This window comes from Oceanidesulfovibrio marinus (genome assembly GCF_013085545.1).
Classification (GTDB): Bacteria; Desulfobacterota; Desulfovibrionia; order Desulfovibrionales; family Desulfovibrionaceae; genus Oceanidesulfovibrio; species Oceanidesulfovibrio marinus.
The window spans coordinates 2,349,048-2,406,718 of sequence record NZ_CP039543.1 but is presented as its reverse complement, the minus strand read 5'-3'; the positions used below and the strand labels follow the sequence as shown (position 1 = coordinate 2,406,718).

The 57,671-nt window shown below is 62.4% G+C and carries 45 protein-coding genes and 1 pseudogene (1 of these 46 only partly in view); 23 read left to right on the top strand and 23 right to left on the bottom strand.

What is annotated here, in order from left to right:
- Positions 1–105 precede the first annotated feature (105 nt).
- The 5 genes from E8L03_RS10695 to E8L03_RS10675 form a co-directional block, all read right to left on the bottom strand.
- Positions 106–1,056, bottom strand: coding sequence for a DMT family transporter (locus E8L03_RS10695; RefSeq protein ID WP_144306043.1), 951 nt, complete (start codon positions 1,054–1,056; stop codon positions 106–108).
- 191 nt (positions 1,057–1,247) lie between these two features.
- Positions 1,248–2,315, bottom strand: a complete 1,068-nt coding sequence (locus E8L03_RS10690; protein ID WP_171267338.1) for a sensor histidine kinase — start codon at positions 2,313–2,315, stop codon at positions 1,248–1,250.
- 247 nt (positions 2,316–2,562) lie between these two features.
- Complete coding sequence (locus tag E8L03_RS10685) at positions 2,563–2,841, bottom strand: GIY-YIG nuclease family protein (protein WP_171267337.1); 279 nt, start codon at positions 2,839–2,841, stop codon at positions 2,563–2,565.
- Positions 2,842–2,914: 73 nt separating this feature from the next.
- The gene (locus E8L03_RS10680; RefSeq protein ID WP_167512529.1) at positions 2,915–4,363 is read right to left on the bottom strand and encodes a PAS domain-containing sensor histidine kinase; all 1,449 of its coding nucleotides are present in this window, start codon (positions 4,361–4,363) and stop codon (positions 2,915–2,917) included.
- 199 nt (positions 4,364–4,562) lie between these two features.
- A complete protein-coding gene (locus E8L03_RS10675) occupies positions 4,563–5,612 on the bottom strand; it encodes a radical SAM protein (RefSeq protein WP_171267336.1) in 1,050 nt (349 codons plus the stop codon).
- A gap of 119 nt (positions 5,613–5,731) precedes the next feature.
- Between E8L03_RS10675 and E8L03_RS10670 the strand changes: the two genes are divergently transcribed.
- The 4 genes from E8L03_RS10670 (at position 5,732) to E8L03_RS10655 (ending at position 9,108) form a co-directional block, all read left to right on the top strand.
- Complete coding sequence (locus E8L03_RS10670) at positions 5,732–6,136, top strand: VOC family protein (protein WP_216367892.1); 405 nt, start codon at positions 5,732–5,734, stop codon at positions 6,134–6,136.
- A 65-nt stretch (positions 6,137–6,201) separates the two neighbouring features.
- Positions 6,202–7,806 (top strand): sensor domain-containing diguanylate cyclase, encoded by a 1,605-nt coding sequence (locus E8L03_RS10665; protein ID WP_171267335.1) that lies wholly within the window; start codon positions 6,202–6,204, stop codon positions 7,804–7,806.
- A gap of 90 nt (positions 7,807–7,896) precedes the next feature.
- Positions 7,897–8,643: a sulfotransferase domain-containing protein gene (locus E8L03_RS10660; RefSeq protein ID WP_171267334.1), complete on the top strand. Its 747-nt coding sequence runs from the start codon at positions 7,897–7,899 to the stop codon at positions 8,641–8,643.
- A gap of 102 nt (positions 8,644–8,745) precedes the next feature.
- Entirely contained in the window at positions 8,746–9,108 is a 363-nt protein-coding gene (locus E8L03_RS10655) for a diacylglycerol kinase (RefSeq protein ID WP_171267333.1), read from the top strand.
- Between the two features lie 56 nt (positions 9,109–9,164).
- Here the strand turns inward: E8L03_RS10655 and E8L03_RS10650 are convergent, their stop codons facing one another.
- Positions 9,165–10,271, bottom strand: a complete 1,107-nt coding sequence (locus E8L03_RS10650) for an efflux RND transporter periplasmic adaptor subunit (protein ID WP_171267332.1) — start codon at positions 10,269–10,271, stop codon at positions 9,165–9,167.
- Between the two features lie 267 nt (positions 10,272–10,538).
- On the opposite strand from E8L03_RS10650, the gene E8L03_RS10645 reads away from it, so the two are divergent.
- Positions 10,539–10,889 (top strand): carboxymuconolactone decarboxylase family protein, encoded by a 351-nt coding sequence (locus E8L03_RS10645; RefSeq protein WP_171267331.1) that lies wholly within the window; start codon positions 10,539–10,541, stop codon positions 10,887–10,889.
- A gap of 25 nt (positions 10,890–10,914) precedes the next feature.
- On the opposite strand, the gene E8L03_RS10640 is transcribed toward E8L03_RS10645, so the two are convergent.
- The 5 genes from E8L03_RS10640 to E8L03_RS10620 all read right to left on the bottom strand — a co-directional run bounded on the left by E8L03_RS10640 (position 10,915) and on the right by E8L03_RS10620 (position 17,087).
- Positions 10,915–11,352 carry a hypothetical protein gene (locus E8L03_RS10640; RefSeq protein WP_144306033.1) on the bottom strand — a complete coding sequence of 146 codons (438 nt, stop codon included), beginning with the start codon at positions 11,350–11,352 and terminating at the stop codon, positions 10,915–10,917.
- 112 nt (positions 11,353–11,464) lie between these two features.
- Positions 11,465–11,809, bottom strand: a complete 345-nt coding sequence (locus E8L03_RS10635) for a DUF4870 family protein (protein ID WP_144306032.1) — start codon at positions 11,807–11,809, stop codon at positions 11,465–11,467.
- A gap of 157 nt (positions 11,810–11,966) precedes the next feature.
- Positions 11,967–14,639, bottom strand: coding sequence for a PAS domain-containing protein (locus tag E8L03_RS10630; protein WP_216367891.1), 2,673 nt, complete (start codon positions 14,637–14,639; stop codon positions 11,967–11,969).
- 279 nt (positions 14,640–14,918) lie between these two features.
- Entirely contained in the window at positions 14,919–15,443 is a 525-nt protein-coding gene (locus E8L03_RS10625; protein ID WP_144306030.1) for a type 1 glutamine amidotransferase domain-containing protein, read from the bottom strand.
- 171 nt (positions 15,444–15,614) lie between these two features.
- Positions 15,615–17,087, bottom strand: coding sequence for a PLP-dependent lyase/thiolase (locus E8L03_RS10620; RefSeq protein ID WP_171267329.1), 1,473 nt, complete (start codon positions 17,085–17,087; stop codon positions 15,615–15,617).
- A 248-nt stretch (positions 17,088–17,335) separates the two neighbouring features.
- Between E8L03_RS10620 and E8L03_RS21195 the strand changes: the two are divergent.
- Both E8L03_RS21195 and E8L03_RS10615 read left to right on the top strand, forming a co-directional pair.
- Positions 17,336–17,458, top strand: a pseudogene (locus E8L03_RS21195) (helix-turn-helix domain-containing protein); the annotation flags it as partial.
- A gap of 180 nt (positions 17,459–17,638) precedes the next feature.
- The gene (locus E8L03_RS10615) at positions 17,639–19,567 is read left to right on the top strand and encodes a PAS domain-containing protein (RefSeq protein ID WP_244963511.1); all 1,929 of its coding nucleotides are present in this window, start codon (positions 17,639–17,641) and stop codon (positions 19,565–19,567) included.
- Positions 19,568–19,582: 15 nt separating this feature from the next.
- On the opposite strand, the gene E8L03_RS10610 is transcribed toward E8L03_RS10615, so the two are convergent.
- Together E8L03_RS10610 and E8L03_RS10605 are read right to left on the bottom strand one after the other, a co-directional pair.
- Positions 19,583–19,939: a cupin domain-containing protein gene (locus E8L03_RS10610; protein WP_144306027.1), complete on the bottom strand. Its 357-nt coding sequence runs from the start codon at positions 19,937–19,939 to the stop codon at positions 19,583–19,585.
- A gap of 151 nt (positions 19,940–20,090) precedes the next feature.
- The gene (locus tag E8L03_RS10605) at positions 20,091–21,701 is read right to left on the bottom strand and encodes a choice-of-anchor I family protein (protein ID WP_171267327.1); all 1,611 of its coding nucleotides are present in this window, start codon (positions 21,699–21,701) and stop codon (positions 20,091–20,093) included.
- Between the two features lie 471 nt (positions 21,702–22,172).
- Here E8L03_RS10605 and E8L03_RS10600 point away from each other — a divergent pair, with 471 nt between their 5' ends.
- A complete protein-coding gene (locus E8L03_RS10600; RefSeq protein ID WP_171267326.1) occupies positions 22,173–23,336 on the top strand; it encodes a hypothetical protein in 1,164 nt (387 codons plus the stop codon).
- A gap of 25 nt (positions 23,337–23,361) precedes the next feature.
- Positions 23,362–23,874 carry a hypothetical protein gene (locus tag E8L03_RS10595; RefSeq protein ID WP_171267325.1) on the top strand — a complete coding sequence of 171 codons (513 nt, stop codon included), beginning with the start codon at positions 23,362–23,364 and terminating at the stop codon, positions 23,872–23,874.
- Between the two features lie 80 nt (positions 23,875–23,954).
- On the opposite strand, the gene E8L03_RS10590 is transcribed toward E8L03_RS10595, so the two are convergent.
- The 5 genes from E8L03_RS10590 to E8L03_RS10570 all read right to left on the bottom strand — a co-directional run bounded on the left by E8L03_RS10590 (position 23,955) and on the right by E8L03_RS10570 (position 34,317).
- Positions 23,955–24,998 (bottom strand): IS481 family transposase, encoded by a 1,044-nt coding sequence (locus E8L03_RS10590; protein ID WP_171267324.1) that lies wholly within the window; start codon positions 24,996–24,998, stop codon positions 23,955–23,957.
- Between the two features lie 156 nt (positions 24,999–25,154).
- Positions 25,155–27,038 (bottom strand): malto-oligosyltrehalose trehalohydrolase, encoded by a 1,884-nt coding sequence (gene treZ, locus E8L03_RS10585; protein WP_171267323.1) that lies wholly within the window; start codon positions 27,036–27,038, stop codon positions 25,155–25,157.
- Positions 27,039–27,041: 3 nt separating this feature from the next.
- A complete protein-coding gene (glgB, locus tag E8L03_RS10580; protein WP_144306024.1) occupies positions 27,042–28,955 on the bottom strand; it encodes a 1,4-alpha-glucan branching protein GlgB in 1,914 nt (637 codons plus the stop codon).
- Between the two features lies 1 nt (position 28,956).
- Positions 28,957–32,313: a maltose alpha-D-glucosyltransferase gene (treS, locus tag E8L03_RS10575; RefSeq protein WP_171267322.1), complete on the bottom strand. Its 3,357-nt coding sequence runs from the start codon at positions 32,311–32,313 to the stop codon at positions 28,957–28,959.
- 9 nt (positions 32,314–32,322) lie between these two features.
- On the bottom strand, positions 32,323–34,317 hold the full coding sequence (locus E8L03_RS10570) for an alpha-1,4-glucan--maltose-1-phosphate maltosyltransferase (protein ID WP_171267321.1): 1,995 nt from the start codon (positions 34,315–34,317) through the stop codon (positions 32,323–32,325).
- Positions 34,318–34,773: 456 nt separating this feature from the next.
- On the opposite strand from E8L03_RS10570, the gene E8L03_RS10565 reads away from it, so the two are divergent.
- A complete protein-coding gene (locus E8L03_RS10565; RefSeq protein ID WP_144306021.1) occupies positions 34,774–35,067 on the top strand; it encodes a sll1863 family stress response protein in 294 nt (97 codons plus the stop codon).
- Between the two features lie 63 nt (positions 35,068–35,130).
- On the top strand, positions 35,131–35,940 hold the full coding sequence (locus tag E8L03_RS10560; protein WP_171267320.1) for a phosphatase PAP2 family protein: 810 nt from the start codon (positions 35,131–35,133) through the stop codon (positions 35,938–35,940).
- A 121-nt stretch (positions 35,941–36,061) separates the two neighbouring features.
- On the opposite strand, the gene E8L03_RS10555 is transcribed toward E8L03_RS10560, so the two are convergent.
- Positions 36,062–36,454: a class II SORL domain-containing protein gene (locus tag E8L03_RS10555; RefSeq protein WP_144306019.1), complete on the bottom strand. Its 393-nt coding sequence runs from the start codon at positions 36,452–36,454 to the stop codon at positions 36,062–36,064.
- Between the two features lie 286 nt (positions 36,455–36,740).
- Here E8L03_RS10555 and E8L03_RS10550 point away from each other — a divergent pair, with 286 nt between their 5' ends.
- The 8 genes from E8L03_RS10550 to E8L03_RS10515 all read left to right on the top strand — a co-directional run bounded on the left by E8L03_RS10550 (position 36,741) and on the right by E8L03_RS10515 (position 45,023).
- The gene (locus E8L03_RS10550; protein ID WP_171267319.1) at positions 36,741–38,114 is read left to right on the top strand and encodes a DUF2254 domain-containing protein; all 1,374 of its coding nucleotides are present in this window, start codon (positions 36,741–36,743) and stop codon (positions 38,112–38,114) included.
- Positions 38,115–38,308: 194 nt separating this feature from the next.
- Positions 38,309–38,728 (top strand): rhodanese-like domain-containing protein, encoded by a 420-nt coding sequence (locus tag E8L03_RS10545; protein WP_144306017.1) that lies wholly within the window; start codon positions 38,309–38,311, stop codon positions 38,726–38,728.
- Positions 38,729–38,944: 216 nt separating this feature from the next.
- Complete coding sequence (locus E8L03_RS10540; RefSeq protein ID WP_171267318.1) at positions 38,945–40,708, top strand: asparagine synthase-related protein; 1,764 nt, start codon at positions 38,945–38,947, stop codon at positions 40,706–40,708.
- 184 nt (positions 40,709–40,892) lie between these two features.
- A complete protein-coding gene (locus tag E8L03_RS10535; RefSeq protein WP_235896680.1) occupies positions 40,893–41,201 on the top strand; it encodes a hypothetical protein in 309 nt (102 codons plus the stop codon).
- A gap of 226 nt (positions 41,202–41,427) precedes the next feature.
- A complete protein-coding gene (locus E8L03_RS10530; RefSeq protein ID WP_171267317.1) occupies positions 41,428–42,030 on the top strand; it encodes a TetR/AcrR family transcriptional regulator in 603 nt (200 codons plus the stop codon).
- 54 nt (positions 42,031–42,084) lie between these two features.
- Positions 42,085–44,142: a methyl-accepting chemotaxis protein gene (locus tag E8L03_RS10525; protein ID WP_171267316.1), complete on the top strand. Its 2,058-nt coding sequence runs from the start codon at positions 42,085–42,087 to the stop codon at positions 44,140–44,142.
- Between the two features lie 12 nt (positions 44,143–44,154).
- Positions 44,155–44,664 (top strand): chemotaxis protein CheW, encoded by a 510-nt coding sequence (locus tag E8L03_RS10520; RefSeq protein WP_144306013.1) that lies wholly within the window; start codon positions 44,155–44,157, stop codon positions 44,662–44,664.
- A complete protein-coding gene (locus E8L03_RS10515; RefSeq protein WP_171267315.1) occupies positions 44,661–45,023 on the top strand; it encodes a hypothetical protein in 363 nt (120 codons plus the stop codon). The genes E8L03_RS10520 and E8L03_RS10515 overlap by 4 nt, the downstream gene beginning before the upstream one ends.
- 97 nt (positions 45,024–45,120) lie before the next feature.
- On the opposite strand, the gene E8L03_RS10510 is transcribed toward E8L03_RS10515, so the two are convergent.
- Entirely contained in the window at positions 45,121–46,086 is a 966-nt protein-coding gene (locus E8L03_RS10510; protein WP_144306011.1) for an AEC family transporter, read from the bottom strand.
- A 287-nt stretch (positions 46,087–46,373) separates the two neighbouring features.
- Between E8L03_RS10510 and treZ (E8L03_RS10505) the strand changes: the two genes are divergently transcribed.
- The 4 genes from treZ (E8L03_RS10505) (at position 46,374) to E8L03_RS10490 (ending at position 54,024) form a co-directional block, all read left to right on the top strand.
- Positions 46,374–48,188: a malto-oligosyltrehalose trehalohydrolase gene (treZ, locus tag E8L03_RS10505; protein ID WP_171267314.1), complete on the top strand. Its 1,815-nt coding sequence runs from the start codon at positions 46,374–46,376 to the stop codon at positions 48,186–48,188.
- Positions 48,185–50,662 (top strand): DUF3536 domain-containing protein, encoded by a 2,478-nt coding sequence (locus E8L03_RS10500; protein WP_144306009.1) that lies wholly within the window; start codon positions 48,185–48,187, stop codon positions 50,660–50,662. The genes treZ (E8L03_RS10505) and E8L03_RS10500 overlap by 4 nt, the downstream gene beginning before the upstream one ends.
- Positions 50,659–53,463 (top strand): malto-oligosyltrehalose synthase, encoded by a 2,805-nt coding sequence (treY, locus tag E8L03_RS10495; RefSeq protein WP_171267313.1) that lies wholly within the window; start codon positions 50,659–50,661, stop codon positions 53,461–53,463. The genes E8L03_RS10500 and treY overlap by 4 nt, the downstream gene beginning before the upstream one ends.
- A 225-nt stretch (positions 53,464–53,688) precedes the next feature.
- Entirely contained in the window at positions 53,689–54,024 is a 336-nt protein-coding gene (locus E8L03_RS10490) for a c-type cytochrome (protein WP_171267312.1), read from the top strand.
- A gap of 161 nt (positions 54,025–54,185) precedes the next feature.
- On the opposite strand, the gene E8L03_RS10485 is transcribed toward E8L03_RS10490, so the two are convergent.
- The 3 genes from E8L03_RS10485 to E8L03_RS10475 all read right to left on the bottom strand — a co-directional run.
- Positions 54,186–54,665 (bottom strand): hypothetical protein, encoded by a 480-nt coding sequence (locus tag E8L03_RS10485; RefSeq protein WP_144306006.1) that lies wholly within the window; start codon positions 54,663–54,665, stop codon positions 54,186–54,188.
- A gap of 84 nt (positions 54,666–54,749) precedes the next feature.
- Positions 54,750–56,054 carry an MFS transporter gene (locus E8L03_RS10480; RefSeq protein ID WP_244963716.1) on the bottom strand — a complete coding sequence of 435 codons (1,305 nt, stop codon included), beginning with the start codon at positions 56,052–56,054 and terminating at the stop codon, positions 54,750–54,752.
- Positions 56,051–57,671, bottom strand: partial view of an AMP-binding protein gene (locus E8L03_RS10475; RefSeq protein ID WP_171267311.1) — the 3' portion only. Its footprint extends 1,154 nt past the window's final position; 1,621 of the gene's 2,775 nt are visible here — the last part of the coding sequence; its start codon lies off the right edge, out of view; it ends in the stop codon at positions 56,051–56,053. Before E8L03_RS10475 ends, E8L03_RS10480 begins: the two co-directional genes overlap by 4 nt.

Sequence of the window (57,671 nt, the reverse complement as noted above, 5' to 3'; positions counted from 1 at the left end):
CCCCCGCCCCCTGCCGGGGACCACTGGCCCCCGGACCCCATTTATAGGGTCCAGGGAACATTGTTCCCTGGCGGGGAGTTTGAGGGGCGGAGCCCCTCAGAAAGTTCAGGCAGTCGCTTGCTTCTTTACCGGCCGGTTGGTGAGCCAGACGCCGGCCATGACCATGGCGCCGCCGGCGATGAGGGAGTGGGAGAGGGGTTCGTCGAGCAGCAGGTAGCCCAGGAGCACGGCGGTGACGGGCACGAGGTTGATGAACACGCCGGCGCGGGAGGGGCCCACGCTTTTGATGCCTTCGTAGTACCAGGAGAAGGCCAGGCCTGTGGCCAGCACGCCGAGGAAGACGAAGCAGAACCAGTCCAGCCAGTTGGACTCGGCAACCACGTGAGGCAGGCCGCTGGAAAGGGCCGGGATGAGCAGGAAGAGGGAGCCGAGCACGCAGGACCAGGTGACTGAGGCGTGGGGGGAGAAGCGCGTCATGGCGCGGCGTCCGGCCAGGGTGTAGGCCGACCAGCTGATCACGCAGCCGAGTATGGCGAGGTCGCCTTTGGAGAGCCCCTGGCTGAGCAGGGCGATGGGGTTGCCGTCGCTGACGATGAGGGCCACGCCCAGGAACGAGAGAAGGACGCCGAAAATTTTGAGCGGCGGGAACGGTTCCTTGAGCACGATGCCCGAGTACACGGAGAGCACGGCCGGGATGGCGGCCACGATGAGCGCGGCGCGGCCGGCCGAGAGCGTCTGCAGGCCGGTGAAGAAGAAGGCGTTGTAGATAAAGACGCCGGTGAACCCCAGGAACGCCAGCGACACGAAGTTGCTGCGGTTGAGGCCGGGCAGCCGGCCCTCCACCCGTTTGGTGAGCCAGAGCAGGAAGATGGAGGCGATGGCGAAACGGATGAACGCGGCAACGAACGGCGGCACGTGCTGGGCCAGATGACGGCCGGCGATCCAGGTGCCGCCCCATAGCGTGACCGAGGCGATAAGCTTGATATAGATGAGAGCCGGTGCGGGCTCCCGGGCGGAGAGGGAAGCGTCGGTGGTCGGACGTTGCTGGGCGGGCATGGGCGCTCCGGGGGTCGGGAGATGGTCAGGGGCCGCAAACGCGACAAGGCAGAGAGATGTACTCCGGCAGGGACGGCGGCGCAAGAGGATGGCGCACAAAGAGAGAGGGGGGCACCGGTCTGGTCGCGGCGCCGACGCACGAAAAACGCCCGGAATACGGGGCCGTTTCTGCGTCGGCGAAGGGGGTCGCCTCAGCTCTCGGTATGAGGCCGGGGCAGGGTCACGCGAAGGGTGGTGCCGGATTCTTCGGAACTCTCGAAGTCGATCCGGCCGCCGTGGGCTTCGGCAATAAGCCGCGCGGTGTAGGCGCCAAGGCCATGCCCGTTCTGTTTGGATGTTGCGTGATCGTGCATGAATCTGGAACGGAATTCTTCCGGAATAACGCCCATGTTGTGCACGCTGAAGAGGACGAAGCCCGCTTGTTCCTCGACGGCGACTTCGACCTTCTTTCCGTCAGGAGAAGCCTCTACGGCGTTTTTGATGAGGTTCTGGAACAAACGTTCCAGGAGGAGGCAGTCGCCTTCATAATAAATGTCGTACCCGTTATTGAGTTCCTCGTGCTGATAGCTCAATTGGATGCCGCGGCTTCGACTGGAAAATGAATACTGGGCGGCAATGCCGCTGAGCATTTTGTTGAGGTTACAATCCGACCGGGACAGTTGGAATTTGCCGGTTTCGAGCATGAAGTTGTCCAGGTCCGTATCCAGGAGCTCATTCAGCTTGCTGCCTGCTTCCTTGATGAGCTCGGCCGCCTGCGTGACGTTTGCGTTGTCGGATTTTGCGATGATGTGCGCAGCGAGCTGTTCGAAGTTCGATGCATAGTTCTTGATGTCGTGCCGCAGAATGCGTTCGGCTTCGTTCTTGCGCTTTTCCAGGAGGGCGAGCCAAGTGATGTCGCGCAGGATGAAAATGTGCAGCAGGTCTTTTTCGCCCTGGAACACGCCGTGCTCGATGGCGACCTTGATGTTCTGGGCGTTTTTGCGGGTCAGGCTTATCACCAGCGATTTCTGCTCGGCTAGGTTGGGCAGCGCGAACAAAGAGGGGATGTCTTCGCGCACCTGCTGCAGCAGATCGGGCGGCAGTACGCCCACGTGATTGCCATCATGAAAGAGTTGGCACGTGTAGCCGAACATGGTGCAGAAGGAGTTGTTGACGAAGACCTGGTCCGTCGAATGCTCGGTGTATATGAGCAATCCGTCCTTGACGGAATGGAACAGGCCGTTGACCACGATCTGGGTGTCGAGGAGTTGCGTGCTCATATGGCTCAGGATCTCCAATAAGAAAACAGACCGGCACAGCGCATCGGGATCGATCTGTTGTTTTCGCCAATGCGTACCTGCGCTGGATCAGGTTGTGCCTCTGGCTCTTACGCGCAGTTGAAGCAGCCGTATGCGCTTGGTAAATAGTGAAACAGCAGAATTTTTACAAGCACGCGGACAGGCTGTGTGGAAAGAAAAGCGTGCGTGGAATGCGCGGCCTGGCGCGGCATGGCGGCTGAGGGAACAGTCAGCAACTGCTAAACGAAGTGAGAAACGCGACCTTTTCGGCGCGCGGCAGCCTTTTGATCCGCGCTTCCAGGGAGCAGGCAGCGCTACGGTCCGGGCAGGGCGCTGATGCGGCCACACGCACCGGCCGGCGGCTGCGGGTGTAGCGCGCGCCGCCAGGAGCCTCGCCGTTGTGCTCGGCCAGGCGGCGGTCCAGGTCGGTGGTCACGCCGCAGTAGTAGGTGCCGTCGGCGCACTCGAGGATGTAGACGAGCCAGGGAGCGTCAGGGGTCTGGGGCATCGGGGAAGCGGGGCACGGGGTTGTGTTCAGGTGGCGCGGTCGGGCTTGCCGGGACTGGCCAGGCCGGAGTGCATTACGCCAGCGGGAGTTGCACCGTGACCGTGGTACCGTCTTCCTCCGAGGTTGTCATCCTGATGCAGCCGCCCATGGCCTCGGTGCAGAGCTTGGCCGAGTATGTGCCCAGGCCGGTGCCCGAGGACTTGCCGGCCGTGGCGTACTTGTCGAAGAATCGGCCGCGCATGACCTTGGGCACGGGCAGCGGGTTGTGGAAGGCGACGATGCACACATCGTCTTCCGAAACCGAAACCGTGATCGTGACCTCTCCAAGGTCCGGCGTTGCCTCCAGGGCGTTTTTCATCAGGTTTTCCACGATGGTGCGGGCAAGCAGCGGCTCCACCATGATGAGGCAGGGCGTCTGGTCGGCCGGGGGCTTTTCCAGGGAGATGCTCCTGTCCGGAAAGCTGGCGAGCATGGACTCCGAGACCTCGTGGAGCAGAGCGGTGACGTCCACAGGCTCGGGTTCGAGGGTGTAGCACTCCTGCTCGATCCGATGCATGACGTTGGAGAGCTCCAGCATGTGCAGCATCCGCTCGGCCGTGCCCATCAGCTCGTTCACCAGGTCCATGTCCTCGTCCATGAGCGGCCGCCAGGAAAGCATCTTGAGGCCAGCGAGCATTGCCACAACAGGGCTCTTGAGGTCGTGGCGGATGATGCTCTCCACATCCTCGCGCACCGATTCGAGCTGCTTGCGCTCGTTGATGTCCGTGACGAAGCCCTTGATGCGTTCGGGCCGTCCTTGCGCGTCGCGGATGAGACGCACGTTGCGCATGGACCAGAACGTGGAGCCGTCCTTGCGCCGGGCCAGGGCCTCGAAGTTGACGGCCTCGTCATGGCGTTCAAGGGTGGCCAGAAGCTCCCGCCGGCGTTGGGGGCTGGCGTAGAGCTGCACCGAGCTGTCCTCGACCTCGTCGATCAGCTCCTGTGGCGAGGAGAACCCGTGGAGCCGCGCGAACTCCGGGTTGACGGACAGATACGTGCCATCGGGCGTGGACTGGTAGATGCCCACGGGTGCTTTTTCAAAAAGCGAGCGGTGGCGTTGTTCGCTTTCCGCAAGCTTGTCCTGCAGGTTCCGCATATCCGTAACGTCTTCCACAAGACCGAGGATGTACGGCGTTCCCGAGAACGGCTCCGTGATGGTGCAGACGTGGAGAAAGGCGATGAAGCTGCTGCCGTCCGGCCGAGTGTACTTGTAGGAGAAGACGATAAGGTCCGGGGCCTGCCGGATTATCTTGACGTCCTCGGGCCGTTCGCCGGAGTCGTGTAGCAGGCGGGTCGCCAGACCCGCCAGGTTGGCGAGCACCTCCTGCGGTGAATCATAGCCCAGCATTTCGGCAAGGGCCGGATTGACGTCGAGGTTTTTGCCGTCAGGTCGGGAAGTAAAGACTCCGATAGGCGCTTTTTCGAAAACGGCCCGGAAGAGGTCTCGATGAAAGGCGCCTTCGTTCGCTTCGTGATCTGCCACGCCGCTTTCCCCCCTTGCGCGTTGCGGCGTCATGCGCATGTACGCCCGAATAAAAGATACGGGATTTCAGATGCAATTTTCGGATAGCATACTTTGCGCAAAAAGTGGAAGATGATGCCACGTAAAAAATATCAAATAAATTAATAAATTAAAGGAGGGGCGTGGTGTCTTCTTTTGAAGAGTAAACGTGAGGGGGGCGCTACTCCGGCGCCATGTGCCGTTTGACGCACTGGAGGCACGACTGCGGCGGGCGGTTCCGGAAGGTCCGCAGGAACTCGCGTCTGGCCTGGCCGGAGGCGGCCTCGGCAAGCTGTCCGGCCGGGTCGGCGTCCAGCGTGGCAAAGACCATCGGGGCGTAGAGCCGTTCCTCCCCGGCGTACCAGTGGTAGCAGTTGCCCTTCACAGGCAGCCGGCCCATGACGCATGGCGCGACCTGCCCGTCCGCTCCCACCACCAGGGACGAGTCCACGTTTTCCGGGCAGCTTTTCCTGCGTTTGGGCCGGGGGAGCTGGTAGTACAGGTTGATGCCCTGGAAGGCCGCGGCCAGGGAAAGCTGGAACATGGAGCGGCGGAAGGAGCGCAGCGTCCGTTTCTCCTCGTCGTTTCGCGCCAGCATGCCTTCCTCCTCCAGGTGCCTGTCGGGTGCGAACCCCAGCGCGCTGACCACGCCTTCGGAAACCCCCAGCCTAGCCATGAGCGCGGGCAGGCGATGGACACTCTGCCTGTGCGAGGCGAGCGCCATGTAGGCGATGTGCAGCGTGGGCACGGGGCGTTTTGAAGCCAGGCTGTGCACGCGGGCGATGGTCTCGCTGACGCCCTCGAACGGCGCACTCACGCGGATGGCGTCGTTTTCTTCGGCCGTGACGCCGGCCAGGGAGAGGCCCAGATCGTCCAGGCCGGCCGCCACCGCGGCTTCGAGCAGCTTGGGATCGAGCCGTGCGCCGTTGGTCGTGGTGGAGACATGCAGCCCGGCCCTCTTGGCCTGGCTGATGAAGTCCACGAGATTGGGGTGCAGAAACGGTTCACCCCAACCCTGCAGGTGAATGCGCTTCACCCCGGACAGCGCAGGCAGCATGGCCTCGAACAGAGCAGGATCGAGGTCCTGGTTGATCCACTGCTTGCGGTACATTGTGTGCGGACAGTACACACAGGAGGCGTTGCAGCGGCTGGTGACGGCTACCTGGACTACGTCGAGCCGCAATTTCGCGCCGGGACGCCCCGGCAGGTTGAGACGTGGTGCGATGCGCATGGATGACCTCTGGCGGCGGCGCGGAATGTGCATGAGACTTTGCGTCGCCAGCGGACCATAGCACACCGGATCGGCGGAAGCGAACAGGACCGGACGATAAAAAATCGGAGACTGCGCCCATGGGCAAGGAGGGGTTCGGCATGATCAGGGGATTCGACCACATCGTGCTCACGGTGAGCGATCCGGAGGCGACGGCCGCGTTCTATGATCGCGCATTGGGGCTGCCCATGCTCAGGCAGGGCGGCCGCCTGGCCATGGCCTGCGGCTCGCAGAAGATCAATCTCCACCGCGCCGGCGCCGAGATCGTTCCCCACGCTGCCCGGCCCACGCCTGGCGGCGCGGACTTCTGCCTGCGGGCGTCCTGCTCTCTGGATGCTGTGATCCGGCGGCTGGAGGAAGCCGGCGTCGCCTTGGGGATGGGACCTGTGCAACGGAGCGGCGCGCTCGGTTCCATGCAGTCCGTCTACTTCCGCGACCTGGATGGCAATCTCGTTGAGATCGCGGATTACCAGGGAATTGACTGACCTGGAAAGTGGGATATACAGAGCGTAATAGTCGACGCCCGAAGTGGGCGGCCTGATTTATTGCAATGTTTACATTCTCCACATTCTCTGCACGGCTTCGCGCCTTCATGCTCCTTCTGGGGCTGTTGCCCATTGCACTCGGCACCATCGGCTTTGCGTTCTACAGCAGAGACCACATTATTTCTGATGCACATCAGGAGCTCGTGCATACGGCCGCCTTCCAGAAGCGCCTCATCGACGACTGGCTTACCGGCCAGGCCAACAACATGCAGTTCCTGGCGTTGGACGGGATGGTTCGCCAACGCAGCCGCGACGGCATGCACAATCTGTTCATGTCGTTTATGGCCACGCATCCGGAGCTGGACATCATTCTCTACGTGAATCCCGAAGGCCGGGTCGAGGTCGCCACCAGCGGCGAGCTGGGTGTCGATGTCGCGGACCGCGAGTATTTTTTGGCGGCCAGGCAAGGCAAGGGCTTTATTTCAGATGTGCTCATCAGCCGCGATACCAACATGCCCATCGTTATTATCTCCTCACCACTCAAGGACATGCAGGGCAACTTCGGGGGAGCGGTGTGCAGCATTCTGCGCATGGATGCAGTGAACTCCCTGCTGGCCGGGCTGCGGCCCGAGAAAGGCGGCGAAAGCTACCTCATCGGCAAGAACAACGTGCTGCTCTCGCATCTGAACGGAACGAGAAGCGCCGATGACCTCGATGTCCTTGACGGCGAAATGCTCGAAAGGATCTATAGTGCCGCGAGCAGGGGCGTTCCATATAAGAGCATCAATGACGGGCTCTCCGTAGTGGGCGCGACCACCCTGGCCAAGGACGGCAAGTGGCGCATTGTGGTCGAACGGCCTCTGGACTCGGTGCTTGCCGCCGCAGCCGGACAATCCAGACTGTTCGGCCTGGCGTGTTTCGGAGCGTTGCTCATCGTGGCGCCTGTGGGCTGGCTGCTTGCCAGGTCCATGATCAAGCCATTGCGCGACCTGGCTGGCTACGCCCACGAGGTGGGCAAGAGCGGCGAGACCCGCGCCTGTCCTCCCGTTGCCGAGGGATCACCCAAGGAGGTTCTCGAACTGCAGAGAGCGTTCTGCACCATGGTGGATCAGCTGGAGGAAAACGCCGAGACGCTTCGCCAGATGGCTGTGACCGATCCGCTGACCGGGCTGGCCAACCGCAGGCGGCTGGAAGAAGAGGGCATTCGGCTCATAGACGCCTGTCTCCGCGCCGACGCTTCGTGCTCGGCGCTGCTCGTCGACATCGATCACTTCAAGCGGGTCAACGACACGTACGGCCACGCCGTGGGCGACGACGCGCTCATCCTGATCGCCGAGACCATCGGGGCGTGCTGCCGTATATCCGATCTCCCTGCGCGGTACGGCGGCGAGGAGTTCGTGATTATCGCATCCAACACGGACGCCAGGAACGCCATGGTGTTGGCGGAGCGCATCCGCAAGCGGGTGGAGTCGACCCCGCTCGAAGTGGACGGCATGGCCCTGACGCTGACCGTGAGCGTGGGGGTGTCCGAGTACACGCGAACGCCGAGCTACGGGCTCTCGCATCTGGACGATGTGCTGGGCAAGGCGGACTCGGCGCTCTACGCCGCCAAGGAAGGCGGGCGAAACAGGGTCTGCCTGTTCGAACCCGCGCCCCAGGACGGCAGCTGAGCCATGCTCCGCAAAGATGGATCCTCGCACGCGCCTGTGTGCTTTCATTTCTCATCCCACAAATGCCTTACGGCGTATGTGGGCATAGTGATGCGCGCCTTCTGCGCCGATACGGGCTGGACGTTCACCCATTGCCAGGGCGATCTTGGCGTGTTCGAGGAGCTGGCCCGTTCCGGCGGCCGGCGCATCCTCAGCTTCAACAACATCCTGCCCACCTTTGACGGCTACCCGCCGTTTCGGGCCTCGCGTTTTCTGCGCGATCCGCGCGATCTCGTCATCTCCGCCTACCACTACCATTGCTGGACCAGGGAGACGTGGTGCACCACGCCGCACTTCAGCTGGGCGCCGATTACAAGCGAGTCCCTGTTCCGGCAGGAGATCGAGGCCGATCCACGACTCTTCCCCAAGGGTGTATCCTTCCAGCGCTATTTGACCGGCCTGGACTTCGAGCAGGGCGTGGTGCTGGAGATGCTCTGGCGGAGGACCCACTTCCGCACCATGCTCGACTGGCCAGACAGGCCGGAGATACTGACGCTGCGGTACGAGAGCCTGGTGGGGAACGAGGAGGAGTCCTTCGCCGCCATCCTGCGGCACTACGGGTTCGGCGAGGAAGAGGCCGCCCGCGGCGGCGCAATCGCCGAGGCGCACTCCCTGAAACACAAGAAGCTGGGCTCCCGGCGGCATACGCGCAATGGTGCGGCCAGGCAGTGGCAAGCAGCGTTTACGCCGCGGCTGGCGCGGATTTTCGAAGACAACTTCGGCGACGTGCTGCGCGCAACGGGCTATGAGAGTGACGGCGGCTGGGTCCAACGGGTCAACGGCGCTGTCGTCCCATGAAGCGACGCGCTGAAAGGGATGCGATCAGGCATTGAGGCCGGGCCGGCAGCCTCCGGGTCGCAAGATTGACACCGACCGTGGTTCAGGCAAAAAAGCAAGGATATGCGCCGATTCCTGAAAAGCGCCGGCTACGCACTGTCCGGCATCGTGCATACCTACCGCAGCGAGCGCAACATGCGCACGCACACGGCCATCCTTGCCGTTATCCTGTTGGCGGCGCTGGTACTGGGCGTTTCCCGCGTGGAGCTCGCGGTGATTCTGGCCATTGCGGCGCTGGTGCTGTGCCTGGAGCTGGCGAACACGGCTGTGGAGAACCTGGCCGATGTGGTCAGCCCGGAGCGCGATCCGCGCATTGGCATCGTCAAAGACTGCATGGCCGGCGCGGTGATGCTCGCCGCCTGCTTCTCCGTGGCCATCGGCGTGATCATCTTTCTGCCCAAGCTCGCCGCCCTGCTGGGCATCTGACGGCACGCAGCCCCAGCGGCACAGTCCGGACCAGCAGGTGTGGACGGCCCCTCAGGTCATGATCCGCCAAGCGCGGCGTGTCGTTGCGCGTCGCCTTCCATCTCGTTTTCCGCGCCGCCTTCTGCGTGGACCGGGCTTCCGCTTTTGAGCCGGGCCTGGCCGGCCACGATGACCTTGTCGCCCACGGCAACGCCGTTCACGATCTCCACCAGGCCGGGTCGGCGGCGTCCTGTCTTGACCGGCTTGAGAACGGCCACGCCGTCCTGCACCACGAACACCGAGTAGCCGGAAGGACCGGAGACCAGGGCCTTCTCGGGCACGGCCGGGCTGCTCAGGTGCTCGTCCAGATAGATATTGGCGCTCGCAAAGGCGCCCGGCCCGAGCAGCTTGTCCGAGTTATCCACCTGCAGCGTCACCTGGAACTTGTTCGTCGCAGGGTCCACGGCGGGGTCCACGCGGATGACCACGCCCTCGTGCTCATCGATGAGGCCGGTCTCCAGGCGCACCACCGCATGCTGGCCGGGCTTGACTCGGTTCAGGTACTCCCTGGGAATGTACAGCGAGAGCTCCAGCGGGTTGACCTGGAGCAGTGTCGCCAGGGTCTGGCCGGCCTCCACATGGTCGCCGCGCTCTACGTTGCACTCGGTGACAACGCCGTCCTGGGGCGCGATTATTGTGTTGTTTTCAAGACCTTTTTCCAGATTCCGCATGCGGGATTCCTGGCGCGCCACCTCGGCCGCGGCGTCTTGCCGCGCGTTGTCCCGGTTTTCAGCTTCCGCCTTGGCCAGGTCGGCGCGGGCGCTTTCCAGGTCGGCCCTGGCCGTGCGCAGCTGGCCCTCCACGGCGCGGGCGTCCAGGGAGAAGAGGATCTCGCCCTTGCGCACCGCCGCGCCTTCCTGCACGTGCACGGTCTCTATGGTGCTTTCCACGCCGGAGCGTATCGGCACGGCGGCCGGCGACTCCAGGCTGTCGATGCCCGAGACGACCCTGCTGAAGTCATACCCGGCGACACGCTGCGTCTGCACGGTGGGCGGTTGGGACTGGCTGGTGTCCGCAGGTTTTTCTCCGCCGCAGGCGGCCAGGGTGCAGAGTACGCAGAGCAGCGCCACCGCGGCAAGCGGCGCATACCAACGGGGAGCAGGGGAAACGGAGTGGTTCATCATGAGGGCTTCATAGCATACGTGAGGCCGCGGTGCACAGTACCGCGGAACCCTACGGCGTAAAAATATTTCGCGTGGACACGGGAAAAGCCTCAGGGGATTTCTGACGGTTGACGATTTCGAGCGCGCAGGCCGCGACAGGCGTCATGCCCCGCGCTGATTGCAGCGATTCATCATTCGCGTTGGCCTTGGCTGGCCGGTTCCTGCATGCTGGCGTTTCGGAATGGGCGGAAGCAATCCGCCGAAACCCAGAGCACAGGAGAAGATATCATGGAAAATCAGATAGCGTTGCACGAGCGGATACACGAGCTGTTCGCACGGTACCTGGACGCGATGCCCGGCCTGGACGAGGCCTATCACACCATGACGAGCGAGGCTTACAAGGGTGGCGCGCTGGACGGCAAGACCAAGCGACTGATGGCCATGACGGCGGCTATCGTAGCCGGCTGCCGCGGGTGCATTCTTTTTCAGACAGGGGAGGCTCTGGCCCTGGGCGCAAGCGCGGATGAGATTCTGGAGGCCTGCGCCGTGGCCATCAGCCTGGGCGGAACCATGGCCGCGGCCGAGACCACCCGCGTGGTGGCCTACCTGGAGGAGCGTGGCGTTCTGCCCTCTGCCTGAGCCGGAAGACGGGAGTCAAACCGGATCAAGTGAGGCTGTTGGCGAATCCCTGAGCCGGGGTGCCGCTGATCATGCCGGAGGCGCCGCCTCCTCCATTCTTGAGCTCGCCCAGCTCCTGCTGCAGTGTGGTCAGCTCTTGCTGAAGGGCCGCAAGTTGTTGCTGCTTCTGCTTCTCGGGCAGGTCGCTCTGCTGCAGCTCCCTGATCTTCTGCTGCAGCTCCTTGATGCGCTTCTCGATCTGCTCCATGCGCAACTCGGAGGAAGACTTATCGCCTTCTTCATCCTGGCCGACGTTCTGCAACGCGCCGTCCATGTTTTTCTGGCGGGCCTTGGCCAGCTCTTTGGCCTTGCCCGAGATGCTGACGATGTCGCCGGTTTTGCCGCTGGCTGCAGCTTCCTTTTCCAACGCATCGGTGTTCTGCCGGACGATCATCGCCGGTTGGATATCGTTGTCTATGCGCATGGGGTCTCCTGAGCTCGGTTGGTTGCCGATATAAATCATATCGGCGATTCCAACGTGAACTATAGGGCGACTGGAATACCCGGCCGCCTGAGCGTGGAAGATTCCCCGGCTATCAGACCGTCCGGCGGTCCCACAGCTTGACGAAGCCGATGACCAGCCGGACCACGAGATAGACGTAGACCCCCAGCAGAATGATGGCGCCGATGCCGATGAACAGCGTGAGTGCGCCGATGATGGAAAGGGCGAGCGTCCACCAGAAGGTTCGGATGAGGTAGGAGAGGTGGCTATAGTAGATGGTGCGCACCGTGTCCGGCCGCTTCACGTACGCCACCACGACGCCGATGAGCAGCGTGATGCCGGCGAAGAAGCTGAGGGCGTAGAGGACGTAGATAAGGATGGTCAGGTTGCGCAGCGAGGATTCGAGCTCGACAGGAGGCGGCGGGGGCGGTGTGTCCATGGGTATATCTCCAGGCCAATGGTGAGGATGGTTCCTTACAGGATACAACCAACTGCCGGCAGGAACAACCGGCAGGATATTATTTCCAGAGACGTACGCGGTGGACGTCCGTAGCGCGGGCGCGGCCGGACCGGCTTTGGCGCAGCAGGAGCGCGGCCTACTGCAGGACGCTGTCCAGGATGTCCCGTAGCTCTTCCATGGTAAACGGCTTGGCCAGGAAGCCGTCCACCCCGGCTGCCTGGATGCGCTCCTCGTCCTCCCGCAGGGCAAAGGCCGTGACGGCGATGATGGGAATATCCTTGGGGATTTTTTCGTACACGCCCTCGCGGATGCGCTGGGTCACCTCATAGCCGCTCATCTCCGGCATGCGGATGTCCAGCAGGAGCACGTCCGGTTCCTGCAACTCGATCTGCTCGATGGCTTCGTGGCCGTTGGAAGTGCAGATCACCTCGTGGCCCAGTATCTGGAGCATGCGGGTGAGCGCCTTGCGGTTCACCTGGTCGTCCTCCGCAACAAGGGCGCGCAGCGGCCGGCTGGAGCCGGGCATGTCTGAAGCGTTCGGCGTCTGGCCTTGCGGCTGTACGGACGCCGCCTGCAACGGCAGGAGCACCTGGAAGCACGAGCCGTCGCCCAGAACGCTGCGAACAGACACCGACCCGCCCATGAGCTCTGCCAGGCGCTTGACTATTGCCAGGCCGAGACCGGTGCCGCTGCTGGGCATCTCGCCGGGTCCTCCGGCCTGGATGAAGGTCTCGAAGATGCTCTGGAGCATGTTCTCCGGGATGCCGGGGCCCGTGTCGGCCACTTCGAGGCGGATGAGGTGGCGGTCGCCGTCGGCGTTTCCGTCCAGGGAGGCGCTGATGGTCACCGACCCCTCGTGGGTGAACTTCACGGCGTTGCCCACGAGGTTGAAGAGTATCTGCTTGATGCGGGCGGGATCGCCGAGAAGCAGGGCGGCGATATCGCCGTCTATGCGCGAGTTCAGCTTGAGGCCCTTCTGCTCGGCCAAGGGCCGGAAGACCGAGGTCAGGGCGTCGGTCAGCTCCTGGAACGAGAACTCGGTTTCCTGGAGCTGCATGCCGCCGGCCTCGATGCGCGAGATATCCAGGATGTCGTTGACGATTTCGAGCAGGGATGAGCCGGAAGAGCGGGCAAGGCGCACCAGCTCGTTCTGCTCCTGGTCGAGATCGGTGTGGGCCAGGAGCTGGAGAAAGGCCAGGATGCCGTTGAGGGGGGTGCGGATCTCGTGGCTCATGTTGGCGAGGAAACCGGACTTGGCCCGGCTTGCTTCCTCGGCCTCCTCCTTGGCGCGTTCCAGCTCGCGGTTCATCTCCACCATCTCCGTGATGTCATCACCCACGCCAATCAGGCGGAGGATGGAGCCTTCCTCGTCCAGCACGGGAAAGGTCCGGGCATGGATCACGCGGATGGTGTCATCCGGCATAATGATGCGGTAGGTCTCGTCGAGGTTCTCCACACCGGCCCATTGGCGTTGGAGGGCGTTCTTGATGCGGGCGCGGTCCTCTGGATGAACGCGTCTGAGAAAGGCCTCGGGGTCCTCGATCACCTCGACCGGGTCAATCTTGAGAATGCGCTCGAAGTGCGGGGAAAGGAATGATTTTTTCCGGTCCGCCTCCATGACCCAGAAGATCTCGCGGACCTGTTCCACAAGATGGCGCAGCCGCTCCTCGCTGGTGATCCGCGCAAGCTCGGCGTGCTTCATCTCGGTGATGTTCTGGAACGTGCCGGTGATGCGCAGCGGTTTCTGCTGCGAATCGCACACGCTGGTCCGGCCTATGGAGTGGAACCACACCCAGTCACCCTGCGCTGTTCTGAGGCGGAAAGTGGCCTGGTAGTTGTCCACCTCCTCGTTCACAAAAGCGTACCGGGCTGCGTCGTGCAGCGGCCGGTCCTTGGGGTGGATGCGTTCCTCCCAGATGCGTAGCGGGGCCTCGGCCTCGCTCGGACCGTACCCCAGGCTGCGGACAAGTGACTCATCGATTCGCAGTATCTCCGTGTCCCGGTCGTAATCCCAGATGCCAAGGGCGGCTATCTCCATGGCCAGGGAGAGGCGCTGGCTGAACTGTCTGGCCTGCTCTTCGGCCTGTTTGCGGACCGCGATCTCCTCGCCCAGGGTGGTGATCATGGAGTGCAGCTCGCTGGTGCGGCGCTGCACCTGGCCTTCGAGGGTCTGCTGGAGACGCCGCAGCGCCTCCTCCAGGTTTTTCTGCTCGGTGTAGTCGATGGTTACGCCGCGGATCGAGGACAGGTTGCCCTGCTCGTCGAAAAAGGGCTCAGCCTTGGCGATGAGGTGGCGGACGCCGCTGTGTTGATTCAGGGTTCGAAAGGTGAATGGCCCCACGGGCTGGCCGCCGAGCAGCGTCTTCCAGCACATCTTGATAGCCTGGAAGTCCTTCTTCGGGGTAAGACCCATGAGCCCTTCCCACGTGGGAGTGAAGGCCGCCTTGGAAACGCCGAACATGCGGTAGATGGCGTCGCTCCATTGGTAGGTGTCGGAGACAACGTCATACTCCCAGCGGCCCACGTCGGTGATGTACAGGGAGTAGTCGGAGAGGGAGACGCAGCCTTCTTCGTCCGGCTGTTGCTCGCGCTGCGGGCCGGCTGTGGAATTTTCCTGGGAGATGTCGTCCTGCCCGGACGGGGGGAACAGGAACAGGTTGGCAGGCTCGGTGCCAAGGGTCTTGGCTATATTCTCGATCAGCTTGAACGACGGCGTGGCCCTGCCGCGTTCGATATTGCTTAGATGTTCTGGTGTGATACCAAGTTCTGTTGATAAGTATTCCTGGGTTAACCCAGCGAGATTGCGCAACGAACGCAGTCTTTTCCCAAATGCTTTTTTGATCATATAGCCCCCCGGCACAATTATTTAGTAAGGAATGTTTCGAAATTTGAACACGAACAGATACTTCAAGTGTATTTGTCAATATTCAACAGAGTTGGGAGTACATACGATTGAAAGCATCTGCGCTGTCGGAGGTATTGGCACGAAATAAAAGAAAAAGCCGGCTGGAGCGAGCTCCGGCCGGCTTGTGCGCTGATTGAAGACAAGGAGTACTTTGCCGCCTCGGGGGCGGCTGGTGGTCCCGAATTACTTGTTCATGGCCGCTATGATCGCCTTGCAGAATGCGGGAAGATCGTCCGGCGTCCGGCTGGAGATCAGGTTGCCGTCCACGACAACCTCCTCGTCCACCCACTGCGCCCCGGCATTGACCAGGTCGTCGCGGATGGCGAAGAACGAGGTGCAGCGCCTGCCGTCCAGGATGCCGGCCGAAACAGGCACCCATCCCGCGTGGCAGATGAAGGCCACGACCTTGCCCGCGTCGAACATCTTCTTCACGAAGTCATTGGCCGCGCCGTGGCGGCGCACGATATCCGGGGCGTAGCCGCCGGGGATAATGACGCCGTCGAACTTAGCCGCGTCCAGCTCGTCGAAGCTCATGTCCGCCTTGGCCGGAATGCCGTACTTGCCGGCGTATACGGCGTCCTTGTCCGCACCGGCGATCTTGACCGTGGCGCCGGCCTCTTTCATGCGGATGTAGGGGTAGAGGAACTCGTAATCGTTGTGGTGGTCGGCCACGAGCAGCACGACCTGTTTGCCTGAAAGCTCGCTCATGTATGCCTCCTGGGATAATTCTGGTTGTCGGGTCACCGTTTCAAACGGATGAAAACAGCACCCATCATGCACCAGATCGGCGGCGAAGTGGAGGGTAAATGGCAGGGAATGTCCAACTCGATCGGCGGCAGGTCCGGTCGCAATCCCAGGGCAGCTGACGCAACCGCGAGGTCAGCGCCACTCCAGGCTGGCCCTGTCCACGCTGGTGAGCACGATGCCTACGGCGTCGCTTCCGGCTATGTGGCCCTGCTCCTTCAGCGTCGTGAGCCCGGCCAGCCCGGCCGTGCCGCTGGCCGTGGCGGCGATGTTCGTGTTGCCGGCCACCAGATCCTTGGCGTTTGCCAGACTCTCTTCCGTCGCAACGGCAGGAACGCCGCCGGTGCGCAGCATGCCCGCGGCAAGGTAGAACCAGTCGTGCGCCACGGGATGGAGCAGGCCGTGGGCAGCGCTTTCCGATCCGCCCAGGTCCCACGGCCACATGAACTCCGTGGGGTTGGCCACGGCCCGCGCCAGCACTTGCTGCACCTCTTCCGTGGCAAAGGAATCCGCGGCGTAGGCCGCGACCTCGGCCACCTGCTCGGCTTCCTCCTCCAGGAACTCGCGCAGGATGGCGGTCTCGTCCTCCGGATCGGAGTCGATGTCGTACTCCAGCTCGAAGGGCAGGCCGGCGACATCGGCCACGTGGGCCAGCAGCAGGGCGTGGCAGCGCACAAAGGGGAAGCTCCCGGTCGGCTGCACGGCATGGATTCGCGGCACCCGCTCCAGCATTCCCCACTCCCGGCACGACTCCAGCGCCTCGACCACGGCCCGGGCCATGGCCCCGCCGCCCACCTGGAGAACGAGGTGGTCGAGCTCGATGCCCGCCTCGGAGAGCTGGAGCGCGAGCTCGTAGCCCAGGGTGCGGCCGCCTTCGATGCCGGACCAGTTGTCCGGTCCGGATGTGGCAAACGGGAGGAAGCCGCGTTCGGACACGGCTTCGCGGAAGGCGCGGTAGCACGGGTCGCCAAGCTCTCCGGTCCGGGGGATGACCTTTTCGATGTACGCGCCATGGGAGCGCAGCAGGTTCTCCAGCTCCGGGTCCACGTCCCTGGGAACAAAGCAGTGCAGCGGGTACTCGCCGGCCCGCGCCACGATGGCCGCGCCCAGGGCGGCGTCGCCGCAGCTATGTATGGCCAGCGGGGTCTTGGCCGGGGAGTCGGTCAGCCGGCGGTGGGCCTCTATGTACAGAAGCGTTCCCATGAGGTGCCGCGCCGTGTTGGAGCCGCCCACGTTGGCGGTCTCGTCCTTGGCCAGCAGCAGGCCGTCGTGGCCGATGGCCGCAGCCAGGGGCCGGGCAGAGAAAAGGGCGGTGGCTTCAAAGGTAAGGCCGTGGAAACGCATGAGGTTGTCGTTTATTCCTTCAAGCTGGGCCAGATAGCCCTGCTCGCCGGCCAGCAGGTGGCTGGACAGGGCATTGCGGAACACGCGGAAGGAACCGCGCTCCCCGTCGTCCCAGGCGTCGCGCCAGAGCTCGATCTCCGGCCGGGCGCGGTGCACCTGGCGCAGCAGATGCTCGGCGTCGGGTTGAGCCTTTGGGCAGGCGAAATGCCGATCCATGATGCGATAGTCGACGGCGCAGGCCGGGCAGTGCAGTGCCATATCCATGCTGAAAGAAACTCCCGTAGTCAAAGGTTGAAACCAAAGGGAATCTACCTAAAAATAAACAGGCCGGTCGTCCAGCGCATCCAGGCAGGAGATGCGCACAAAAATTCAGGGATGAGCTCGATTGGTACTATGCGCAATGCAACGAAAATCACAAGAAATCGGAAAAACATGAAGTGGCAGTTCCTACTCATGAAATGCCCGATATGGTAATATAAGAGCGATTTCTTACGGGGGGATTGAAACGAAGTATGGATATTGATGGATTTGGAAAACGAGTGCGATACTTGCGAACCTTGGCCAGGCTGACGCAAGCGCAAATGGCCGAGAGGCTCGGGGTCACCCCCGAACATCTTGGTAATATTGAAAGAGGGGTATCGGTCCCCTCGTTTGAACTAATTTATCGTATTGCAGACTCACTGGGCACCGAGCCGTTCAATCTCTTTCTGTCTCCGAAAAAAGAAGACGTCGTTTGCCTGGAGAGTTCCGGCACCTCGTGGTCCAGCTTTCTGTCCGGCATGGGCTCCTGGGAGTATAATCTCGAAACTGGTGAAATGGAGTGGAGCGATTCACTCTACCGGCTGCTCGGGTACTCGCCCAAGGATGTAACACCCACGATTGAGTTCCTGATCGAGCTCGTCCATCCGGACGATGTCACATTGGTTCGCAGCAGGTGGAAGAGTCTGCGTGCTGGACGCAGCATTCCGCCGGCTCGATACCGGATACGGGTGCGTAGCGGCGAGTACCGGATCTTCATCAACTACGGCGAGGTCCACAAGCGGCGCGGCGTGATCATTGTCTTTAATGTGGACGTCACCGACAACTGCATGCTCATCGAGGCCTTCCGCCATCTGCAGAAGGTCGAGGAAGAGGAGAACGCTGGACGCACGAGAAGCCTGCAAGACGTTATCTCGCTTCTGGCTTCGGCCATGGACAAGAAGGGTTCTCTCCAGGTGGAGATGGAAGACCATGAGCTGTTATTCCGCAACTTTGTGGAAAACATCCGCGACATCTTCCACGTGATGGAGCCGGGCAAAGGGTTCACATACGTGAGCCCTGTCTTCGAGGACATCGTTGGCGCGCCCGAGTCCACCATTCTTGAAGACCTGGAGAACTACTATCGTCTTGTCCATCAGGAAGATCGGGAGCGTGTGCGAGCGCTGCATCAACGGCGCCTCCGGGGGGAGGAGGCCCGCGGCGTGTACAGGATCGTGCGTCCGGACGGCTCAATCCGGCGGCTGCGGTCACGCGGCTTTATTCTGCCCAACGGTGACGGCGGAGACGGCCAGCTCCGCGTCATCGGCATCACCGAGGACGTTACCGACCTGCATTGCGCCGAGTCGGCCAGGGAAAGGGCCGAGGGCCTGCTGGAAAAGGTGCTGACCGCCGTGGGCGACGCCGTGTGCATAGTGGACAAGGAGCGCTGCATTGTGCGCGCGAACGAAGGCATGGAGGAGCTCTTCACCAGCCAGCGGCCCCTGGTGGGAAAACGGCACGAGGAGCTGCTGGAGCAGGCCGGTGTGGTGGCCGGTGTTCCCCGGCCCCTGGAGGAATGGGGCGGCGAGGTCGCCGTGCTGGAGCATCGCGTCTCCGGCCGGGATACGCGGACCCTGGAGGTCCACCACCTGGCGCTTCATGACGATGCAGGGGCGCCGGACGGCGGCGTGATCGTCATGCGCGACGTCACCGCCACGCGCAGGATCATTAAAGAACTGGAGCAGGCCAAGACGTGCGCCGAACGCGCCAACGAGGAGAAGAGCCGGTACCTTGCGCATCTCAGCCACGAGATTCGCACGCCGCTCAGCAGCATCCTGGGCGTGTGCCAGCTCCTGGCCATGGAGAAGTGCTCCAGCGATCAGCTTGAGTACGTGGAGGGCGCCCTCGCCTCCGGTGCGATTCTCAAGGATCTTGTAAGCGGCGTGCTGGACCTCTCACGCGTGGAAGCCGGGCGGATGGAGCTCAGCGAGGAGCCTTTCTCGGCCAGGGATGTCGTCGAGCGCGTTCTTATGCAGTACCGGTTTGTGGCCGACAGGAAAGGCGTGCAGCTGGAATCCGACTTCGGCGAAGCCCTGCCCGAGACCCTTTGCGGGGACGGCGCGCGCATCCGCCAGGTGCTCTCCAACCTCGTGGGCAACGCCATGAAATTCACGGATCGCGGGGGCATAACCGTCTCGGCCGACACCCTGAACGGCGACGCGCCTGCAGCCTCGGCCCTGGACCTCGATGGCGTGGATGACTCCGCCAAGGTGCTGTGCCTCGTGGTCAGGGACACGGGCCAGGGCATACCGCAGGACAAGCTCGAGTGTATTTTCCGGGAGTTCGAGCAGGCCGGCTGCAAGCAGTCGTGCGAGCAGGGCTACGGCCTCGGCCTGGCGATCATCAAGCGTCTGCTTCTCGCCATGGGCGGCGACATTACCGTGCAGAGCGAGCCCGGCAAGGGCTCCAGCTTCACCTGCCTCATTCCGGTCCGCCGCGAGGAGTGAGCGCGCCGCGCGAGCCTACAGCCACTCCGCCTCTCTGGTGCGTTCACCGCCAGCATCTCCGGTGTTCACCGTGGTCGCCGGCTCCAGGAGCAGCACTTCCACAAGCTCGGCCGCAATCGGCTTGTGCGCCACGCCACGGGGCACCACGATGAACTCCCCGGGCCCGACCTGCACGGAGCCGTCGTCGAACTCCATGCTCAACGTGCCGGAGAGGACGTAGAAGAGCTCGTCCTCCTCCTGGTGGGTGTGGCGCACGAACTCGCCTTCCAGCTTGGCAAGCTTCACATGCATATCGTTGATCTGGGCCGCGATTCGCGGAGCCCACGTCTCTTCTATCCGGCCGAACGCCTCGGCAAGGTTCACCTTTTTCATGGCGGATATCCTCCAGTGTTTCTGGTTTCGTAGGAGGGATATCCCGCCGGCGCAGCAAGGGCAAGAACAGCCGTCCGGTAATTCGATACACAAACGCCCCGGACCGCGGAGGTCTTCGGCCCGGGGCGTTTTCCGTCGTCCGGCAGGTGCGCTACTGAACGATCTCGTACAACGTGGTGGTGCCGCTGACCTCGTTGGCCACAGCAATGATGTCTTTCCCGTTGGGGCTCTGGTCCGCCGGGATGAAGTCGATGCACTCCGGCGCGAGGTCGCCGGCCGTGCCTTCCGGGACAACGCCGGAGAAGTCGCGGTCGTTGCGGTAGGTCACGAACACCGGGCTTTCGGGATTGGTGATGTCGTAGACCATTACGCCGCCGATGCGCTCCAGTCCGATAAAGGCGTAGCTCCGGCCGCCTACCTCGCCCACGGCCAGGGCCTCGGGCTCCGGACCCTTGTCGTCGGAGCGGTCGTCAAAGGTGTTGTTCTCGTCGTCCGTGGAGTTGAAGTAGTCCGGCAGCATGGCCGCGGTGATGCGCTCGATCTGGTCGCCGGAGTCGTAAACCAGGGTGATCTTGTGGTCCTTGACCTTCCAGATGGCAAAGGAGCGCGCGCCAAAGGAGTAGAGCTCGTCAAAGTCGCCGTCGCCGTCCGTGTCGCCGAGGGTCTTGGTGATCTTGAGCCGGCCAAGGGCCTCGTTCTTCTGAAGCTCAGCCGCGTTGGGGAAGGCTTCGGGATCGAGCTGCACCTTGGCGACGCGCTCTTCCTCGCTCCAGCCGTCATAGTCGCGGGAGTCCCCCTCGTTGGCCGTCACCAGGTAGAGCGTATCGCCGATAGTCGCCAGGGCGATGGAGTCCGGCTGGTACATGCCGTAGAGATTGTCGTACGTGCCGAAGTGGATGCCGCCGTCCTTGTTGGAGGGGTCCAGGGAGTTGCCGGGCTTGGAGAAGTCCTTGAAGCCCAGGGGCAGGATCTCCTCGACCTCGGCCTTGGCGATGTTCACGATAGCCACGGCGTTGTTCTCCTGCAGGGCCACGTAGGCGCGGGCCGAGTCCGGCGTGACGGCGATGTACTCGGGCTCCAGGTCCTGGGCCACGGTGGAGTGGGGGCCGAAGATCCGCACGCCGGCCTTTTGCAGCTCATCCTTTGAGAGGTTGAAGCCCTGGAAGCCGGCCATGCGTCCCGTAGCCTTGGTCGGGCCCTGCTGCATGTCGATGACCCAGACGGAGCCTTCGGGGTCGGTGGCGTACTGGTCGTCCGGCTCGCCCTCGCAGGCGACAACGATGTACTTGCCGTCCGGGGTGAAGGTCACCATGTCGGGCAGGGAGCCCACCGGAACGCTGGCCAGGGGGGCGTCGAACTCCCCGTCGGTCTTGAAGATATGGACTGCACCAGGGTCCTGCTTGTCAAAGGCCTCCACAGCCACGGCCACGACGCCGCCGTGCACGGCCACGCTGTTGGCCACGCCACCGAACTTCTTGAGGTTGAGTGCCGCGATCTTGTTCGGATTCTTGGGATCGGCAATGTCCAGGACGTCCACGGTCACCTGGTTGGAGTTGACCACGAAGAGCCGCTTGGTTGCGGGATCGTAGCTGGCGATCTCGGCAGCACCTTCGATCTCGGGCGCGGTGTGCCGGCCCAAAAGCTCCAGTCTGAGCGCGTTGGAGGGCTCGGGCGCGTCATAGTCCGCAGCGGCGGCGGGTGCGGCGAAGCTCAACAGCATGAAGGCAAAGGCCATGGCCTGGCCAAGGGAATGTCGAAGCATGGGCGTGTCCTCCCGAACAGGAATGGGTGCATTGGGTGCGTGCGGCCGACAATGCTTCAGGATGGCACGCCTGCCGGAGAATGCTTCTCCGGCGCGTGAAGGTTGGGTGACGATTTGTTGAATGGGGCGAGGAAGATCAATTCTTATGGATAAAGGACAAAACGTGGATCGACGACTCACCGGTCCGGCAGAGCGTCATGACGCTCAAAAGATCACCTGCCTCGATATAGGCGGGCTAGTAATGTGGTCGAATTATTAAATTGACATAATTGATAAAGAATTGCGATAAAGGCACGCATCCCCTGAAAAGGTGTTGGTGCTGCGAATTCTTGCCTCTGATACATTCATGATGTCTGGGCGTTGTGAAATCACCAAAAGGATATTCAATACCAGCGTATTTGTTGTTGACGCGATATTTGAGAAGCATTATTATAAAAATAATTGAAATAATTCTAGCATGGAGGGGGTGAAATGAATCGGCTGAAGGATCTGGACAAAATTGTAATGAGCTCATTTGATAATCTTTCTCCTGTTATGGGTAAGCAGTCTAGTGAAATAGAAAAAGAACTAATATCTAAGAGCTCTGAAGTATTAGTCAAAGAGACTACAGATTCACTATTTGAAACAATACAAGAAGAATTTAAACAAAGACTCAGAACATCTTTGCAAACCCATTTTGAGTATCACTTTGAGCATGTTCGCGAGAATAGATTTCGAATCTGGGGAAGAGATGATAATATTGCTTTCTCAAAGGAAACCGTTATTGAGCTTTTTTCTTCTTTAAGACATGCATCGCAGAATTCTTTATTTTCCCCGGCTCATTATTCCAATGATAGCCCCGTTCGACGCGCGCTATTTCATGCTGGGTTCAAGGCTGGACGGGTTTTTGTAGATGATTTATGCGATATTCTAGTAATCGATTCGAATATTAGCATTCTGAGTTCTGTCTTCGAGTTTTTCAAATTATCTTTGGCCTTTGATATGAAAAGTGCATGGTGGGAACAAGTCACAGATGTTACGAAAGAAGATGCATTTTTTTCTTTTTGTCTTAATAAGCCTTTTATTAAATATCCATATATCCAAGACAATAACGATGACGAAGTAGCCGAGTTGTCCTCATTTTTGGAGGGATATTTTTTGGCAATATTTAACGGCGGAGGAGATACCTTGTATGGGCTGAATCGCCTTCTCTCGCCGCGAGTGCCATATCAACGGCCGGAGGTATGCACAAGCGTTGAAAATGTGAGCGATGGTCATTATTCGAAAGGTATGTACCGTGTTCACTATAAGAAAAAATACTATGATGACTTTGGTGCAATAGATCAGCATATTTTTTTGCTACTAAGATGTGCCAAGCTCATTGAGAAAAGTCCTCATTCAGATGAACTTGCAGAAAATGCGCTTATACGCTTGAAAGAATTAATTGAATCTGTTCAAGATCTTGCCTCGTGCTTGCCAGAGACGCATTCGGGTGTAAGGGTAACGTTTTCAAGTGAAAGATACGACAGATATAAAAGTAATATAGTTGGATTTGGAACTTCTCTTATAACTAGGTATCTCCGCCGCAAAACTCTGGATGCTGCGTATGCTTTTGAGTTAATTAGAACTTATAAAATAAGCTCTTGCGATGTTTAGAAGTTACACCAAACAGATTCAAAGGTTGGCAGAGAAGAAAGATGCACTTCAAGCCATCGAGGAATTTTCGAGAAAAGTTCTGTCCAAGTCAACGTCCTTAAGCCTTTCTGACGAAGACAGAATCAAAAAAGGGTTGAAAGAACTCTGCGATATCTTACAGAAAGTTGATGCTGAAATTAATCGCCTAAATATTTGGCATGCCCGTGTCAAAAAAGTGCAACATATTAATAGTACGATAGTTGCGCCACTTCTCACGTTGTCGGCGATCTTGTATTTCTTTATAGACAGCAAGCTTGTAGACGTTGTGGTGCTCGTTTTAGTTTTGGTTGTCGGGGTCCTTTTTTTTGTAACGGAATCGATGTACCCAATTTTTAGAATATTGTTTTTCATTATAGGTGCCGTCATTATTTTTCATGTAGCGCAAGGGTATCCCTCTGTATCCGATTTTTTTTCTAAGACAGGAGATTACTTCACAGTGATGGGATTTATTTTTAGTCTTTTTGTTTTTGGACGAAAAAAGCGCAGACCTTCTCCCTAAGACATGGCCGGTACAGAGATAGTATTCTTATTGTACAGAGATAGTATTCACCTGACACTCCGCCCCTGGCGGGGTGATGGCTACGCTGCTTCTTCTTTTTCTACCTCTGCCTCGTCGGTTACGATGCCATCCAGGAACGCCTGGTAGGGCACTCGGCCGTCCATGCCGCGGCCCTGATGGGTGCGTTCCCGGTTGTAGTGGTTCAGGTAACTGTCCAGATCCTCTTGCATTTCCTCCACCGATTCGTACCACTTCTCGCGGCCCTTGATGCGGAAATGCTCGTCGAGCAATGTCCGATGCAACCGCTCCACAAAGCCGTTGCTCTGCGGCCGGCGAACCTGCGTTGTCCGGTGCTCAATCCCTTCTAATTGCAAGAACAATTCGTACGGATGCTTGTCCGGGCGACCGCAGAACTCGCGACCGTTGTCCGAGAGAATCGTCGAAATGCGCGCGATGTGCTCCTCGAAGAACGGCAGCACGTCCTCATTGAGCACGTGAACCGCGGTAACCGGCAACTTGGTGGTGTAGAGTCGGCCCCAGGCATAGCGGCTGTGGCAGTCGATAACCGACTGCAAATACACGCGTCCAACGCCCTTGAGCGTGCCCACGAAGAAGGTGTCCACGGCCACAAGATCGCCGGTGTGACGCGTCTCGATGTGCCGGTCGCGAAACTCGGGACTGAAGCGCTCCAGGACGCGGATTTGTTCGTCCGAGAGCTCCAAACGCTGCTCTCGCACGCTCTTCTCCAGCCGCAGCAACCGCTCGTGGCGTGTGAGCAAGCCGTGCCGGCTCCAGACGCCGCGGACACCGCCGGAGCTGACCTGGACGCCTTGCAGGACAAGCTGTTGGGCGACGCGGAGCGGTCCGTGCGTGGGGTGAGCCAAGCAGTAGTCGAGAATGGCCTGCTCGACAGCCTCGTCGACGCGGTTGGGGTGCGGGCCTCGCGGCCCGGGCAGGCGGTCCAATAGACCTTCGGCGCCGAAGGTCTGGTAGTTGCGCCGGATCTCGTAGAACTGCTGCCTGGAATAGCCCATGATTTTGCACGCTTTGCTGACGTTGCCCAATTCAGTGGCCAGCTCTAGCAGACTCATCTTCCTTCGTGCTACTTTGCGTTTCGTGGTCATGGCGTTCTCCTCGAAAGGGTTCGTGAAGCTTCGCAACTCCATCGATACCCAGCCAGGGACGGCATGACCACAACCTTTTGGTGGCCCAGGTGTCAGGTTATATCCATCTCAGTTCATTCTTATGTTTCCTCGGCGGGCGGTTAGGAAAACGACATCCTATTCCCCCTCATACACACCGGCGGCCCAGGGACCAAGGGACAGCAGGCCGCCGGGGCCGGCGGTCTCGGGCAGGAGCGCGCCGCGGCCGCCGAAGCGTTCCTCCCCGGTATCGAGCAGCAGCCGCCAGCCCGTTTCCCCGGCCGAGGGCGGCATGAGCAGCGTGGGGTCCTCCGCGCCGAGGTTGGCGATGACGCACACGCTGCGGCTTCGGTCCGGCGTGGCGCGGGTGTAGCCCAAGGACGCGTTTGATCCCTGGAGCACGTGGAAACCGTCGCGGTCGCAGCCTTTGAGCGCAGGGTTCTCGCGCCGTAGTTTTAGCAGCGCCGTGTACAGGGCGAGCATGGCGGCGTGGCGCGGCTGCTCCAGCTTGTCCCAGTCCAGCCTGGAGTCCAGAAAAGTAGACTCGGCTTGCGGGTCCGTGGGTTCCTTGCGCCAGCGAAATTTGCTGAACTCGCGCTTGCGGCCCTCACGCACGGCCTGCACCAGCCAGTCGTCGCCGTGGTGCACGAAGTAGTTGAAGGGGTTGGTCTCGGCGTACTCCTCGCCCATGAACAGCAGCGGCAGGTACGGCGCGAGCAGGAACGTTACCGCCGCGGCGCGGCACGCCTCCATGGGAACGAGCGCGGCCAGCCGGTCCGAGCCGGCGCGGTTGCCCACCATGTCGTGGGTCTGCAGGAAGATGGTGAATGTTTCCCCGGCCAGGCCGTGGGCCGGAGCGCCGTGGCTGCGGCCCATCCACTGCGAGTATTGGCCCTCATAAGCAAAGCCCTTTTCCAAGGCCAGGGCCGCGTCCGTGGGGCTGCCGTAGTCGGCGTAGAATCCCTCGCGCTCGCCCGTGAGCAGAGCGTGCATGGCGTGATGGAAGTCGTCGGACCAGGCCGAGTCCATGCCCAGGCCGCCCGCGGATGTGGGCGTGATCAGCCGCGGGTTGTTGTCGTGGGTTTCGGCGATGACGTGGCAGAGCCGGCCCGTGGCCTGCTCGTACTCGTCCACAGTATCGGCCAGCTCGGCCAGGATGTGCACTGGCCGGCGGTCATAGATGGCGTGCACGGCGTCCAGCCGGAAGCCGTCGACATGGTAGCGCTCCAGCCAGTGCAGGGCGTTGGCGATGAAGTAGCCGCGCACAAAGTCCGAGCCGGCGGCGTCGAAGTTCACGGCCTCGCCCCACGGCGTCTTGTAGGCATTGGTAAAGTAGGGGCCGAAGTCGCGCAGGTAGTTTCCCTCCGGTCCCAGGTGGTTGTAGACCACGTCCAGGACCACGGCTAGGCCGCGCTCGTGGCAGGCGTCGATGAATCGCTTGAACCCTTCCGGTCCACCGTACGCCTCGTGCACGGCAAAGAGTGAGACCCCGTCGTATCCCCAGTTGCGCTTGCCCGGGCACGGAGCCACGGGCATGACCTCCACCCCGGTCACGCCCAGGTTCACCAGGTGGTCCAACCGCTTGATGGCCGCGTCAAAGGTGCCGCGCGTGCTGAATGTCCCCATGTGCAACTCGTAGAGAATCAGCTCGTTCAGGGGCGGCGGGGTGAACTCCGGAACGGACCAGCCGTGCGCCGCGTGGTTTACCAACGCCGACGGGCCGTGCACGCCCTCGGGCTGGCTGTGGCTCGCCGGGTCCGGCCGGGTGATCCACTCGTCCTCGCCACAGTGACGCAGCCTGTAGCGGTAGCGATCCCCGGCGCTCAGGCCTTCGACCTCTGCGGTCCAGAGACCGCCTTCATGCGCAGCCATGACGACGCCGCACGACTCGGGATCGAGCAGCTCCAGCACCACGGTTTCGGCGCGCGGCGCCCACAGCGGGAACATCCAGCGCGCTTTCTGGCCGGGCAGCCGATACGGCCCTGCAGACCGGCGAAGACGTTCATCTATGGCGCGGCGCATGGGTTAATCCTTCCTGAAGAAGACAATGCCCAGGGGCGGCAGGGTGAGGGAGATGGAGTCGAAGAAGTCGTGCGAAGGCACGGGCTTGGACTCCACGCCGCCCAGGTTGCCCCAGCCGGCGCCGCCGTACTCGGTGGAGTCGCTGTTCAGGACCTCGCGCCAGTACCCGGCCGAGGGCACGCCGACGCGGTAGTTGGAGCGCGGCACGGGCGTGCCGTTGAGCGCCACGAGCACGGTGCGGCCCTCGCCGTCCTTGCGCATGAAGATGACGATGGACTGCTCCGAGTCGTGGAAGTCCACCCAGGCGAAACCGTCCTGGCTGAAGTCTTTGGCGTAGAGCGCGGGCTCGGACTGGTAGAAGCGGTTCAGGTCCTCCATCCAGCGTTTTACACCGCGGTGGTTGTCGTACTGGAGCTGGTCCCAGGAGAGGGAGGAGTCGTGGTTCCACTCCAGTCCCTGGCCGAACTCCCCGCCCATGAAGAGCAATTTTTTACCAGGATGCGCCCACATGTAGCCCAGGAGCAGGCGCAGGTTGGCGAACTTCTGCCAGGAGTCGCCGGGCATCTTGCCCAGAAGCGAGCCTTTTCCATGCACCACCTCGTCGTGGGAAAGCGGCAGCACGAAGTTCTCGTTAAAGGCGTACCAGATGGAGAAGGTGAGCTGGCCCTGGTGGTACTTGCGGTGGATGGGGTCCATGGAGAAGTAGGCCAGGGTGTCGTGCATCCAGCCCATGTTCCACTTCATGCCGAAGCCCAGGCCGCCCAGGTAGGTGGGCCGGGAGACCTGGGGCCAGGCCGTGGACTCCTCGGCCATGGTCTGGGTGTCCGGGAACTCCTTGTACACGGCCTCGTTCATAATGCGCAGGAACTCGATGGCCTCGATGTTCTCGCGGCCGCCGAACCTGTTGGGAATCCACTCGCCTTCGTTGCGGGAGTAGTCCAGGTAGAGCATGGAGGCCACGGCGTCCACGCGCAGGCCGTCGGCGTGGAACTTGTCCAGCCAGAAGATGCCGCTGGAGATGAGGAATGAGCGGACCTCGTTGCGGCCGTAGTTGTAGATGTCGGACTGCCAGTCCGGGTGGAAGCCCTGGCGCGGGTCCTCGTGCTCGTATAGATGCGTGCCGTCGAAGTAGCCCAGGCCGTGCTCGTCCGTGGGAAAGTGCGAGGGCACCCAGTCGAGCAGCACGCCGATGCCGGACTCGTGCAGGGCGTCGATGAGCCGCATGAAGTCCTGGGGCGAGCCATAGCGCGAGGTGGGCGCGAAGTAGCCCAGGGACTGGTAGCCCCACGAGCCGTAGAAGGGGTGCTCCATCACGGGCAGGAACTCCACGTGGGTGAAGCCCATCTCGTTCAGGTAGCCGGGCAGCTGCTCGGCCAGCTCCTGGTAGGAGAGGGGCCGGGCCCCTTCCTCTGGCACGCGCCGCCAGGAGCCCAGGTGCATCTCGTAGACGGACATGGGGCTGGCGAGGCCGTTCTTTTCGCCGCGCTGGCCCATCCAGCCGGAGTCGTTCCAGCCATAATCCAGATCCCAGACCACGGAGGCCGTGTTGGGCGGCAGCTCCCAGGTGAAGGCAAAGGGGTCGCCTTTGTCCACCACATAGCCGTTTACACTGGATTTGATGTGGTACTTGTAGAGCGCACCGCGGTCCACGCCGGGGATGAAGCCCTCCCAGATGCCGGACTCATCCCAGCGCGGTGCCAGAGGGTGGGACTCGGTGTCCCAGCCGTTGAAGTCGCCGCTCACCGATATCGAGGCGGCGTTGGGAGCCCAGACGGCGAAGTGCGTGCCGCGCACGCCGTCCACCTCCATGATGTGGGAGCCCATCTTTTCGTACAGCCTGTAGTGGCGGCCTTCCCTGAAGAGGTAGATGTCGTCCTTAGTCAGCAACCCTTTTCCGTAGAGGACTCGTTCGTCCATGTTACACTCCGGCTAAATGCTTGATCCCGCGCAGGGGTATGATCACCCAGTCGGGACGGTTGTTCAACTCGTAGCCCATCTCGTACAACGCTTTTTCCAGGAGGTAGGGTACGAGCAGATTCTCGAACTGTACGGCGCTTGCCGGCACCAGCGAACGGCCGGCTATGGCGTTTCGATAGCCGTGCAGGAAGAAGGCGGCGGCGAAGCGGTACCAGAGGTCGGCCCATGGTTCGAGCCGGCTCTGCTCTGCCGGGCCCAGGCCGCCGGCGAGCAGGCCGTTGTAGGCGGCGTAGTGGTATGAGCGCACCATGCCGGCCACGTCGCGCACCGGGGAGCGCTTGAGCCGTCGCTCCGAGAGAGGCTTGGAGGGCTCGCCCTCGAAGTCGAGGATCATGAAGTCCTTGCCGGTAAAGAGCACCTGGCCCAGGTGGTAGTCGCCGTGGGTGCGTATCTTCCAGGCGTCCAGCGTGGTGTCCATGATGCCGTCCAGCCGGGCCATGATCGCCGGCTCCAGGGACAGTATAGCAGATGCTTCCTCGGCCAGGTTCTCCGGTAGATTGGTAAGCGCCTTTTTCATGAAGCGCAGCTCCTGGCGCGCCTTGTTCTGGATGGATTGCAACAGGGAGCGCTGGTAGAGCCGCGTGAACTTCTCCGGGGCAAAGCCCGGGTCGTCCGAGCCGGCCAGGGCGATGTGCAGCTCGGCCGTGCGCTGGCCCAGCAGCCGGACCGTCTCCAGGGTCTGGCCCGAGAGCATCTCGTCCAGGGGTGGCGGCAGCTGCGGGTCCTCGGCCAGCGCCATCAGCCTGGTCTCCACTTTGGGCGGCCTGGTGTCCTCGGGAAGGGTGAGCACCTGGTCGAAGTAGCGGGAGACGAGATCCTGCGAGAGCTCCCAGGCGTCGCCCTGGTTGGGCACGAAGCGCTGCATGAGGCCCAGGACAATGGTGCCGCCGGCGTTGGGCCTGAGCTCCAGGGCCCCGGCGTAGGCCGGCGTGTGTTCGAACCCGGCGACCTCGGTCAGGTGGCGGGCTATCTCCAGGTCCGGGTGCTGGCCCTTCTCGGTGCGGCGGTAGAGCTTCAGGATGAGCTCATCGCCGTACAGTATGGAGGTGTTGGACTGCTCCGCGCCCAACAGCCGCGGCTTGAGCTCTGCCGCTTCGGTCTGCCACAGCGCCTTGAGCGGTTTTGTGCTGGCGGGGTGCAGCTTGCCCAGCTTGGTGGCGATGCGCTTGCGGCCGGCAATGACCTCCAGCAGGGCGCGGCAGAACCGCCGGCTGAACACCGCCTCGTACAACGCGCCCTCGCTTCCTTCATTCAGGGTGAGCCAGGCCACGGAGCCGCGCGGCATCTCGTAGTCTGCCTCATCCACGGACCGCTGGGCAAAAGCCAGGGGCAGCAGGTAAATCTCCGGGTCGCCCTCCTGATACTCTACCTGCACCAGCAGGATGGTGGGGGACTGGCCGTTCTTCTTGATCTGGATGCGGTCGATGACCGTGAAGGCGCGGTCGATGCGCGCCTTGCCGCCATACCAGCGCTGGCGCTTCATGTATGCGGGCAGGATGCGCTTCTCCAGCGCGCGGACCACGCCGGGATCGGCCAGCACGGCGGGCCACGACCGGCCGGAAATCTGCGGCAGCGCTCCCGAGGCTATCTCCGTGCGCCCGGCCTCCTCTTCCAGATGGAAGACGTAGTAGGTGTACGGCCCGAAGGTGAGCACGTAGGGCTCCTCGCCCACCGCGGGGAAGGGGTTGCGGCTGAAGAGGTCGAGCACCTCGCTTCCGGCAAAGGCGGAGAGATCCAGCGCGGCGGTCTGGGCGTGGCGCGAGAGGTTCACCACTGTAAGGATGCGGTCGTGCCCGCCGTCGGACTCGCCATTTTCGCTGGGCAATGTGCGTACGTAGGCCAGGATCTTGGGGTTGTCCGGGCTCAGGAACTCGATGTCCCCCCGGCCGAAGCAGCAGTGCTCCCGCCGCATGGCGATGAGCCGGCGCATCCACCACAGAAGCGATGAGCGGCGGTTCTCCTGGGTGGCCACGTTGAGCGAGTTGTAGTGGTACTCCGGGTCGATGATCAGCGGCAGGCAGAGCCGTTGCGGGTTGGCGCGGGAGAAGCCGGCGTTCTGGTCCGCCGACCACTGCATGGGTGTGCGCACGCCGTCGCGGTCGCCCAGGTAGTAGTTGTCGCCCATGCCGATCTCGTCGCCGTAGTAGAGCACGGGCGAGCCCGGCATGGTCATGAGGATGACGTTCATGACCTCGATCTTGCGGCGGTCGTTGTCCAGAAGCGGGGCCAGGCGTCTTCGGATGCCCAGGTTCACGCGCGCCCGCGGGTCCTCCACAAAGATGCGGTACATGTAGTCGCGCTCTTCGTCCGTGACCATTTCCAGGGTCAGCTCGTCGTGGTTGCGCAGGAATATGGCCCACTGGCAGCCGTCCGGAATGGCCGGGGTCTGCTCCAGGATATCCACGATGGGGTAGCGGTTCTCCATCTCCAGGGCCATGAACATGCGCGGCATGAGCGGAAAGTGGAAGGCCATGTGGCAGGCGTCGCCATTGCCGAAGTAGGCGGCGGCGTCCTCGGGCCACTGGTTGGCCGCTGTGAGCAGCACCCGGCCCGGGAACTTTTTGTCCACATGGGCGCGGACCTTTTTGAGGAACTCGAAGACCTGGGGCAGGTTCTCGCAGCTGGTGCCGTCCTGCTCATACAGGTAGGGCAGGGCGTCCAGGCGCACGCCGTCCACGCCGAGGCCGAACCAGAAATCGAGCACGTCGAGCATGGCCTTGTGGACCCTGGGATTCTCGAAGTTCAGGTCCGGCTGGTGGGAGTAGAAGCGGTGCCAGTAGTAGGCCCCGGCCGTGGGGTCCCATGCCCAGTTGGAGCGCTCGAAGTCCGGGAAGATGATCCGCGCGTCTTCGTACTTCTCCGGCGTGTCGCTCCAGACGTAGTAGTCGCGCCAGGCGCTGCCAGGCTTGGCGCGGCGGGATTTCTGGAACCAGGGGTGCTGATCCGAGGTGTGGTTGAAGACGATCTCGGTGATGACCTTGAGGTCGCGCGTGTGCGCCTCCTTCATGAAGCGCTTGAAGTCGGCCATGGTGCCGTAGTCCGGGTGCACGGCCGTGAAGTCCGCGATGTCGTAGCCGTCGTCCCTCATGGGCGAGGGGTAGAAGGGCAGCAGCCAGACCACGTCCACGCCCAGGCGCACCAGATGGTCGAGCCTGGAGATGAGGCCCTGGAAATCGCCAACGCCGTCGCCGTCGCCGTCCGAAAAGCTCTTGAGCGGAAGCTGGTAGATGATGGCGTCGCGGTACCACTCCGGGGCCCACTCGGGCTGTTGTGTGTCGTTTCGTTTTTTCGGCGCCATGCACATATCCTACATGAAGTAGTCGAAGTCGGTTTCGCGCTTCAGCTTTCTCTTGAGCCGGAAGATGCGCGCCGGCAGCTGGCGCGGGTCGAAGTCCAGGCGGTTGTGCCGACCCTGCCACACGAACTTGTCGTCCCCCAGAAGGTCGTGGACCATGTAGGTCTGGCTCTCGTCGATGCCGTACTCCTCCAACGGCAGGGTGAGGGTGGCGGTCTGCGGGTTGTGCGGGTCCAGGTTCACGGCCACCAGGATGACCTCGGAGCCGGGCTCTGCCTTTTCGGAGCTCTCCTTGGCAAAGAAGATGACGAAGTCGTTGTCCGTGGGCAGGAACCGCAGGTTCCAGGTTTGCTGCAGGGCCGGGTTCTCGCGGCGTATCCGGTTCACCAGGGTAAGGAACGGCCACAGCGTGCCGGACTGCTCCAGGTTCCAGTCGCGGATCTCGTACTTTTCCGAGTGCACGTAGTCGATAGTGCCGGGCACGGCCTCGTTTTCGCACAGCTCGAAGGCCGGGCCGTAGATGCCGTAGTTGGAGGAGAGGGTGGCGGCGAGCACCAGGCGGATGATGAAGGCCGGGCGTCCGCCATATTGTAAATACTCCGGCAGGATATCCGGTGTGTTGGGCCAGAAGTTGGGCCGGAAATAGTCCCGCGGGGCGTGCTCCACCAGCTCGGTGAGGTACTGGGTGAGCTCCTGCTTGGAGTTGCGCCAGGTGAAGTAGGTGTACGAGTGGGTGAAACCCGCCTTGGCCAGCCGGTACATGATCTTGGGCCGGGTGAAGGCCTCTGAGAGGTAGATGATCTCCGGGTGCTCCTTGCGCAGCTCGCCCAGGCACCACTCCCAGAAGGGCAGCGGCTTGGTGTGCGGGTTGTCCACGCGGAAGATGCGCACGCCGCGTTCGATCCAGAACTTGAAGATGGACTTGAGCTCCGCCCAGAGTCCTATCCAGTCGTCGCACTCGAAGTTGAAGGGGTAGACGTCCTGGTACTTCTTGGGTGGGTTTTCCGCGTACTGGATGGTGCCGTCGGAGCGCATCCGGAACCACTCGGGGTGCTCCTGCACGTAGGGGTGGTCCGGCGAGCACTGGAAGGCAATGTCGATGGCGACGTCGATGCCGTACTTGTCCTTGGCTATGGTCACGAGGCGCTCGAAGTCCTCCATGGTCCCGAGCTGCGGATGCACGGACTTGTGGCCGCCGTCCTCGCTGCCGATGGCCCAGGGCGAGCCCACGTCGTCCGGTCCGGCGTCCGGGCTGTTGTCCTTGCCCTTGCGGAAGGTGCTGCCGATGGGGTGGACGGGCGGCAGGTAGACCACGTCGAACCCAGCGGCGGCGATTCTGGGCAGCAGCTCCTCCAGGGTGGCGAAGGTGCCGTGGGCCAGCCCCATGCCTGTGGAGCGGGGGAAGACCTCGTACCAGGTGGAGAAGGCGGCCTTGGCCGGCTCGGGCTCGATGACCAGCTCCTGGCCGTACTCACTGAAGGTGTTGGGGTCCGGGTAGCGGGCCATGAGCTCCGAGACCCCGGCCCCGCCGGCCAGCAGCACGGCGTCGCCCTGGGCGGACTCCCGTAGCATGGCGGCGTAGCGGTGCAGATTCTCGCGGTCCTCCTGGACAGGCGCGCGTGCGGCGGCCTGCTCGATGAGCAATGCGCCGTCGGCCAGCTCCACGGCCACGTCCTGCCTGGCCTCGTGCTTCTTGCGCAGGTTGTTCAGCCAGCTGGCGTAGGGATCGACCCAGGCGCGGATGGTGAAGTAGTAGCGCTCCATGGCCAGGATCTGGAACTCCGCGGTCCAGAGGTCGTTCACCAGGTGCGTCATCTCCAGCACGGTGTGCTCCTGCTCGCTTTCGCGGCGGAAGAGGCAGACGGCGCGCAGGGCGTCGTGGCCGTCCACCAGGATATCGGCCTTGACCTCCACGGTCTCGTAGAGGGCGCGCTTGGCCGGAAACCGGCCGTCGTCCACGCGCGGGCGCGGGTTCTCGATAACCACTCGTTTCTTTCCGTCGAACATGGGCGTTCCTTCGGATGTTTTCGATGATTCGGTTCCGGCGGGTGGGTCTGTTTCCACAAAACAAAAAGCTTAGGAGACCCGGTATGTGATGTGAAGGAATCCGCCGGGGAAACTTCGGAACGTGCAGTGCGAAACAGGCCACACTGCTAGCCAGTATAACAGACGACGAGGAAATATCCACCGGCGCTCCATGAACGCGCGGTCGCATGGCTGCATGGCAGCTCGATTGCGCATAATTCCGGACGCTCCTGGCTGGGTATCTGGTTGCCCAACCCCTATCCGGCCATCGCGATCGCTCTTCATGGCGAGAGCGGTGCGATCAGGCGGCGCGGCCCGATATTTCACTGAACTCCTTGCACGCAAGCCAGGGCGATTCGAGTATCGTATTGAGCCGGACATCCGTACTGACACGACCATCCACCGGGCCGGACAAGACCCGCCATTGTTGAGGAAATAATGAGACCGGCAGATAAAGGCGCGTACCGCAGGGAGCTGGACGCCATGAAGCTCCGCGCCGATGAGCATATCAGAGAGTTGGAATCGCGGCTGGAATGGAGCGGTCATGGGACCAGATCCGAGTATGAGGAGCTGCTTTCCGGGTTGCGAGAGAAAAAGGAGCGACTGGAGGAACGCGCCGCTCAGCTTGTGGAGAAGGCAAGCAGCACCTGGGACGAGGTCAAGGAAGGCATCGACCGGGCCGCCGGCGAGCTGGAAATGGCCCTGGAGCACGTGCGGAACAAGTTTCTGTAATCCTTCGCCTGCCACTTGCCCTGCGCATGAGACATCCCGTAGTCTGGCCGGATGTCATTTTCCATGATTCTCGGCTACGTGTTTTTCGCTGTCCTGATCGCCGCGCTGGCAGCCGGGGGCGTATACGCCTGGCCTACCTGGCTCCGGCTGTATGCTCGAACTCCCAAGGCGCTCCGACGCGGGAGCAGCCGGCTGACCATCCCGGCGCTTGCCTGCTGCGCCGTGGCCGCGGCCTTGCTTCTGGCGCTGCTCACCGCGGCGGCGCACCGTCATCCCGGTCCCTTTCAGCTGGACGCCGCGGCCTCGGCCATGGCCGCGTGGTTGCAGCTCAAGCCATTTCCGGCGGTGTTCGCCGCCATCACGCACATGGCCAACGGCTCCACCCTTCTGGCTGTAGCCGTGGTGGGCGTGCTGCTGATCGCGGCGCTTGCGCGGCAGGTGGTGCTGTGGCCTTTTATGATGACGGTCCTCGGTTCACAGATCACGACGTGGCTGCTCAAGTACTGGGTGGCCAGGCCGCGGCCGGACCTCTCGGAGGTGGCGCCGTTGCTGATGGTTGTCTCGCCAAGCTTTCCCAGCGCCCACGCCGCAGGCTCGGTCTCGGTGTACGGCTTTCTGGGGCTGCTCGCTCTCTGGGAGCTCTCCTCGGCCAGGGTGCGCGTCATGGCCGGATACTGGCTGCTCGTTTTCCTGGCGCTGATAGGTGCAAGCCGTGTGTATGTGGGCGTACACTTTGCCACGGACGTGCTGGGCGGCTGGCTTACGGGCGTGGTCTGGCTGTGCCTGGGCGCGGCGGCGCAGGTGTATGCACGGCGGAAGCGGGAAGGGCGGGAAGACGGACCGCCCGAGGAACAAATCGTAGAATGTGAGTGAGGCAGCTTTTTCACGCGGCGGGTCACCCGCAGGACGATCCCACATCCATAATAAAAGGGCATAATTAAAGGCCGGCATCCGAGGACGCCGGCCTTTGCTGTTTTTGAAAGCGCGTGCAGTCCTACTTGAGGCTGATGGATGCGCTGTTCTCCCACAAGCCGTGGATGTTGCAGTAGGCGCTGGCGACGACGGTGCCGGGAGCGCTGGTCTTCATGCTGAAGGTAACGCCGTGGTGGGTGTAGACGGGACCTTCGTTGGGGCCCTTGGCGTCCTGGCCGTGGGCCGAGAACTCGAAGGCGCCGATCTGGAAGGCAGCCTTGCCGCCATCAGGCATGAAGTACACGTTAATCCACTGGATGTGATGCTCCGTGGTGTTGGGGTGGGCAACCTCTTTGCCCAGGGTCACCTTGATGTCGAACATCTCGCCGGCCGGAACAGACTCGGGACACTCGATTACCGGAACATGTTTTTCGGTTTTCCAGTCATCGGTCTTGAAAAGTTCGCCCATTTTCATCGTGCATATCCTCCTTGAAGGGATGTGTGGGGTGGTACCGGCGGGATGCAGCGCCCGGGGATGGGGGAGCGCCTGGAGCAACCCGCCGGAAGACTGTCGTATCGTAAGACCATAGCACGACTGCAAAGAAAAAGGAAAGGGAGAGAAAAACAGGCGAGGTTCGGGCGCGGACGCGCCGATTGGGCTCTGAACGGGAGCCGGAGCGAACAAATGCCAAGTTTTCCCGGCCCGGCATGGACATTTTCTCCCCAGCCGGGATAGTATCTATCCTGGAGGGTTATCAGGAATGATCACGCGATTGACGAACTTCGCCTACAAGCTGTTGGGTAGTTTCTGGCTAATTCCGACCGCCATGGCCATACTTGGCGCCTTGTCCGCCCATGTCTTCATCTCGCTGGACATTCTTTTTTCCGACATGGGGTACGACATCTCGATTCCGCCGCTGGTGGGCAAAAGCCTGGAAGGCGGTCAGGCCACGCTCTCCACCGTGGCCAGCTCCATGGTCAGTGTGGTCAGCGTCACGTTCTCCGTGACCATTGTCGCCCTGACCATGGCCTCGTCGCAGTTTGGTCCGCGGTTGTTGGGCACCATCCTGCGCGACCGCCGAAGCCAGGCGTGTCTCGGGGTGTTCCTGCTCACCTACCTGCACTGCTTGCTGGTACTGCGCAGCTTCGATGCCCTGTCGCCGGACACGGAGCCGCGCTTGTCCGTGGCCATGGGGCTGACCCTGGGCGTGCTCAGCTTTTTCGTGCTCATCTACTTTATCCAGCACGTGGCGTTGTCCATCAAGGCGGATCAGGTCATTGCCCTGGTTTTCGATGACCTGCGCGAGAACATCGAACGCCTCTATCCCCTGGAGTACTCTTTGGACGAGCTGCACCAGGAGACCAGGGCGTTGAACCATGAGCAGGTGGAAGAAGAGCCGCAGCCGGAACCCTCGCTGCCCAAGGACTTTTCCAAGCAGGCACACATGGTGCGCAGCCGCACCAGCGGGTATGTGCAGGCGATGGATAACGAGTGGGTGGTGGGCGTGGCCGAGTACCGGGACATGGTGGTGCGCATGCTGGTACGGCCCGGCGACTTTATTATGGCCGGCGGCCGCATAGCCGAGGTCTGGCCTTACGAGAAATTCGACCAGGACGTTGCCTACAAGCTGCGGAACTCCATCGTGCTCGGGTCGGACCGCACACTGTACCAGGACCTCGAGTACGCCATTCTGCAGCTTGTGGAGGTGGCGGTGCGGGCGCTGTCGCCGGGCATCAACGATCCGCACACGGCCATTGCCTGTGTGGACCGCCTGGGCGTGGCCCTGGCCGATCTGGCCCGGCGGGACATGGGCTCGCCATGGCGGCTGAACAAGGACGGCCGGGTCCGCGTGCAGTTCAAGTCTTTCACCTTCGAGGGGGCCGTGGAGGCGTCCTTCCACAAGATACGCCAGGCCATGGTCACAGCGCCTACGGTGGGCATCCACATGCTCGACGTGCTGGTGGCCATTGCGGACGTAGCCCCGAAGCAGGAGCAGCGGGACGGGCTGTTAGAGCAGGGCCGGATGGTGCTCAGCGCGCTGGAGCGAGTCCTGGGGGAGGAGAACGACATCGCCGATTCGCAGTCCCGCTTCCAGAAGCTGCGCCGCGTTGTGCACGGCGCGCCGGTCGCGTAGGTATTCGTCTTACAAAGCCATCAGTCTTCTTCCGATAGCTTCGCCATGTCCGACTCGCTAAACAAGGTAGTATGGACCCAGAGGGTCGACAGGTTAGGGCGTCGCTTCACCAAACGGCCACAATTGCACCGGCGGCGAAGGACATTTCAAATCGAACGAAGCACAGTGACACTTGTAAGAGGAGACGCCATCTGATGAACGAGAAGACACAGCAATTTGTCGAGACAATGAAGAAGAATGCGGCCAACCTGCAAGCTCCCGACTATTACGGCGAGTTCGGCGAAACTTTGGACAAGCCCAGCCATCAGCCCGATGTGGAGCGCACGCCGCCGCGCACCCTGAAACCGCTCCTGGACGACACCGTGGTGATTGACGTGCAGGAATCCGGCTCCGAGAAGGTAAAGGGGGCCGTGTCGGTGAACCCGAAGAACTATGACTGGCTGATCGGCCAGAAGCAGGAGAACCACTACGTGGTGGTGGACGACCAGCCCGGCGAAAGCCGCGCCGAGGTGGTGGCCCAGCACATGATCAGCCGCAACTTCCCCTTCGTGACAATTCTTGAAGGCGGAATTTCAGCGTGGAAAGACGCAGGATTTGCCACTGAAGCACGATAAGACATTGATAATATACGGCCGGCGCGAACCGGCTGAAGCGGACCCTCCGAGGTCTGCCTGCATCCCCCCGGCAATTACACTATTGCCAGGGGGGTGTTTTGTTGTAAGGGTATTTTAAAGGGTTTTCTCGGTTGGCGTGAATGGTCTGGCCAGGGGGGCAGCCATTTCAAAAGGCGCGGTAAAGAATCATTCATGGACGTGATGAAGGGGGGCGCCATGCTGAATGATTTCTTCTTTTCCACTTCACCGAATCGTTGTGACGAGTGGGTCCAGGCTGTTCGAAGGAGGACCGACGACCCGGATCTGCGCATCTGCTCCGGGACGTGGGGGGCGTTCGTTTCCGTGCACGGGGCGGGCACACAGTACATCGTGCGGGAGAACGAAGACTACCTGTTCATGTTGCTCGGGCATCCGCTGTGCACGGTCTCCAAAACCACCTTTGCCTTCGGCGATATCGAGGAACAGGCCATCCTGGCCGCTCTGGAGGCGCACTTCACCGAAGGCCAGGCCATCGACTGGACCAGGTACTTCAACGGCATCTTCGCGATAATCGCCATCCGTAAGAAGTCGAACGACTTCCTGCTGGCGACGGATACGCTCTCGTTCGTCCAGATATACTACACATCACGCACGGTTGCGGGAGAGCACGAGTTCCTGTGCGGCACCCACCTGGATATCCTCGCCGAGGTTTCGGACCGCCGGGTCGTGGACAAGCTCTCGGTGGCGGAGTGCATCCTCTATCTCAAACCCACGTTCCCCTACACGCTGCTGGAGTACGTGCGGAGCGTACCGCCGGCCTCGACCTTCACGCAATTCCATGGGCAGCCGACCAGGTCGGAGTACTACTGGATGCCCTGGGAGCCGGAGCGCATCGACTTCAGCCTGGAGGACGCCGGCGGCTGGGTGCGGCAGGTGGTGGAAGACTCCCTGGACACGGTATGCGACGAGTACAGGTCCATTGCCATCCTGCTGAGCGGGGGCGGCGACTCCCGGATATTCGCCGGCATGCTCGCGGACAAGAAGAACGTGGAGGCCGTCACCTTTTCGGAGTCGTGCTCGCGCGAGTGCATGCTGGCCCAGAAAATAGCGAGCCGGTCGAATCTCAGACACGTCTGCTGCTTCCGCAACGAGGACTACTACTTCAACCTCATCGATCCGTGCACGCAGATGTGCGGGTTCGACAACTTCTATATCCACGCGCACATGCTGCACCTGGCGGACAAGTACGACTTCAACAGGAACGACGTGGTCCTGAGCGGCCTGTGGGCCGACCTGCTGCTCAAGGGCGCGCAGGTACCGGTCAAGAACGTTCTGCCCGGCTGCGGCGTCCAGAAGATAGACAAGCACGGCTACGAGCTGCTCACCTGCGATGCGGTGAAGAAGGGCTACCAGGAAGAGGCCCATGCCAGACGGCAACGCCACAACCAGATGCTCAAGAAGATCCGGCCCAACAGCTACAAGGACTTCGAGGAGGTGTTCCCGTACTCGATGAGCGACACGCTCTCCTGCGTCTCGGTGAACCGCCGCCTGTTCAACGCCTACGATCCGTTTGCCGATTTCCGCATAATTGACATCTCCAGCAAGGTTCCGGTGGAATGGAAGATCAACTGGAAGCTGCAACGCGCCGCGTTCCAGGATATTTTTGAGAAGTTCAAGGATATTCCGCACTCATCCGGATCGCAATGCTCCAAGGGGTCATTGCAGAATGCGCCTCGTTGTCTGGTTTTGGCCACAAAGAAGAAGGCCCAAAGGTATCTGAGTCGAATTATGCATTGCACCAGGAACTATGATGCATGGCCAAAAACTGCAGCAATGTACAAGCAGGCTATGGCGCGGAACATGTATTCAAATGTTGTAGGGGCGGGTATATTTCGGGATATACTTGAGGAAGTGAGCTACCCGAAGCAACTCTTCAAGAAAGCAACGCCAAAGCATATGCTTTTTCTGCTTCAGATCGGAAGACGCGTGCAGGCATTGTGAGGCTGTGGTATGCTGGTGAGTAATGAATGGCGTTCCTGCCGCGCGGATTCGCATGAGGAATCCGCCGGAATCTGAATGTTCGGCTGCTGTTGTACGCCGAAAGTAAGCGCCAACGGTATGGAGCATGCGGGTACCGACCCTGCTTCATGGCTGACACTCAACCAGCAAACAAGGAGTACTCCGAATGGCAACCCGTCAAGCGATGAACCAACCCTTCGCCCAGTTCGAGTCTGTCTGGAAAGATTTCCTCCAGGGCATGGAGCAATCACTCGATCAGGCGGAGAAGGAGATCGATCAGGCCGCAACCATGCAGAACGTATGCACCGACGAATGGTGCGAAGCGACCGAGCACTATCTGGACGACATCGCCAACGCGGTGTTTTCCATCAGCGAGCCACGCTACAACGAAGACCCGGCGCTTTCCAAGCGGCTCAAAGAGCTGAAGAAGCGCGTGCACGATTTGTACGCCAAGTATAAGAGCGCCGCGGCATAGCACGCCGGGCAACCGCCGGCAGCGGCGGAAAGGTCCATAGGGGGCCGGAGGCGCAGAGAGTGCGCTTCCGGCCTTTTTTATTGAATGCCTGGATATGAGCAGCGTGATATCGGACCAGGAAAAGGGCGTATTCGCACGAGTGTGGTGAATGTAACGTTATAGAATTGATATTGACAAGTCGCTTCAAACATATGAATGTTGAATGAACAGTCAGTCAGGAGAGACCATGGGCAAGGTGGAAGCCATACTCGATGCCGCATCGACTCTGTTTGCCAAGAAGGGGTTCGATCAGACCGCTGTGTCCGAGATCGCCAGCCTCGCCGGTGTTGCCAACGGCACAGTGATCTATCACTTCAAAAGCAAAGAAAATTTGCTGTATGTGATGTCCTGGTTCACTCTCAATTCCCTGCACAGAAGAACGCGCATGGAGGTCGCCGGCGCATCATGCGGTCTGGAAGGCGTCGACCTCTATATCCGGGCGTTCTTCGGATATCTCGAAGACCAGCCGAATCAGCTTCTCATCTATCTGCAGAACTCGACGACCGGCGGCCGGCATGCGGATCCCTTGTTGCTCAGCAACCTGGTCGCATTGCGCACGCGCTATCTGGAAATGCTTACGGAGGTTGTGCGCGAAGGCCTGGCGGACGAAAGCATCGCTCCGCTGGAAGCCGGCGTTCCCGATGACGTTGCGCGGGGCATACAGTCGTTGTTGTTCGGCGCGGCATGGATGGTCTTGTGCCATCATGAGAAGCGTGAGCCGCTGCTCCGGGAGGCTCTGGCCACCGCATACATGCGGTTAGCTGCCGAAGCCCGATGCCCAGGCTCCTGACCGCACTCGTACTCTTCGAATCAAAACCAAGGATGCCGATCAAAGAGGGGTGGAATGAAAAATATCAAGTTGGGCGTGAAGCTTATCGGCGGATTCCTGCTGACGGCCGTCATCGCACTGGCGATCGGCCTGGTGGGAATTTACGAGGTTACCAGTCTTTCCGAACGAATCAGGGAGATCGGCACGGAGAAGCTGCCGGCGGTTTCCAATCTCGGCACCGTTCAGACCAGCATTCGCGAGCTCGAAGGCGCCATGCGGACGTTGAACTGCCCGTACATCGACAACGAAACCCGCAATCAGCAGTACGTGAACCTGCAGCAGGCCCGGGAGGAGTACGGAAGCGCGGTGGCGGTGTACGAGCCTTTGCCGAAGACCCCGGAGGAAGCGGCGGCGTGGAACAGCTTCAAAACCGCCATCCAGGGGGCCGTGGAAGCGAACGACGAGGCTGTGGAGCTGTCCAAGGAGCTGCAGAAGCTGGACATCCTCAATCCGGAAGAGTTCATGCGCATGATGCAGCTGTTCCGCGGCGACCATTACAGCCTGACCACCAAGGTCTCCAGGCTCATCCTGATGCACGAGCAGTTCGATGGAGGCGGTGATCCCGCGGGGTGTAACTTCGGAAAGTGGATGGCCACCTACAGCACCACCAACCCGGTCATCGCGAAGACCCTGGAGCGGGTCAAGAAGCCGCACGATCAGTTCCACGAGGCCGTTGATCGTATCAAGAGTGCCATGCGCATGGGTGCCGAAGAAGCAGCCAAGCGGATTTACGTCGATGAATTGATTCCGGCAGCGGAGCAGGTGTTCCAGGAGTTCAGAGTGCTGCGCGCCGAAGCGGATAAGTCCCAGAAGCTCTTTGACGACATGGCTTCGTTGATCCTTGGCAAGTCCAAGGTCCAGACCGAGAAGGCCGTTGTCGAGCTCGAAAAAATCGTGGCCATGAATGAGCAGATGGCCGACACCGCTGTGACCGATGCGACCAAAGAAGGCGCGCGGGGCAAGCTTATCGCGGCGGTCTGCATGGGCGTCGGCGTTCTCGTCGCCATTGTGCTGGGCATCGTTCTGACCCGTGGCATCACACGGCCCATCGCCAAGGGCGTCAGCTTTGCCGAGTCCATGGCCCAGGGCGACTTCACCAAGGAGCTGGACATCCACCAGAAGGACGAGGTGGGCGTGCTTGCCTCCGCCCTCAATAACATGGTCCTGCGGCTGCGCGGCATTGTCGCGGAGGTCCAGTCCGCCACGGAGAACGTCGCCTCCGGCAGCGAGGAGCTGTCCGCCTCGTCGGAGAACCTCTCCCAGGGTGCCACGGAGCAGGCAGCCAGCGTGGAGGAGATCTCCTCCTCTATGGAGGAGATGACCGCCAACATCCGCCAGAACGCGGACAACGCCAAGCAGACCGAGGAGATAGCGACCAGGGCCGCCGACGACGCCCAGCAAGGCGGCGCGGCCGTGCACCAGGCCGTGGACGCCATGAAGAACATCGCCGAGAAGATCTCCATCATCGAGGAGATCGCCAGGCAGACCAACCTCTTGGCGCTCAACGCGGCTATTGAGGCGGCGCGCGCCGGCGAGCACGGCAAGGGCTTCGCCGTTGTCGCAGCCGAGGTGCGCAAGCTTGCCGAACGCAGCGGCGCCGCGGCGCAGGAGATCAGCGAGCTCTCCTCCAACACCGTGGACGTGGCCGAGAAGGCGGGCAAGATGTTCTCGGATCTCGTGCCCGAGATTCAGCGCAACGCCCAGCTTGTTCAGGAGATCACGGCGGCGTCCGAGGAGCAGGACGCAGGCGCCGCCCAGATCAACAAGGCTATCCAGCAGCTCGACCAGGTGGTGCAGCAGAACGCCTCGGCGGCCGAGGAGATGGCCTCCACCTCCGAGGAGCTCTCCAGCCAGGCAGAGCACCTGCAGAGTTCCATGGCCTTCTTCAGGGTCGACACAGGCGCCGCCGGCCGTATGCGTAAGGCCGAGACCAAACGGAAGGCGCAGTCCGCCCCGGCGGCCCGGCAAAAACAGGTGGAGTCGGAACGGTCCACAGGAAATGCTGCCGGATCGGGCTATGCCCTGGACATGAGCGAGCCGGATGACGATGATGACAACTTCGAGCGGTATTAGCGAGGTGGGGCCATGTCAGTAGAAGAGACGCATCAGTATCTGACCTTCACCCTGGACGAAAGCCTGTTCGCGATCTCCATAGAGAAAGTTCGCGAAGTGCTGGAGCTTTCCCATATCACGCGCATTCCACGCATGCCCGGATTCCTGCGCGGGGTCATCAACGTGCGCGGCCACGCCGTGCCCGTGGCGGACATGCGGGCCAAGTTCGAGCTTCCGGACTCCGACGACACGGTGGACACGTGCATCATCATTGTGGAAGTTATGGTGGAGGGTGAATGCTCCACCGTCGGTGCCCTGGTGGATGCCGTGAACGAGGTGGCGGAGCTGCCGGAAAGCGATGTGGAACCGCCGCCGCGCATGGGCCTGACCGTGGACGCGGCCTTTATCCGAGGCATGGCGCGGCGTCACGATGATTTCGTGATGATCCTCGACGTGGACAGGATATTCTCCGACGAGGAGATGGCGGCCCTGGTCAGCGTGGGCGGCGACGCTCCGGATGACGAAGAGGAGATGGCTGTATGAAGCGCATGACGCGGTATTGGTTGCGGGCGACAGCGCTGCTTGCGTGCTGCCTGTTGCTCTGGGCTGCGCCGGTGGGGGCCCAGGCGGACTCCCTGCCCGTCTGCCCCGGCGGAACCGTGGTGGAAACCGCCCCCTTGCCCCATGGCACGGCGCAGAAGGTCACCTGCCCCGGCACGGTGCGGGAAGTGTACGACCATTACCGGGCTGCCATGCAGGCCGCAGGCTACCACCTGGTGGTGGAGGCCATCGAGCAGGAACGCGGCGGCCTTGCCGGTACGGGCGCAAACGGCGGCAGCATCTCCGTGACCGTATCCACCGCGGACAAGGGCACCTCGGTGGTCGTGGACCACACGCCCTGAACAGACGATCAAAATTGATCCCACAATGAAGACGGCGTCGTTGGGCGCCGTCTTTTTTTGTGTCCGCCGGATCGGTCTGCGCATATGCGGAGTCAGATCATGGAACAACCCACGTGGCCACCGGGAAGAGCACCACGAAAACCGCCGTGGAGACAAGCCAGCAGGCGTTGGCCAGATCCAGGTCAAAGCCGTAGATGGCCGGCGGAATCGTGGCCACGAATGCCACAGGCATGAAGGAGAGCAGCACGGCCGCGGTCATGGGCACGCCGCCCATCACAGAGTCCAGGCCGGAGACCATGGCCAGGGGCACCACCACCAGCGGTATCGCCAGCATCTTCACCACCAGGACCAGGCCGATCTCTTGGAAGTAGCGATGGATGGACGACAGATACAGGGTTGCGCCGATGGCCAGGCCCAGAATGCCCGAGGTGGCCGGGATGGCGAAGTCGGATAGCCGCATGGCTATCGTGGGCACGGGCAGGTCCAGCGTGCTGAGCAAAGTGCCCAGAACCATGGCGCCCAGGGGCACGGCCGCCGAGGCAAAGTCCTTGAGCAGGGAGGAGTCCAGCCGCGGGAACCCGCGCTGTCCGCGTCCGATCATCCCTGAGAGAGGGAAGCCGAAGGCGAAGAACATGATGGGCACGAAGGCGTTGAAGAGCTGGGAAGCGTAGAAGCCGTCATCGCCCAGCAGCACGAAGCAGACAAAGCCGCCGAGGATGCCGAAGTTGGAGGACATGCCGCAGACGAACAGGGAGCCTGCCTGCCGCGGCGGCGTACCGAAGATGCGGATCATCAGCCAGGCCGCGAAGGCTCCGGCAATTGTGCCGGCCGCGCCCAGCACAGGCAGCATCAGCAACGGCCCGTGGGGCGGAGCCAGCTTCCAGAAGGATATGCAGATGGAAAAGGGAAAGAGGAGCAGAAAGGCGAACTGCTTGCCGCGCTTGCTTATGTCATGCAACGCATCGGGTGCTGCCCCGAACAGACGCATGATGGCAACCCGGATGCCGTAGCCGAGAATAACGCTCCCCGCCGTAACCACTAGGATGAAAATTAGACGGGACATTTTCTTATCATATGCCCGTCCTGGTCGCTGGTCCAGTATCCGGAGCGGGTGTTCGCGGTTTATTTACACCGGCGCGGTGTGGAAGTGCACGCCTGTTTTCGGGTGGCCTTGTAACCATCTCACAGGCTGTGCTAACGTGTGTACTGTTGACCGCTGAGACGCGGAAACGCGATGCCCCGGTCATTTCCGGCCGCACGGCGCACAGTGGATCGCCCCGGGACAGGCGGACGCAATTACCGCAATCCCGCATCCCGCAATCGCCTAACCAATCGAGGCGGTTTTTCATCATGCAGATAGGACCAATCCATATCGGCGACGGCAAGTGGCGCTTCACACTATGGGCGCCCAGAGCCCGGAGCGTAGACCTGCTGCTTGGGGCCGGCCCCGGTGCCCCGGAGCGCAGCCTGCCCATGGAGTGCGCCGGTCGGGGGTACTGGATTGGGGACACGGAGCATGCCCACCCTGGAACGCGCTATCGCTTCCGGCTCACATATCCGGACGGCTCCACAGTGGAGCGCGCCGACCCGGCCTCCCACCTGCAGTTGGAGGACGTGCACGGCCCGTCCACGGTGGTGGACCACGATGCGCATACATGGCGTCATGACCAGTTCGCGCCGCCGCTTTTGGCGGAGACCGTCATTTACGAGCTGCATACGGGCGCATTCACCGAAGAAGGGACCTTCGACGCCGCGGCCGAAAAGCTGAATCATCTGGTCGATCTCGGCGTCAATGCTGTGGAGATCATGCCTGTGGCGCAGTTCCCGGGCCCGCGCAACTGGGGCTACGACGGGGTCTACCCCTTTGCCGTGCACCCGGCCTACGGCGGTCCGGACGGGCTCAGGCGGTTCGTGGACGCCTGCCACGGCAAGCACATCGCTGTGATCCTGGACGTGGTCTACAATCATCTGGGACCAGAGGGGAACTACCTGCGCGACTTCGGCCCGTACTTCACCAATGCCTACACCACGCCGTGGGGCGAGGCCGTGAACTTCGACGGCCCAGGCTCCGACGGCGTGCGCAACTACTTTGTCCAGAACGCCATCCACTGGCTGGACCGCTACCGCATAGACGGCCTCAGGCTGGACGCGACCCACGCCATCTTCGACTACCGGCCCACGCACATCCTGGGCGAGCTGAGCAAGGCCGTGGCGGACCTGGCGGCGCATCGCGGCAGGCGGTTCTGGCTGATGGCCGAAAGCGACCTCAACGACCCGCGGCTGGTGCGGCCGCGTGAGGGAAGCGGCCTGGGCATGGACGCGGTCTGGTGCGACGACTTCCACCACGCCGTGCACGCCCTGCTTACGGACGAGCGCGACGGCTATTATATGGATTACGGAAGGGCGAAGGACGTGGCCCGCGCCATGGAGAACGGCTTTGTCTACACCGGACAGTACTCGCCATTCCGCGGCCACGGCCACGGCGCGCCGTGTCCGGATATTGCTCCGGAGCGATTCATCACCTGCATCCAGAACCACGACCAGGTGGGCAACCGCATGCTGGGCGAGCGGCTCGCCCGCCTTGTGGACTTCGAGACGCTCAAGTGCGCCGCGGCCATGCTCCTGCTCGCGCCGCAGACGCCGCTCCTGTTCATGGGCGAGGAGTATGGCGAGGACAACCCCTTCCTCTACTTCATCAGCCACCTGGACGGCGATCTCGTGCAGGCCGTGCGCAATGGCCGCAAGGAGGAGTTCGCCCACTTCATGGCCCACGGCGAGCCGCCCGACCCCCAGAGCGAGGCCACCTTTGCCGACAGCACGCTGAACTGGCCCAAGGCCACATCCAAGCGCGGGCAGGAGCTGTTCGCGTGGTACAAGGCGCTCATCGCGCTGCGGCGGGAGCTGCCGGCGGCCGCGCCGGGCGAGACGCGCGCCGCCCTGCTGGACCGCGGCGGCCTGTTGCGGCTGGAGCGCGGATCTGCCCTTGTGGCTTTTTACAATCTGAACGACAACGAGCCGTATCAGGAGCTCGAACCGCACATGCCTCCGGGCGGCTGGCGCATAGCTCTGGATTCATCCGATCCGCGCTTCACCGGCGCGGCCGAGGCGGCCCCGGACCTGCAGCCCAAAGGCGTGCGCATCTACACCAAGGATACACCCCGATGAAAAAGTACCTCTGCCTCCATGGCCACTTTTACCAGCCGCCGCGGGAGAACCCGTGGCTCGAAGAGGTGGAGCTCCAGGATTCCGCCGCGCCGTTCCACGACTGGAACCAGCGGATAACGGCCGAGTGCTACGGCCCCAACACCGGCGCGCGCATTCTGGACGACCAGGGCCGTATCCAGCGCATCGTCAGCAACTACTCGCGCATGAGCTTCAACTTCGGGCCCACGCTGCTCTCCTGGATGGAGCGGCACAAGCCCATGGTCTACGAGGCGATCATCGACGCGGACCACCGCAGCCGGGATATCTTCGGCGGCCACGGCTCGGCCATCGCCCAGGTCTACAACCACATGATCATGCCCCTGGCCAACAAGCGCGACCGCCGCACCCAGGTGTACTGGGGCGTGGAGGACTTCCGGCGGCGATTCGGGCGCGACCCCGCGGGCATGTGGCTGCCTGAAACCGCCGTGGACCTCACTACCCTGGACATCCTGGCGGACTTCGGCATCAAGTTCACCATCCTTGCGCCCAGGCAGGCGCACCGTGTGGCCGAGCCGGTGGCGACGCCGGCGCAGCCCGCCGACTCCCCCAAGGGCGCGAAAAAGAAAACGCCGCCTCCGGAAAAAAGCTGGCGGGACGTCTCCGGCGACCGCATCGACCCCACCCGGCCATACCGCGTGTCCCTGCCCTCTGGCCGTGAGATGACGCTGTTCTTCTACGATGGCCACATCTCCCAGGACCTGGCCTTTGGCGATCTGCTCGACTCCGGCGCACGCTTCAAGGAGCGGCTGCTCAGCGTGTATAGCGATGAGCGCGACTGGCCGCAGCTTGTGCACGTGGCCACGGATGGCGAGACCTACGGCCACCATCACCGCTACGGCGAGATGGCCCTGGCCTGGCTCTTTGAGGATATCCAGAAAGATCCGGACGTGCATCTGACCAACTATGCGCAGTTCCTGGAAAAGTATCCGGCCGAGGCAGAGGTGGAGATATACGAGGACTCCTCCTGGAGCTGCGTGCACGGGGTGGAGCGCTGGAAGAGCGACTGCGGCTGCAACTCCGGCATGCACTTTGGCTGGGACCAGAAGTGGCGCAAGCCCCTGCGCGAGGCCATGAACTGGCTGCGCGACGAGGCCGCCGATGTCTTTGAGAAGCAGGGTCCGCGCTACCTGGCCGATCCGTGGAAGGCGCGCGATGCGTACATCGAGGTGGTGCTGGACCGCTCCTTCGAGAACGTCAACGCCTTCCTTGCCATACACGCCAAGAGCCCGCTGCCGCCGGAGCACGTGGTCACGGCGCTCAAGCTTCTGGAGATGCAGCGCTACGCCCAGCTCATCTTCACGAGCTGCGCCTGGTTCTTCGACGAGATCTCCGGCATCGAGACCGTGCAGGTGATGCAGTACGCGGCGCGGACCATACAACTCCTGGGCGACCTGACCGGCCGCAGCTACGAGGACGACTACCTGGACCTCCTGGATAAGTCGCCAAGCAACGTGTTCAAGAGCGGCCGCGAGGTCTACGTGGAGAACGTGAAGCCGTCGCAGGTCGACCTGTTGCGCGCCGCCGCGCACTTCGCCATGTCCTCGTTTTTCGAGGATTACCAGGAGAGCTTCGAGTACGCCTGCTACTCCGTGACGCACGAGATCTACCATCGCGTGCCGGCCGGGCGGTTCGGCCTGGTCACGGGCAAGGCGCAGGTCACCTCCACGCTCACCCGCGAGAGCGTGACCATCGCCTTTGCCGTGCTCCACGCCGGGGACCACAACCTCAACTGCGGCGTGCGTTTCTATGAAGGCTCGGAGAACTTCATCAAGCTGGAGAAGGACCTGCGCGTCCCCTTTGAACGCGGCGACCTGACAGCGGCCATCCGGACCATGGACGAGCACTTCGGCAAGAATATCTTCTCGGTCTGGCACCTGTTCAAGGACGAGCAGCGCCGCGTGGTGGACAAGGTGCTGGAGCCCGCATACCAGCTTGCCGAGGCCGCCTACCGCCAGATCTACGAAGGCAACCAGGCCATGCTCAACTTCCTGAGCTGGCTGCACATTCCCTCGCCGCGCCACTTCCTGGACGCCGCGCAGTTCGTGGTCAACAACGATCTCAAGCAGATGTTCGAGCACGACGCCGTGGACGCCGAGCAGGTGAAATCCCTGTTGGAGCAGTGCAGCCGCTGGAATCTGAGCCTGGAGGAGGCCGTAGGCCACACCGCGGCCGAGTGGCTGAATCGCCGCATGGACGAGTTCGCGCTTATTCCGGACGACGTGGATCTCCTGGAGCACACGGTGGCCGTGCTGGAGAAGCTCGGCCCCATCCCCATGGGCGCGCGCATCTGGGAGGCGCAGAACATCTGCTACACCGAGGCGTTGGAGCTGGCCGCGCCCAAAAAGGCTCCCTTCAAGACCGAGGATGAGGACGCCTCGCGCTGGGAACGCTCCTTCACCAAGCTCTGCAAACTGCTCAAGGTGCATCCCAAATGACCCGCATTCCACGATCCACATACCGCCTGCAGCTTTGTCCGGAGTTCGTGTTCGAGCAGGCGCGGGAGATCGTGCCCTATCTCGCGGAGCTCGGCATCAGCCACATCTACGCCTCGCCCATCTTCACGGCGCGGCCCGGCTCCATGCACGGCTACGACGTCTGCGACCCCACCTCCATCAACCCGGAGCTGGGCGGCGAGACGGCGTTCAAGCGCCTCACCTCGGCCGTGTCCAAGGCAGGCATGGGCTGGATTCAGGACATCGTGCCCAACCACATGGCCGTGTCCGGCTACAACCTCATGCTGGTGGACCTCCTGGAGAACGGTCCGGCCTCCAAGTACTACCCGTTCTTCGACATCGAGTGGGATCACCCGCTTGAGTCGTTCAAGGGCAGGATGCTCGCGCCGTTCCTGGGCAGCTTTTACGGCGAAACCCTGGAGCGCGGCGAGATACGCCTGGGCTACGACGAGGACGGCTTCTTTGTGAGCTACTACGACCTGCGCCTGCCCCTGGCGCTGGCCACCTACGCCCGGGTGCTCACCTACCGCCTGGACGACCTCACCAACGAGCTCGGCCTGGACCACCCGGACGTCATCAAGCTTATGGGGCTCCTCTACACCATCAAGACCCTGCCCGAGGAGCGCGCCTATGTGGAGCAGCGCCAGCACCAGGTCTACTTCATCAAGCGCATCCTGGCCGAGCTGTACGAGACCAGCGAGAGCGTACGCGAGTTCCTGGACGAAAATCTGGCCTGGTTCAACGGCGAGCGCGGGCCGGACACCCCGGAACGCTTCGACCTCCTGGACGCCCTGCTGGGCGAGCAGTATTTCCGCCTCTCCTTCTGGAAGGTGGCCGGCGAGGAGATAAACTACCGCCGCTTCTTCTCCATCAACGACCTCATCTCCCTGCGCGCCCAGGACGAGGAGGTCTTCAACTCCACACACTCGCTCATCCTCGACATGGTCCGGGACAACGTGTTCGACGGTCTGCGCATCGACCACATCGACGGCCTCTACGACCCCACGGCCTATCTCAAGCGGCTGCGCGACAACGCGCCGGACTCCTACATCGTGGTGGAGAAAATCCTTACCGGCGACGAGCCCCTGCCCGGGTTCTGGCCCATCCAGGGCGCCACGGGCTACGAGTTCATGGGCAAGGCCGTCAACTTCTTCGTCAATGTGGACAACGAAGACGCCTTCGACACCATCTACAAGCGGTTCACCGGCCGTCGGCGCGCCATCCAGGACATTGCGGCCGGCAACAAGCGCCGCATTCTGGAGCGGCACATGGGCGGAGACGTGGAGAACATGGCGCGGCTCGTCAACTCCGTGTCCTCCAAGGACCGCCACGCCTTCGACATCACCTTCCCGGCGCTCAGGCGCGCCATCACCGAGCTGCTCATCCGCTTCCCGGTGTACCGCACCTACATCTCCAACGAGGCCTTCCGGCCCGCGGATCTCGTCTACATCCGCACGGCCATCCGGGAGTCCGTGAAGGCCAGCCCGGAGCTATCCAAGGAGTTCGACTTCCTGGACCGCTTCCTGCTCCTGGAGTTCGACGAGCGTATCTCCGACGAGGACCGCCGCGAGTGGATCAACTTTGTCATGCGCTTCCAGCAGGTCACCGGGCCGCTCATGGCCAAGGGCGTGGAGGACACCACGTTCTACGTGGCCAACCGCCTGCTCTGCCTCAACGAGGTGGGCGGCGAGCCCTGGGACTTCGGCGTCTCGGACGCGGCCTTCCACACCTTCCTGCTGGAGCGGCAGAAGTACTGGCCCCACGCCATGAACGCCACGGCCACCCACGACCACAAGCGCGGCGAGGACGCCCGCGTGCGCCTGGCCGTGCTTTCCGAGCTGCCGGACGACTGGCGCGACGGCCTCAAGAGTTTCGAACGCATCAACCGCCGCAAGAAGACCGTGGTGCGGAACCGACCCCAGCCAACGACCAATGACGAGTATTTCATCTACCAGACCCTGCTGGCCACATGGCCCTTTGACTGGCCCAAGAATCGCGAGGACTATCTGGAGCGGATCAAGGAGTACATGGTCAAGGCGCTGCGCGAGGGCAAGGAGAACTCCAACTGGATCGAGCCCGACGAGGGCTACGAGACGGCCTGCCTCTCCTTTGTGGAGGCGCTGCTCAGCGCGCGCAAGAAGAACGCCTTCCTGCGGGAGTTCATGCCCCTGGCCAAAAAGGTCGCCGAGGCCGGCATGGTCAACTCCCTGGCCCAGCTCACATTCAAGCTCATGGCCCCCGGCGTGCCGGACTTCTATCAGGGCGTGGAGAGCTGGGATCTCTCCCTGGTGGACCCGGACAACCGCCGGCCCGTGGACTACGCCTGGCGGACCAAGGCCCTGGCCGAGATCAAAAAGCGGTTCGCCAGGCACCCCGATGCCCTGGCGGCCGAGCTGTTGGACACGGCCGAGGACGGCCGGGTCAAGCTCTTCGCCACGCACCGCGGGCTGGCCGTACGCAACGCACACCCGGAGCTCTTTGCCCAGGGCGAGTACCTGCCCCTGGAGTTCGAGGGCGGCCGCGCCGACCGCGTGTTCGGCTTTGTGCGCCAGCGCGATGACGAGGCCGTCATGGTGCTGGTCCCGCGCTTTACCGCGAACGTCCCCAAGGAAGGGCGCTTCCCCCTGGCCGGATTCTGGCAGGGCGTGCACATCACTTCGGATTGGCTGCCAAACGGCGCCTGGACCAACGCCTTCACCGGGCAGAAATTCGAGGCCACTCCCACGTCTGTGCGCAAAATCCTGGCCGATTTCCCTGTCGCTGTGCTACTATTGGGAACGTGAGGCTAGTGTTAGAAGAGTGTTTTCGACGGTCGGTGCGGGGGACGCTGTCTCCCACGCCCCCTGCCGGGGACCACTGGTCCCCGGACCCCAGAAAGGGGTCAAGGGGCTGTTGGCCCCTTGCGGGGTGTTCGAGGGGCAGAGCCCCTCGGAGCAACCGTGGAGAGCCCCAGGACGGGGCGAGTCAGGGCAAGACCCGCGGACGATTCAACAAAAGGAGTCATGACAATGAAACATTTCACCATGTTCCTGGGTGCAGTGGCCATGCTGTTCGTGTTCGCATCGATGAGCACTGCCGGCGAGAGCGGCGAGGCAATCTTCAAGAAGCTGGCCTGCGGGTCGTGTCATAAGATGGAGAAATCGAGCCCGATCAATCCGTCGGTCGCTGAGATTGCCAAGGCCTATAGCGGCAAAAAAGAGCAGATGGTCGAGTATCTCAACGGCAACAGCGCGCCGATCGTCAAGCCGGAAAAAGAAAGCATCATGAAGGGCATCCTCAGAAAGACACAGGCGCTGTCGGACGAGGACCGCGAAGCTTTGGCCGGGTATCTTCTGGCGGAGTAGGCGGCGGGTGCCTTGTAAACATCGCACCGCGTGCACGCGTGCTGGACGGCGTAGCGTTCTGGTAAAGTAGCGTATTGCGAGGCATGGAAAGAAGCCTCCGGCGGCCAGGGGAACCCGGTTCCCCTGGACCCCAAACGCTCTGTGCATGCCGAAGTCATTTTTTAAATCGTCGTCAATCCCTCCCGTTCCGCCGGCCGCTCATCCTTCTGCTCGCGGTTGTACTCTTCTTCCATGCGGTGCAGGCGGTCTTTGAGGTCGTCGAGCTCGTTCTGCAGGTTGTCCAGCTCCTGGGCCAGGGCGTCGCCGGCCTTCTCGCCGTACTCCTCAGCTTTTTTCTTGATGTGCTCGCCCAGCTTGTCGGCGTAGCGGCGGGCTGCTTCCAGCGCTTCCTCGGCTTCGCGCTGGGCCTCCTCGGCCTCCCTGTCCAAAGAATCCAGGGAGTCTGGGGAGTCTGTGTCGCTGTCAGCCTTGGGGCCTTGCGCCGGAGGAGCGGGCGCCGGCTCGGTGTCCGCCACCGGGATGGCGTGCACGGGCGCGGGCTTGGCCGTAGTGGTGCTGTGTTCGCTCCGGAATGTCGCAGCCGCGGCGATGATGGTGATGATGAACACCAGACCAGTGAGGCAGATGAACAGGGTGCGCATGGGGCGGCTCCGTGGTTGAAACGTCCGTCCGCAAAATTCAGCTCGATACCGGCCGCAATCAGACCGCGTGATCAGTCCGCGTAATTATTGCGGGGAGTCGGCCGGGTTTCCCTCGGCAACTTCCTCGCGGACGTGCGCGGCCGTGGGCACTGTAAGCATCATAACCCCGCCGGCGAAAAAGAGGAAGATGACCGTGGACATGCCCACCCGCTGGCTGCCCGAAAGATACGTGAGCCAGCCCACCAGGAGCGGGCCTGCAAAGGACGTGAGCTTGCCGGACAGGGCGAAGAGCCCGAAGAACTGGCTGCGCAGCTCGGGCGGTGCGGTGCGCGCCAGGTAGGAGCGGCTGGCCGACTGCACCGGGCCGAAGAACAGGCCGAGCACGCAGCCCACCACGAGGAACCAGAGCTTGGACGTGATGAAGAGCATGATGGTGCCCGGCACGAGCAGCCCCACGAGGGAGAGCAGGATGGTGGGCTTGGGACCGATCCAGTCATCCACCCAGGCAAAGGCGAAGGCGCCCAGCCCGGCAGCCACGTTGAGGACAATGCCGAAGATCAGCACCTCTTTGGCGCTCATGCCGAAGACTCCGGCCGCGTAGATGCCGCCGAATGCGAAGGTGGTGGCCAGGCCATCGTTATAGATCATGCGGGCGATGAGAAAGCGCACGATGTGCTTGTAGCGCCGCACGTGGGAGAAGGACTCCTTGAGTTGCGTAAGCCCCTGGCCGGCGGCCTGAATAAGCGGTGTGCCCGTGGCCGGGGTGTCCGGCGTGAACAGGAAGAGCGGTAGCGCAAAGATGAGGTACCAGCCTCCGGCCAGAAAGACCGTGGCGCGTACATTGGCCGCGTCCCCCGTGCCTATAGGGATGAGCGGGTTGTCCCCCACGAGCAGGAAGAAGGCGAGCAGCAGGCAGGCGAGGCCGCCGATGTAGCCGGATGCCCAGCCCCAGCCGGACCACCGGCCGGTGCGCTCGTTGGGCACCAGGTCCGAGAGCATGGTGTTGTAGAAGATCAGCGCGTACTCCGAGCCGATGGTGCCGATGCACACGCCCACGAGGGCCAGCATGGCGAAGGCCGGGTCCGGCTTGACGAACCAGAGGCTGAACGTGGCCGCGATGCACAGGGCGGTGAAGACGCCGATCCATGGTTTGCGCCGGCCGGCGCGGTCGGCCACGGCTCCGAGCAGCGGTCCGCCCAGGGCCACGACCAGCCCGGCCAGGCTGATCATGTTGCCCCACATGGCCGAGCCGATAGCCGGGTTCTCGGCCACGGCCTTGGTGAAGTACGCGGCGAAGATGAAGGTCTGGATGGGGGTGACGAAGCCGTTGTTGGAGCAGTCGTACAGCGCCCAGGCGACCATCTCCTTCCGGGTGGCGTACCGGCTCACGCGTTGTCTCCGCGCTCGTCATGCAACGCCTTGCCCAGGGCGGCCACGCGATCGCGCAGGCCGCTCATGATGCGCTCCTGGATGGGCGTGCTGCCGTTGGGCGCGTTGGCCAGCAGCTCGGCCGTGCTCACGGGCGCGCCGAAGACCACGGTGATCTTGGCGCGTTTGGGGAGGAAGCGTCCCACGGGCATGGCCTCCCGCGTGCCGTCCACGTAGGTGGGGATCATGGCCACGCCATGCTGCTTGAGCAGCAGGCCCAGGCCGGGGCGGAACTCGCGCATCTGGCCGGTGCGGGAGCGCACGCCCTCCGGGAACCAGACCATGGACGAGCCCTCTGCCAGGACGGCGGAGCCCAGGGCCAGGGAGGTGGCCACGCCGCGGTCCGGGTCGATGGGCACGGCGCGGGCCAGGCGCGCAAAGAAGCTGTTGAAGCGGTTGGCGAAGGCCGCGCCGGTCCAGGCCGCGAACTGGAAGCGCAGGAAGGTGCGAAAGTTCATGGCCGAGATCACGGCGAATGGGTCGAGGTAGCTCACGTGGTTGGGCGTAACCACGCACTGGCCGCAGGTTTTGAGGTTCTCCAGGCCGCGGACCTCCAGCCGGAAGAATATCTTGAACAGGGAGCCCACGAAGTGGAACATGAACCGCGCAATCCAGCGTTGCCAGGGCTTGATGGGTTCCAGGTACTGCTTGTCCTCATCGGTCAGATAGGCGTCCGGGTTGGTCACGGGGTTCTCGCGCCGGGCCGGCGCCGCACCCATGACGGCCCCACCGTTCACCTCGCCTTCCTTCACCACGGTCAACAGGTCGCGCACGGTCTCCACCCTGGCGGAGTCCTCCTCGGAAAGCTCGATGCCGGTCAGTGAGCGTATCTCCAGCGTCAGGGTGAGCCACTCCAGGGAGTCCACGCCGAGCTCGATTTGCAGGTGCGTGTCCGGCTTGAGGCCGGCGGGGGGGTGCTTCTCGGCCAGATGATTCCAGACCTTACGTGCGGCCGGATCGTCGAGCAGGGCCTGGTCCTCCAGCGTCATCTTTTCGTAGGCCATGGGCTGCTGGGACTCCGGCTCCTTGTCCGCCTCGCCGGCGCGGGCGCGCTCGAACAGCTCCACCAGCAGATGGCGGCGGATCTTGCCCAGGCGCGTACGGGGGATGGGCTCGCGCGAGAGGGCCAGCTCCGTGGGCCGCATGTACGAGGGCAGCGAGCGGGAAACCACGGTCACGGCCTCGCGCATAACCTCCATGGGGTCGGAGCGCATGGCGCGCACTTCCTTTTCCTCGGGCACCAGCACGGCGGCGAGCTTGCCGTCATGCTCCAGCACGCCGGACTCGGCAATGGCCGGGTGCTCGTCCAGGGCGGACTCGATGGGCTCGGGCTGCACGTTCTCCCCGCCCTGGGTGACGATCAGGGTGGAGGCGCGGCCAAAGAGCTTGAGAAAGCCGTCGTCCTCGATGGAGCCGAGGTCGCCAGTACGGAACCAGAGCGTGCCGTCCTCGTCGGTGTAGAGCGCTTCCTCGGTCTTCTCGGGCAGATCGCGGTAGCCGTGGAACACGCCGGGGCCGCTGGCGTGCACCTCGCCCTGGGCGTCGGTGTTCTTGCCGGACTGCTCCTCGTCGTCCTCC

Excerpts from the sequence above, each read along its gene's own strand:
- E8L03_RS10590 (WP_171267324.1), bottom strand. The coding sequence starts at position 24,998 with ATGACCACGAAACGCAAAGTAGCACGAAGGAAGATGAGTCTGCTAGAG.
- E8L03_RS10550 (WP_171267319.1), top strand. The coding sequence starts at position 36,741 with ATGATCACGCGATTGACGAACTTCGCCTACAAGCTGTTGGGTAGTTTC.
- treZ (WP_171267314.1), top strand. The coding sequence starts at position 46,374 with ATGCAGATAGGACCAATCCATATCGGCGACGGCAAGTGGCGCTTCACA.
- treY (WP_171267313.1), top strand. The coding sequence starts at position 50,659 with ATGACCCGCATTCCACGATCCACATACCGCCTGCAGCTTTGTCCGGAG.
- treZ (WP_171267323.1), bottom strand. The coding sequence starts at position 27,038 with ATGCGCCGCGCCATAGATGAACGTCTTCGCCGGTCTGCAGGGCCGTAT.
- E8L03_RS10655 (WP_171267333.1), top strand. The coding sequence starts at position 8,746 with ATGCGCCGATTCCTGAAAAGCGCCGGCTACGCACTGTCCGGCATCGTG.
- E8L03_RS10665 (WP_171267335.1), top strand. The coding sequence starts at position 6,202 with ATGTTTACATTCTCCACATTCTCTGCACGGCTTCGCGCCTTCATGCTC.
- E8L03_RS10520 (WP_144306013.1), top strand. The coding sequence starts at position 44,155 with ATGTCAGTAGAAGAGACGCATCAGTATCTGACCTTCACCCTGGACGAA.
- E8L03_RS10610 (WP_144306027.1), bottom strand. The coding sequence starts at position 19,939 with ATGAAAAAGGTGAACCTTGCCGAGGCGTTCGGCCGGATAGAAGAGACG.
- E8L03_RS10515 (WP_171267315.1), top strand. The coding sequence starts at position 44,661 with ATGAAGCGCATGACGCGGTATTGGTTGCGGGCGACAGCGCTGCTTGCG.
- E8L03_RS10645 (WP_171267331.1), top strand. The coding sequence starts at position 10,539 with ATGGAAAATCAGATAGCGTTGCACGAGCGGATACACGAGCTGTTCGCA.
- E8L03_RS10500 (WP_144306009.1), top strand. The coding sequence starts at position 48,185 with ATGAAAAAGTACCTCTGCCTCCATGGCCACTTTTACCAGCCGCCGCGG.
- E8L03_RS10660 (WP_171267334.1), top strand. The coding sequence starts at position 7,897 with ATGCGCGCCTTCTGCGCCGATACGGGCTGGACGTTCACCCATTGCCAG.
- E8L03_RS10650 (WP_171267332.1), bottom strand. The coding sequence starts at position 10,271 with ATGATGAACCACTCCGTTTCCCCTGCTCCCCGTTGGTATGCGCCGCTT.
- E8L03_RS10685 (WP_171267337.1), bottom strand. The coding sequence starts at position 2,841 with ATGCCCCAGACCCCTGACGCTCCCTGGCTCGTCTACATCCTCGAGTGC.
- E8L03_RS10485 (WP_144306006.1), bottom strand. The coding sequence starts at position 54,665 with ATGCGCACCCTGTTCATCTGCCTCACTGGTCTGGTGTTCATCATCACC.
- E8L03_RS10640 (WP_144306033.1), bottom strand. The coding sequence starts at position 11,352 with ATGCGCATAGACAACGATATCCAACCGGCGATGATCGTCCGGCAGAAC.
- E8L03_RS10570 (WP_171267321.1), bottom strand. The coding sequence starts at position 34,317 with ATGTTCGACGGAAAGAAACGAGTGGTTATCGAGAACCCGCGCCCGCGC.
- E8L03_RS10600 (WP_171267326.1), top strand. The coding sequence starts at position 22,173 with ATGAATCGGCTGAAGGATCTGGACAAAATTGTAATGAGCTCATTTGAT.
- E8L03_RS10540 (WP_171267318.1), top strand. The coding sequence starts at position 38,945 with ATGCTGAATGATTTCTTCTTTTCCACTTCACCGAATCGTTGTGACGAG.
- glgB (WP_144306024.1), bottom strand. The coding sequence starts at position 28,955 with ATGGACGAACGAGTCCTCTACGGAAAAGGGTTGCTGACTAAGGACGAC.
- treS (WP_171267322.1), bottom strand. The coding sequence starts at position 32,313 with ATGGCGCCGAAAAAACGAAACGACACACAACAGCCCGAGTGGGCCCCG.
- E8L03_RS10490 (WP_171267312.1), top strand. The coding sequence starts at position 53,689 with ATGAAACATTTCACCATGTTCCTGGGTGCAGTGGCCATGCTGTTCGTG.
- E8L03_RS10615 (WP_244963511.1), top strand. The coding sequence starts at position 17,639 with ATGGAGTGGAGCGATTCACTCTACCGGCTGCTCGGGTACTCGCCCAAG.
- E8L03_RS10635 (WP_144306032.1), bottom strand. The coding sequence starts at position 11,809 with ATGGACACACCGCCCCCGCCGCCTCCTGTCGAGCTCGAATCCTCGCTG.
- E8L03_RS10525 (WP_171267316.1), top strand. The coding sequence starts at position 42,085 with ATGAAAAATATCAAGTTGGGCGTGAAGCTTATCGGCGGATTCCTGCTG.
- E8L03_RS10620 (WP_171267329.1), bottom strand. The coding sequence starts at position 17,087 with ATGGATATGGCACTGCACTGCCCGGCCTGCGCCGTCGACTATCGCATC.
- E8L03_RS10510 (WP_144306011.1), bottom strand. The coding sequence starts at position 46,086 with ATGTCCCGTCTAATTTTCATCCTAGTGGTTACGGCGGGGAGCGTTATT.
- E8L03_RS10675 (WP_171267336.1), bottom strand. The coding sequence starts at position 5,612 with ATGCGCATCGCACCACGTCTCAACCTGCCGGGGCGTCCCGGCGCGAAA.
- E8L03_RS10670 (WP_216367892.1), top strand. The coding sequence starts at position 5,732 with ATGGGCAAGGAGGGGTTCGGCATGATCAGGGGATTCGACCACATCGTG.
- E8L03_RS10690 (WP_171267338.1), bottom strand. The coding sequence starts at position 2,315 with ATGAGCACGCAACTCCTCGACACCCAGATCGTGGTCAACGGCCTGTTC.
- E8L03_RS10545 (WP_144306017.1), top strand. The coding sequence starts at position 38,309 with ATGAACGAGAAGACACAGCAATTTGTCGAGACAATGAAGAAGAATGCG.
- E8L03_RS10565 (WP_144306021.1), top strand. The coding sequence starts at position 34,774 with ATGAGACCGGCAGATAAAGGCGCGTACCGCAGGGAGCTGGACGCCATG.
- E8L03_RS10535 (WP_235896680.1), top strand. The coding sequence starts at position 40,893 with ATGGCAACCCGTCAAGCGATGAACCAACCCTTCGCCCAGTTCGAGTCT.
- E8L03_RS10695 (WP_144306043.1), bottom strand. The coding sequence starts at position 1,056 with ATGCCCGCCCAGCAACGTCCGACCACCGACGCTTCCCTCTCCGCCCGG.
- E8L03_RS10605 (WP_171267327.1), bottom strand. The coding sequence starts at position 21,701 with ATGCTTCGACATTCCCTTGGCCAGGCCATGGCCTTTGCCTTCATGCTG.
- E8L03_RS10625 (WP_144306030.1), bottom strand. The coding sequence starts at position 15,443 with ATGAGCGAGCTTTCAGGCAAACAGGTCGTGCTGCTCGTGGCCGACCAC.
- E8L03_RS10555 (WP_144306019.1), bottom strand. The coding sequence starts at position 36,454 with ATGAAAATGGGCGAACTTTTCAAGACCGATGACTGGAAAACCGAAAAA.
- E8L03_RS10530 (WP_171267317.1), top strand. The coding sequence starts at position 41,428 with ATGGGCAAGGTGGAAGCCATACTCGATGCCGCATCGACTCTGTTTGCC.
- E8L03_RS10560 (WP_171267320.1), top strand. The coding sequence starts at position 35,131 with ATGATTCTCGGCTACGTGTTTTTCGCTGTCCTGATCGCCGCGCTGGCA.